The 57,671-nt window shown below is 56.0% G+C and carries 38 protein-coding genes and 14 pseudogenes (2 of these 52 cut by a window edge); 26 read left to right on the top strand and 26 right to left on the bottom strand.

Annotated features, from left to right (window positions below):
* From MU558_RS04375 to MU558_RS04365, 3 genes are all read right to left on the bottom strand, one after another.
* Positions 1-130 carry the beginning of an FAD-dependent oxidoreductase gene (locus tag MU558_RS04375; protein ID WP_246972243.1) on the bottom strand. Its footprint begins 1,250 nt before the window's first position, so only the first 130 of its 1,380 coding nucleotides appear in the window; the start codon lies at positions 128-130; the stop codon falls past the left edge of the window.
* Positions 131-659: 529 nt separating this feature from the next.
* Positions 660-2,342, bottom strand: a complete 1,683-nt coding sequence (locus tag MU558_RS04370; protein ID WP_246972242.1) for a sodium:solute symporter family protein — start codon at positions 2,340-2,342, stop codon at positions 660-662.
* Positions 2,335-2,634, bottom strand: coding sequence for a hypothetical protein (locus MU558_RS04365; protein WP_246972241.1), 300 nt, complete (start codon positions 2,632-2,634; stop codon positions 2,335-2,337). Before MU558_RS04365 ends, MU558_RS04370 begins: the two co-directional genes overlap by 8 nt.
* Before the next feature lie 368 nt (positions 2,635-3,002).
* On the opposite strand from MU558_RS04365, the pseudogene MU558_RS04360 reads away from it, so the two are divergent.
* A pseudogene (locus MU558_RS04360) lies at positions 3,003-3,417 on the top strand (IS110 family transposase); the annotation flags it as partial.
* Positions 3,418-3,509: 92 nt separating this feature from the next.
* Here MU558_RS04360 and MU558_RS04355 read toward each other — a convergent pair.
* Positions 3,510-3,941, bottom strand: coding sequence for a universal stress protein (locus MU558_RS04355; RefSeq protein ID WP_246972240.1), 432 nt, complete (start codon positions 3,939-3,941; stop codon positions 3,510-3,512).
* 605 nt (positions 3,942-4,546) lie between these two features.
* Here MU558_RS04355 and MU558_RS04350 point away from each other — a divergent pair.
* The 6 genes and pseudogenes from MU558_RS04350 to MU558_RS04325 all read left to right on the top strand — a co-directional run bounded on the left by MU558_RS04350 (position 4,547) and on the right by MU558_RS04325 (position 15,472).
* The gene (locus tag MU558_RS04350; protein ID WP_246972239.1) at positions 4,547-6,127 is read left to right on the top strand and encodes a long-chain-fatty-acid--CoA ligase; all 1,581 of its coding nucleotides are present in this window, start codon (positions 4,547-4,549) and stop codon (positions 6,125-6,127) included.
* A gap of 152 nt (positions 6,128-6,279) precedes the next feature.
* Positions 6,280-7,068, top strand: a complete 789-nt coding sequence (locus tag MU558_RS04345) for an IclR family transcriptional regulator (protein ID WP_246972238.1) — start codon at positions 6,280-6,282, stop codon at positions 7,066-7,068.
* 1,204 nt (positions 7,069-8,272) lie between these two features.
* The gene (locus tag MU558_RS04340; protein ID WP_246972237.1) at positions 8,273-10,045 is read left to right on the top strand and encodes a transposase; all 1,773 of its coding nucleotides are present in this window, start codon (positions 8,273-8,275) and stop codon (positions 10,043-10,045) included.
* A 526-nt stretch (positions 10,046-10,571) separates the two neighbouring features.
* On the top strand, positions 10,572-12,101 hold the full coding sequence (locus tag MU558_RS04335) for a transposase (RefSeq protein WP_246969338.1): 1,530 nt from the start codon (positions 10,572-10,574) through the stop codon (positions 12,099-12,101).
* 1,460 nt (positions 12,102-13,561) lie between these two features.
* A pseudogene (locus tag MU558_RS04330) lies at positions 13,562-13,934 on the top strand (integrase core domain-containing protein); the annotation flags it as partial.
* Positions 13,935-14,689: 755 nt separating this feature from the next.
* A complete protein-coding gene (locus MU558_RS04325; RefSeq protein WP_246972236.1) occupies positions 14,690-15,472 on the top strand; it encodes an IclR family transcriptional regulator in 783 nt (260 codons plus the stop codon).
* 115 nt (positions 15,473-15,587) lie between these two features.
* Here MU558_RS04325 and MU558_RS04320 read toward each other — a convergent pair whose 3' ends face one another.
* The 3 genes from MU558_RS04320 to MU558_RS04310 all read right to left on the bottom strand — a co-directional run bounded on the left by MU558_RS04320 (position 15,588) and on the right by MU558_RS04310 (position 18,027).
* Entirely contained in the window at positions 15,588-16,229 is a 642-nt protein-coding gene (locus MU558_RS04320; RefSeq protein ID WP_246972234.1) for a VOC family protein, read from the bottom strand.
* Positions 16,226-17,110 carry a DMT family transporter gene (locus MU558_RS04315; RefSeq protein WP_246972231.1) on the bottom strand — a complete coding sequence of 295 codons (885 nt, stop codon included), beginning with the start codon at positions 17,108-17,110 and terminating at the stop codon, positions 16,226-16,228. Before MU558_RS04315 ends, MU558_RS04320 begins: the two co-directional genes overlap by 4 nt.
* 92 nt (positions 17,111-17,202) lie before the next feature.
* The gene (locus MU558_RS04310) at positions 17,203-18,027 is read right to left on the bottom strand and encodes an aspartate dehydrogenase (protein WP_246972229.1); all 825 of its coding nucleotides are present in this window, start codon (positions 18,025-18,027) and stop codon (positions 17,203-17,205) included.
* A gap of 186 nt (positions 18,028-18,213) precedes the next feature.
* Here MU558_RS04310 and MU558_RS04305 point away from each other — a divergent pair, with 186 nt between their 5' ends.
* The 3 genes from MU558_RS04305 (at position 18,214) to MU558_RS04295 (ending at position 21,999) form a co-directional block, all read left to right on the top strand.
* Positions 18,214-19,269 carry a 2,5-dihydroxypyridine 5,6-dioxygenase NicX family protein gene (locus tag MU558_RS04305; protein WP_246972226.1) on the top strand — a complete coding sequence of 352 codons (1,056 nt, stop codon included), beginning with the start codon at positions 18,214-18,216 and terminating at the stop codon, positions 19,267-19,269.
* Positions 19,270-19,400: 131 nt separating this feature from the next.
* Positions 19,401-21,062 carry a thiamine pyrophosphate-binding protein gene (locus MU558_RS04300; protein ID WP_246972222.1) on the top strand — a complete coding sequence of 554 codons (1,662 nt, stop codon included), beginning with the start codon at positions 19,401-19,403 and terminating at the stop codon, positions 21,060-21,062.
* A 55-nt stretch (positions 21,063-21,117) separates the two neighbouring features.
* Positions 21,118-21,999, top strand: coding sequence for an alpha/beta hydrolase family protein (locus MU558_RS04295; protein WP_246972219.1), 882 nt, complete (start codon positions 21,118-21,120; stop codon positions 21,997-21,999).
* A 47-nt stretch (positions 22,000-22,046) separates the two neighbouring features.
* Here the strand turns inward: MU558_RS04295 and MU558_RS04290 are convergent, their stop codons facing one another.
* From MU558_RS04290 to MU558_RS04280, 3 genes are read right to left on the bottom strand one after another with little or no spacing between them, the layout of a single operon-like run.
* Complete coding sequence (locus MU558_RS04290) at positions 22,047-22,502, bottom strand: hypothetical protein (protein ID WP_246972217.1); 456 nt, start codon at positions 22,500-22,502, stop codon at positions 22,047-22,049.
* Positions 22,499-23,044: an aromatic-ring-hydroxylating dioxygenase subunit beta gene (locus MU558_RS04285; protein ID WP_246972215.1), complete on the bottom strand. Its 546-nt coding sequence runs from the start codon at positions 23,042-23,044 to the stop codon at positions 22,499-22,501. Before MU558_RS04285 ends, MU558_RS04290 begins: the two co-directional genes overlap by 4 nt.
* 1 nt (position 23,045) lies before the next feature.
* A complete protein-coding gene (locus MU558_RS04280) occupies positions 23,046-24,311 on the bottom strand; it encodes an aromatic ring-hydroxylating oxygenase subunit alpha (protein WP_246972214.1) in 1,266 nt (421 codons plus the stop codon).
* A gap of 274 nt (positions 24,312-24,585) precedes the next feature.
* On the opposite strand from MU558_RS04280, the gene MU558_RS04275 reads away from it, so the two are divergent.
* The 4 genes from MU558_RS04275 (at position 24,586) to MU558_RS04260 (ending at position 28,291) form a co-directional block, all read left to right on the top strand.
* A complete protein-coding gene (locus MU558_RS04275) occupies positions 24,586-25,029 on the top strand; it encodes a VOC family protein (protein ID WP_246972213.1) in 444 nt (147 codons plus the stop codon).
* Between the two features lie 53 nt (positions 25,030-25,082).
* Complete coding sequence (gene hcaB / locus MU558_RS04270) at positions 25,083-25,910, top strand: 3-(cis-5,6-dihydroxycyclohexa-1,3-dien-1-yl)propanoate dehydrogenase (RefSeq protein ID WP_246974821.1); 828 nt, start codon at positions 25,083-25,085, stop codon at positions 25,908-25,910.
* A 526-nt stretch (positions 25,911-26,436) separates the two neighbouring features.
* A complete protein-coding gene (locus MU558_RS04265; RefSeq protein WP_246972212.1) occupies positions 26,437-26,751 on the top strand; it encodes a hypothetical protein in 315 nt (104 codons plus the stop codon).
* A complete protein-coding gene (locus MU558_RS04260; RefSeq protein WP_246972211.1) occupies positions 26,744-28,291 on the top strand; it encodes a sodium:solute symporter family protein in 1,548 nt (515 codons plus the stop codon). The genes MU558_RS04265 and MU558_RS04260 overlap by 8 nt, the downstream gene beginning before the upstream one ends.
* 1,052 nt (positions 28,292-29,343) lie before the next feature.
* On the opposite strand, the gene MU558_RS04255 is transcribed toward MU558_RS04260, so the two are convergent.
* The 4 genes and pseudogenes from MU558_RS04255 to MU558_RS04240 all read right to left on the bottom strand — a co-directional run bounded on the left by MU558_RS04255 (position 29,344) and on the right by MU558_RS04240 (position 31,740).
* A complete protein-coding gene (locus MU558_RS04255) occupies positions 29,344-29,787 on the bottom strand; it encodes a DUF7970 domain-containing protein (protein ID WP_246972210.1) in 444 nt (147 codons plus the stop codon).
* Positions 29,784-30,659: a ParA family protein gene (locus MU558_RS04250; protein ID WP_246972209.1), complete on the bottom strand. Its 876-nt coding sequence runs from the start codon at positions 30,657-30,659 to the stop codon at positions 29,784-29,786. The genes MU558_RS04255 and MU558_RS04250 overlap by 4 nt, the downstream gene beginning before the upstream one ends.
* 520 nt (positions 30,660-31,179) lie before the next feature.
* A pseudogene (locus MU558_RS04245) lies at positions 31,180-31,464 on the bottom strand (hypothetical protein); the annotation flags it as partial.
* Positions 31,465-31,518: 54 nt separating this feature from the next.
* On the bottom strand, positions 31,519-31,740 hold the full coding sequence (locus MU558_RS04240; RefSeq protein WP_246974818.1) for a DUF8129 domain-containing protein: 222 nt from the start codon (positions 31,738-31,740) through the stop codon (positions 31,519-31,521).
* Positions 31,741-31,923: 183 nt separating this feature from the next.
* On the opposite strand from MU558_RS04240, the pseudogene MU558_RS04235 reads away from it, so the two are divergent.
* Positions 31,924-33,173: pseudogene (locus tag MU558_RS04235) on the top strand (RNA-guided endonuclease InsQ/TnpB family protein).
* A gap of 109 nt (positions 33,174-33,282) precedes the next feature.
* Here the strand turns inward: MU558_RS04235 and MU558_RS04230 are convergent.
* Together MU558_RS04230 and MU558_RS04225 are read right to left on the bottom strand one after the other, a co-directional pair.
* Positions 33,283-36,120, bottom strand: coding sequence for a UvrD-helicase domain-containing protein (locus MU558_RS04230; RefSeq protein ID WP_246972204.1), 2,838 nt, complete (start codon positions 36,118-36,120; stop codon positions 33,283-33,285).
* A complete protein-coding gene (locus MU558_RS04225; protein WP_246972202.1) occupies positions 36,117-38,744 on the bottom strand; it encodes a PD-(D/E)XK nuclease family protein in 2,628 nt (875 codons plus the stop codon). The genes MU558_RS04230 and MU558_RS04225 overlap by 4 nt, the downstream gene beginning before the upstream one ends.
* Before the next feature lie 144 nt (positions 38,745-38,888).
* On the opposite strand from MU558_RS04225, the gene MU558_RS04220 reads away from it, so the two are divergent.
* Positions 38,889-40,061 (top strand): ISH3 family transposase, encoded by a 1,173-nt coding sequence (locus tag MU558_RS04220; RefSeq protein WP_246972200.1) that lies wholly within the window; start codon positions 38,889-38,891, stop codon positions 40,059-40,061.
* Between the two features lie 258 nt (positions 40,062-40,319).
* Here the strand turns inward: MU558_RS04220 and MU558_RS23515 are convergent.
* From MU558_RS23515 to MU558_RS04210, 3 genes and pseudogenes are all read right to left on the bottom strand, one after another.
* Positions 40,320-40,460, bottom strand: a pseudogene (locus tag MU558_RS23515) (DUF7961 domain-containing protein); the annotation flags it as partial.
* A 203-nt stretch (positions 40,461-40,663) separates the two neighbouring features.
* A complete protein-coding gene (locus tag MU558_RS04215) occupies positions 40,664-41,479 on the bottom strand; it encodes an IS5 family transposase (protein ID WP_246972198.1) in 816 nt (271 codons plus the stop codon).
* Between the two features lie 91 nt (positions 41,480-41,570).
* A pseudogene (locus MU558_RS04210) lies at positions 41,571-41,981 on the bottom strand (DUF7961 domain-containing protein); the annotation flags it as partial.
* Between the two features lie 44 nt (positions 41,982-42,025).
* Here MU558_RS04210 and MU558_RS04205 point away from each other — a divergent pair.
* From MU558_RS04205 to MU558_RS04195, 3 genes and pseudogenes are all read left to right on the top strand, one after another.
* Positions 42,026-42,705: pseudogene (locus MU558_RS04205) on the top strand (IS630 family transposase); the annotation flags it as partial.
* A gap of 74 nt (positions 42,706-42,779) precedes the next feature.
* A complete protein-coding gene (locus MU558_RS04200) occupies positions 42,780-43,595 on the top strand; it encodes an IS5 family transposase (RefSeq protein ID WP_246972197.1) in 816 nt (271 codons plus the stop codon).
* A gap of 224 nt (positions 43,596-43,819) precedes the next feature.
* A pseudogene (locus MU558_RS04195) lies at positions 43,820-44,167 on the top strand (IS630 family transposase); the annotation flags it as partial.
* Between the two features lie 4 nt (positions 44,168-44,171).
* On the opposite strand, the pseudogene MU558_RS04190 reads toward MU558_RS04195, so the two are convergent.
* A pseudogene (locus MU558_RS04190) lies at positions 44,172-44,675 on the bottom strand (DUF7961 domain-containing protein); the annotation flags it as partial.
* Between the two features lie 236 nt (positions 44,676-44,911).
* Between MU558_RS04190 and MU558_RS04185 the strand changes: the two are divergent.
* Positions 44,912-45,520: a transcriptional regulator gene (locus MU558_RS04185; RefSeq protein ID WP_246972196.1), complete on the top strand. Its 609-nt coding sequence runs from the start codon at positions 44,912-44,914 to the stop codon at positions 45,518-45,520.
* Positions 45,521-46,109: 589 nt separating this feature from the next.
* On the opposite strand, the gene MU558_RS04180 is transcribed toward MU558_RS04185, so the two are convergent.
* The 3 genes and pseudogenes from MU558_RS04180 to MU558_RS04170 form a co-directional block, all read right to left on the bottom strand.
* Complete coding sequence (locus MU558_RS04180; protein WP_246972195.1) at positions 46,110-47,291, bottom strand: ISH3 family transposase; 1,182 nt, start codon at positions 47,289-47,291, stop codon at positions 46,110-46,112.
* Positions 47,292-47,557: 266 nt separating this feature from the next.
* Entirely contained in the window at positions 47,558-47,815 is a 258-nt protein-coding gene (locus tag MU558_RS04175; RefSeq protein ID WP_246972194.1) for a hypothetical protein, read from the bottom strand.
* 1,332 nt (positions 47,816-49,147) lie between these two features.
* Positions 49,148-50,056, bottom strand: a pseudogene (locus tag MU558_RS04170) (IS110 family RNA-guided transposase); the annotation flags it as partial.
* A 46-nt stretch (positions 50,057-50,102) separates the two neighbouring features.
* On the opposite strand from MU558_RS04170, the pseudogene MU558_RS04165 reads away from it, so the two are divergent.
* The 3 pseudogenes from MU558_RS04165 to MU558_RS04155 all read left to right on the top strand — a co-directional run.
* Positions 50,103-51,131 (top strand): annotated as a pseudogene (locus MU558_RS04165) (IS630 family transposase); the annotation flags it as partial.
* 106 nt (positions 51,132-51,237) lie between these two features.
* Positions 51,238-52,368, top strand: a pseudogene (locus tag MU558_RS04160) (IS1634 family transposase); the annotation flags it as partial.
* A 110-nt stretch (positions 52,369-52,478) separates the two neighbouring features.
* Positions 52,479-53,480, top strand: a pseudogene (locus tag MU558_RS04155) (IS4 family transposase); the annotation flags it as partial.
* 190 nt (positions 53,481-53,670) lie between these two features.
* Here MU558_RS04155 and MU558_RS04150 read toward each other — a convergent pair.
* Positions 53,671-54,843, bottom strand: coding sequence for an ISH3 family transposase (locus MU558_RS04150; protein WP_246972190.1), 1,173 nt, complete (start codon positions 54,841-54,843; stop codon positions 53,671-53,673).
* A 68-nt stretch (positions 54,844-54,911) separates the two neighbouring features.
* Between MU558_RS04150 and MU558_RS04145 the strand changes: the two are divergent.
* From MU558_RS04145 to MU558_RS04135, 3 genes and pseudogenes are all read left to right on the top strand, one after another.
* Positions 54,912-55,199, top strand: a pseudogene (locus tag MU558_RS04145) (IS4 family transposase); the annotation flags it as partial.
* A 114-nt stretch (positions 55,200-55,313) separates the two neighbouring features.
* Positions 55,314-55,757, top strand: coding sequence for a DUF4870 domain-containing protein (locus MU558_RS04140; RefSeq protein ID WP_246972189.1), 444 nt, complete (start codon positions 55,314-55,316; stop codon positions 55,755-55,757).
* A gap of 84 nt (positions 55,758-55,841) precedes the next feature.
* Positions 55,842-57,236: a DUF6498-containing protein gene (locus tag MU558_RS04135; protein WP_092936229.1), complete on the top strand. Its 1,395-nt coding sequence runs from the start codon at positions 55,842-55,844 to the stop codon at positions 57,234-57,236.
* A gap of 73 nt (positions 57,237-57,309) precedes the next feature.
* On the opposite strand, the gene MU558_RS23115 is transcribed toward MU558_RS04135, so the two are convergent.
* Both MU558_RS23115 and MU558_RS04130 read right to left on the bottom strand, forming a co-directional pair.
* Positions 57,310-57,438, bottom strand: coding sequence for a hypothetical protein (locus tag MU558_RS23115; RefSeq protein ID WP_262488534.1), 129 nt, complete (start codon positions 57,436-57,438; stop codon positions 57,310-57,312).
* Between the two features lie 112 nt (positions 57,439-57,550).
* Positions 57,551-57,671, bottom strand: the end of a protein-coding gene (locus MU558_RS04130; RefSeq protein WP_425607621.1) for an IS4 family transposase. The gene runs 1,184 nt beyond the window's last position; the window shows 121 of its 1,305 coding nt (coding positions 1,185-1,305); its start codon lies off the right edge, out of view; it ends in the stop codon at positions 57,551-57,553.

The raw sequence follows: 57,671 nt of genomic DNA, 5'->3' as shown, positions 1-57,671 counted from the left end.
CGCAGGCCCCGTAGGAAACCCACTCGCCGCGTTCGAGGACGATCACTTCGTGATCCGGATCCTCACGCTTGAGTTTACTTGCTGCACTCAATCCTGCTGCATCACCGCCAAGAATGATGGTCGAATTCAAGTTGTTCACTCCAACGTGTATATGGGAGTCTACAAATATTTATACCTACTGGCCGGTCCTGATGTAGTGGCCGGTGAATGAATTCATATATTCGAAACACAGGGTAAAGTGTAATGTCTCAGTGTTATACTGTCTCGAGTATGGCATTCGTGGAATCGGTACGGAATATGAGTAAACGGGTTGCTGCTGCGTTTTGGCCGTCTTCGTGTTCGCTTTCGCTACCTTCTCGTTCTTTCAAGAACTGCTCGTATTTTCGATCATCCTCTTGCTTGGTGATTTCTTTCGGCCACTGATGATGTGATCGATGTCGTTGTACTGGGTAACATTGACAATCTCTTCAGCCGCGTCCCGAACCCTTCCTAAATTCGAGATAGCTGAACACAGCGAGCATGATCCAGCCGACAGCGATGAAGCCCGTGACCTGGTTTTGCTGTGAGGCAGCGATGGCTGCGGTTCCCAGACCGAGGAGTAGCCACATAAGCGTGCCGGGAAGGGTGCCGTATACTTGCATAATTGAGAGATGCACGGATTACCAGGGCTGGATTCCCCAGTATAGGATTGGGAGCATAAGCAAGGCGAGGATGATGAGCGGTACTGCACTGGTGAACCGCTCCGTACCGTCCTCCGGATAGCCGTGCATCTCGTTGATGAGTGCTCTGTTGTCGTTAGGGTCGACTTTGAGGGCGTGGATATTCTCCGTGAGGAGTGAAACGACGACAAGCGTGATGATCGCTACCGGGAAACCAATCATGACCGCGTCCATACCGAGGGCAGCGGTCAGGCCCTCACCTCCCGCGTCGATACCCGAAAAGGCGTGAGGTGAGAGGATAAGGATCACAAAGAATCCGACGACGCTCGATGCGATCGCTCCGTACCGATTGACGCGGGCCGACCAGACACCGAGAACGATGACTGGAGTAATCGCAGCCGCACTGATGGCGAACGCCCACAGAATACTGACGACGAGGAATGCAGGTGGATTCAAAGCGATCAGAGCGATTATGAGCGCGGCTGCGAGCACGGAGACGTAGCCGAACTGTGTCTTGCGGTCTTCAGTGATGTCGAGTTCGAAGGCTTCGGTGACATCGTTCGCGACGGCAGCACTGATCGCGAGCATGTGTCCGCTCACGGTCGAGAGGCCGCCTGCGATAGCGCCGGCGACGACGAATCCCGTTATCGCGTCGTTGTTGAATGCGAAGTTGAGATAGAAGATCATCTTGTCGTAGTCAGCCTCCTCTATTGCAATACCCTGTGTCTCGATCCACATAACACCGGCAAATGCAACAGAATAAATGGTCGCGAACAGGAGCCCATTCAAGATAATAAACCAGAAGCCAGTCCGTTGAGCGGATTTGACGTTCCGACTCGTGAGAATACGCTGGGCGAGATGGGGCATCCCGATCGGACCGAGTGCCATTGCCAGGAACATCGCGAAGTACCAGCGGGTATCGAAGGTCATATCGAAAAATCCGGGCGCGAAATTCGTCATCTCGCCGGTCAGGTTCCCGTACCCCAGAGGTGGGAAATACCAGCCAGTCGCCCCCAGGTCGTTCAGAATGAGCATCATCGGGAAGAATGCGGCTGCGAACATAAGCCAGAACTGCAAAGCAGCGTTGTATGAAACACCCCACATCCCAGCGATGACGACGTAACCGGCGACCACTATTGCGATGGCAATGAGAGAGAGGGTGTAATCCCACCCGAACAGGATTTCGACAATCTGTGCGAGCCCGATGAACTGGCCGAGCGCGTACATCAGCATTACGAACACGATGAGCAACGCCATTACGACGGACATCATATCTCCGTACCGATCCTTACAGAACGTCGCTGGCGTATACGAGCCAAGTCGTCGGAGCGTCTGACCGTAGAGGATCACGACCAACGGAACCGACAACATGAAGTTCGTCCACATCGCGACGAATGGCATCTGGACCGTGAGTATGAGAGCGGTAACTCCCATGAACGTCGCCAGACTCTCCCAGGATGCAGCGATTGCCCCTCCGTTGATGAAGGGACCGATCGTCCGCCCGGCGACCATGTAGTCGTCCGTATCCTGGATGTTACGTTTCATATACAAGCTGATCCCGTAGTACGCGACGAAGGTTAAGCCGATCAGGATTACCGGGATCAACAACTCTTGGAAAACCTCCTGGAACTCGTAACCAGTCTGCAATACCCCAGCAGTGGACAGCGGGTCCGCTTCAATCATCTACATCACCTCCAATTTCGGTGGTTACGGCCGGTTCCCCAGCGCCAGACTCTTTCTCGGCAGTAGCTTTCGTTCCGTCTTTTTCCGGCTGTACCCGTAGCGTGATGTACTTGAAATACACCCAGTAGACGACGAACATCGCGAACGGTGCTCCTGCCACGAACCAGAAATAATGGAACGGAAACCCAAGCACACTAAAATCGGGTGTTCCGAACAGTGTGAACCATATACCGGCGTGTATCAGCGATACGATCACCATTACAGCACCTAATGTTGCGAGTGCTTCTTTCACATGGGTCCGCATAGCAAACCCAGCCATTTCCAAATACTAATAATTATTGGTTTGAGACCATTTCGATGACTCGTAACTTAGGATTTTGCTGAACCAGTCGGTACGACCGTTCAGCAACAGCGACAGGAAGTTGAGGTACCCCTGAAGGCGATGCTTCTCCACGATTTTGCCGTCCTAACTCGATGGAAACGCTGCTACTCGATAGGAGCGTGAAGTAAGCGTGGGGCACAAGAGATCGACGTGAGTTCCGTGCCATCAAGAGCGCGTCGTGCTGACTGGTCCGTGTACGAAAGAAGCCGAGTCATGGGCGTGGCGGCCTGAATAGGTGAATTTTTGCTTCACGCACTGGCGTCCCGGATGAACAAATCCTGTACCTCGGAATTGATGTCGATAAACGGCACGCACAGGTGGTAGTAACGGATGAGGCTGGAGAGATCGTCGAAGAGGTTGGTGTCGAGAACGCGAACCTCGACCAACTGGCCTAGCGGTACGCTGGCGCACAAGCTGCAATCGAGGCGGTCAGCAATTACTACCACGTCCAGGATACGCTGTCGGAAATTTGGTTGTGGCTGTTACCCACCCGAAAGAACTGAATAAGATCGCTTATTCCGACAAAAACCGATCGTGTTGACGCCAAAGAACTAACTCGGGTGGTGCGGTTGAACTCGGTTCCCGAAAGCTACATTCCGCCCGACAAGGTCAGGGAAGGTCGCTCACGCGTGCGCGGGCGATAGACTGGTTGAAGACCGTACCAAGTATGCCAACAAGATTCACGGACTTCTGCACCACCGTCCTATACGTCTACCGTGTACAACTGTCGTCTCGGATCGGCAAAAAACAGCTCACCCGTTGCTCTCTCGATACTGTGATCAGTGCTAATCGCTCATCAAAATCGTCACCGGTCGCTGTGCGTTGAGCAGCACCGACTGTGCAATACTTCCGAAGAGAAGCTTTCCGGTGGCACTCTTTTTTCGACCACACATGACGATGTGATCAGCGCCAACGTCGTCAGCGACGTTGATGATCTGATCCGTCACGTCACCCTCTTCGAGTCGCATCTCGGTGTCGATGCCGTACTCGGTGAGCAGTTTGATAGCGCTAATCACACTCTCGGGGACCTCCGCGTCGTCGAGTTCGCTCCGTTCGAGTGTCTTGAACTCCTGTAACCACGGTTGTTTCACCGATTCGGAGACGTTGAGTACGATGGCCTGTACCTCGCTTTCATTCCCGGGGAGGGATTTGACGACGTCGACAACTCGTTTTGCACGGTCTATACTCTCGTCAACCGGTAGAAGGACGGTATGCATGGTTTTGTGTTTTCTCCTTACCGTCTTAATTATTATGGTTGTTGTTACCAGTCAACTCGTACAGTGTTAGCGAAACGAACAGTATCCATCCAATCCGGGTTCGAACCCAGTGAAAATCCGACTGTACACGACGAACTCGGACGCTGGGTTCGGGTCGCGCGGTCGTACAGACACCTACGTCGAGGTGAACACGAACCTGCTCGCCGACGACAAAGGCGCGTCCCTCTGGCTACTGTGCTCGGCGAACGCGCTCCGTGACGAGGGGACTCCACGACATCTGGATCGGTCGAAGGACTATGCCGCCGACCCCGGGACCCTACTTCGAGAGCGCATCTACGACGACTGGTGCGAGGTCTACTCCGACGTTTATGAGGTGCCCGTGGATCCGTGGCGAAAGCGGGTGCAGTTTCTTGACTCGTCGCCTCACGTCGAGTACCGGGACCGTTCTTACCGGGTACCGCTCGCACACCGATTCTGCCGGCGCCGGGAACCGCCCGCACCCGCGGACCAGTCGAGTCCCGGTTCCGTTCGCTCCCACCGGGCTACCGTGTTCGACTCCACCAGGAGAAAGAACTTTACGTTTTACAGGTACACCTTGGCATGCTATGCATCGACAGATGACGACGCTCGACTTCCTAGACAGGGGAGTCGACGTCTACGGCGACACCGTCGGCGTGGTCGCCCACGACGGCACCGAGTACACCTACGCCGAGTTCGGCGAGCGGGTCGACCGCGCGGCGGCGGCGTTCTCGGATCTCGGCATCAAGGAGGGCGACCGCGTGGCACTGCTCTCGCCGAACACACACTGGTTTCTGGAAACGCTGTTCGCAATCAACGTCCTCGGGGCCATCTCGGTCCCGCTCAACTACCGGCTCATCCCCGAGGACTACGAGTACATCCTCGACGACTGCGGGGCCCAGGCGGTCATCGCCGACCGCGAGTACGCCGAGAAGGTCGAGGCGATCCGCGACCAGGTCCCCGCCACGGCGTTCGTCGCCAACCCGGCCGACCGCGTCGATGGCGACTGGCGCGATTACGAGTCACTCCTGGCGGGGGCCGACCCCGGCGAGGTCGAGCGCTCCGACATCGACGAAGACGACCCCGCGACGATCAACTACACGAGCGGGACGACCGGCGATCCAAAGGGCGTGGTCCGGACCCACCGCACCGAACACTATCACGCGCTGATCACCGCCCACCACACCGAGATCACCGACGACGACGCCTACCTCTGGACGCTCCCGATGTTCCACGTCAACGGCTGGGGCTACCCCTACGTCATCACGGGCGTCGGCGGGAAGCACGTCTGTCAGCGCCACTTCGACGCTGCCGGCGCCTTCGAGCGCATCCACGCCCACGACGTGACCTACCTCTGTGGCGCGCCGACGGTGCTGGACAGCCTCATCGACCACTACCAGAACACCGGCGTCGCCGCCACGGGCGAGAAGCCGGTCAGGATCGCTACCGCCGCCAGCCCACCGCCCGAGGCGACGATCCGGACAGTTGAGGACGAACTCGGCTGGAACATTTTGCACGTCTACGGGCTGACCGAGACCGGTCCGCTGATCACGACGAGCAACTCGCCGCGCCGGATCGAGAGCCAGGGTCGCTTCGCGATCAAGACCCGCCAGGGCCACGCCATGCTCGGGACCGAACTGCGCGTCGTCGACGAGGACGGCGAGGACGTCCCTGCCGATGACGAGACGATGGGCGAGATCGTCGTCCGCGGCAACCAGGTCATGGACCGCTACTGGAACAAGCCCGAGCGGACCCACGAGGCGTTCAACGACCGTGTCGACGGGTGGTTCCACACTGGCGACTTCGCCAGTATCGACGAACGTAGAATGATTTCGATCAAGGATCGCAAGAAGGACATCATCATCAGCGGCGGCGAGAACATCTCCAGTGTCGAGGTCGAGGACGCCCTCTACAACCACCGCGACATCGAGCGCGTCGCCGTGATCGGCGTCCCCCACGAGAAGTGGGGCGAGACGCCCAAAGCAATCGTCGTATCCGCGAGTGGTGCCGACCTCACCGAGGAAGGGGTCATCGAGTTTGCCCGCGACAACCTCGCGCACTACAAGTGCCCGACCGTCGTCGAGTTCGTCGACGACCTCCCCGAGACCTCCACGGGCAAGATCCGCAAGGTCGAGCTGCGGGAAGCCCACGACGACCCCGTCGGGTAACTCCGTCCGTTCCGGTCCCTTCGTCGTCAGCCATCGACTGAACTCTTCCCTGGTCCGCCGGCCTGGATCCCCACATTTGTTCCCCAAGCGCCCGCCAGCTCGATTTTGCAGCACGCAAAAGGACTAAGTAGGATAATTACACATGGTAAGTCATGGCAAGCCACACAAATTCGAGTGATTCGCGGACGATTGCCGCGGTCGAGAAGAGTTGTGCAATCCTGGACGGGTTACACGAGCTTCGTAGTGCGACGCTGTCAGAACTCGCCGACCACCTGGGGTTGACCCCTGGAACAGTCCACCCGCACCTGATTACGCTCACTGAGAACCAACTTGTGGTCAAAAAGGACGACGTCTACTATCCCGGGTTCAAGTTTTTGCGAGTCGGTGAAACCCGCCGGCGGGAGAATACCCTCTATAGACACGCTGCGGACGATGTCGAGAACCTCGCCGAAGCCACGGACACCCGGGCGCAGATCTACGTCGAAGAGTTCGGCATGGCGACATGTGTCGACCATAGAGGCAGCTCAAACAGCATCCTCCCGGTCGATGACGTGGGTGATCAGGTCCACCTCCACGTCATCGCCGCCGGCAAGGCCATGCTCGCGGAGTTCTCCGACGACCGGGTCGAGGCCATCGTCGAACAACACGGCCTACCGGCGGACACCGAGAACACTATCGTCGACGAAGCGGCGCTCTACGAGGAATTATCGGAGGTCTCCGAACAAGGGTACGCGATAAACGACGAGGAACACATGGCGGGTCTGTCTGCAGTCGGGGCCGCAATCACTGCCGAGGACGGGACCGTCATCGGGGCGCTGTCTGTCGCTTTCCCCGTCAACATGATGGACGACGACGAATTTATGGAACGGGTTCGCCACGCCGTCGTCGGCGCGGCGAACAGCATCGAACTGAAGATCAGCATCGAAAACCGGGACGATTGAAGCTCGCAAAACGCAGTCGATGTAACTGAATTCCACATATAACTTGATGTCTGCTCACTTAACCCGGCAAACGCTAAAATTCAAGATCGAATATCGGGGTAAATTGCCAGTTATTGTGTACTCGCCGCCTGTCACGCTCGCCGAGACGTATGACCCCTGCAAAACCAATATTCACGTCTCAGAATGAGCAGCACCGGATACGACGGGGGCTTGCATCTCGCGAGCCGCCGCCGAGCACGCGCGAAAGACGACAGAACACAGCGCACGTGAAACGTTTAAGCTGCCCTCGCATCCGTGTCTGTGCGCAGTTGCTGACGCAACTGCCTCTCGTACACACCGGACAGCTTGTTTCCCCACGTAGTCATCGCCTCGACTACGCGCTCTGAGGGTCTGGACTAGTCTACCGATTCCTCTCATCCTGGCCTGGCTGTTTGCATAACTCGGACGAATTTACGAGTTGTTCGTTCCAGGGGGACCACCTTCTGAGAGGCATAGCGCAACGAGAGTGGGCGAAGTGCAGTAGAAATTACAGTCGTACGAATGTAATGCATACCCTCTCGAGTTTGTCGTTTCTCATCGGACGCAGGGAGGAGACACTTCGAGAGATTCAGGCAATTCTTCGCTTGCTCGATATGGAACGCCTCATCAAGTAATCTGGCAATAGTATATCGGCTGGCTGACAGCGTCTCAGACCCGCCGCCGACGGAGCCATCGCGGGTCGTTTATAACAAAAATATTAATATTAGTTGCGACAGGTCTTGGTAGTACGATATAATAATATTGGTTACAGAATAGTGTAGTTAGAAAAATTCCATGGTTCGAGCGCTCGTAGAACGTTCTGCTAAATGGCTAGATGAATGGGATCTACAGCCCATCGTTAGAAGTCTAGTGGTTTATAGGTATCCGAATACAGAACTTGGCTCTGGTAAATCGCTACACTGCGTTTGGTTGTAGTGTCTTGCAGGCTTCCTGAGACCGGCTAATCGGTTCGTCATCGGTGGGCTCCTTGGGACTGCAGTCACGACCGTTCCAGACGGCCACCTCAAGCGGCGTGATCTCTCACGGTAAGTCGTCGCCGTCTCGTGATTTACCAGAACCCAGAACTGGTAGACTTCCCACGACCCTGTAGCTACGAATGACAGAACCCGTGCACGGAATCTCAACATCGATTAACTGACCGGTGGGGGACGATTCGTCCCCCACTATGACAAATAACTGGTCAGATCGTGTTGCGGCTGCTGATGACAGCCGCACTCAACGATCAGTTGACGAGCGCCTACAAGATATCGGTCCACTCTCCGGCGGGTGGCTGCCCCTAACCAAGCAAGCCGCCGAGGTCGTCGACAAGACGACCTCTGCGGCCGAGTTGGTCACTCACCTCGACGTCAGCCAATACTGCCGTGCTGATTCCATTCCCCATTGGCACGACTCTAAACCGTTCGAACCGATGCTCCGGGCGATTCTCCTGAAGAAACTCGAAGACGCGTCCGATGGCTGGCTCCATCGGACGCTCGACAGTGACCCTCAACTTGCGGATGCTCTTGGCTTTAATCCCGACGACACACCTTCACGAAGCACGATCTCTCGGGCACAGACTAATCGGTTTGCGGACCTCCAATCCACGATCGAGACTGCTACTCGTCAGATCCAAGCGTTGGCCGCCGAACGCGGTAGTCCGATCGGGACACCGTACGAAGACAGCGCTTCGGAGGAGCCAACAGGCTCCTCGAAGCGCACAGTCAACCGTCTCATTCGGAGGAAAACACGTGATCTCCTCGACGAACTCCAAACTGTCGTATTGCCTGCCTTCGAGTTTGACCGGCCTGATGACCCGGTTTACGACGACGAGGAACTCCTGATGCTGGAGGCCTGTCTCGGGCTGACAGGCACCGCCGCTAACGGCGGTGCCGAAACCTACGGCGATTTCGTCAATCCTGACCCAGATCTCGACGATCCCTTCTACGAGGACGGACCGAGTGGAGAGACGCTTCTGGAGGCGATCAAGGACCTTTCACCGACACAAATCGCGGAGATGGTCAACCAAAGCGCGGCCCGCGTCTTGACGCGGGCCAAGCCTCGCTTGGAGTTCGAGACACCAGTCATGCTGTCGATCGACATGACCTACGTCGCTTTCTACGGGGAGCGTGAGGAACTCGTACGTGTCCAGGGTGCGCCGAAGGACAAGTCCTACAACTGGTGCTACAAGTTTGCAACCGCGAACGTTGTTGGAGACAACGTTCACTTCGCAGCTGCGATGCTTCCAGTCGGGCACGCTGATTACCACGACCCAGAGAGCTATCCTGGCAAAAACAGGAGTTACCGAGTCGGCGATATCGTTCGCCGACTCGTCGACCACGTCAACGACGTCTGTCGCGTTCATACGCGGCGACTCTACGCTGATCGGGAGTTCTACGCCACGGACGTATTTTCGGTACTCGAACAGCGAGACCTTTTCTACGTGATTCCGGCACCGCGCGATGACCGCGTCAAGCGGTTCATCGCGCGCATGGACACGGATGTAGAGGGACAAAAGCAAGTAACAGTCAAATCCGAGCACGCGGTGTACGGGCCGGTAAAACATGGTGTCTCCAACACCAGAGCTGAGACGACGCTGGTTGGACTCCCGCCAGACGAGGACTGCGACGAGATGCAGGTATTTTCGACCAATCTCGACGTAAACGACGAGATTGGTCTTGACCGTCGCTTGACGAAAAAGCAAATCACTCGCTACAGACGCCGAGGCGGGATCGAAACGGCCTATAGTAAGATCAAGGAGTTCGCACCGTGGACGACGTCGACAAACTTCTCTATCCGGTTATTCCACTTCGGCTTCGCAGTTCTACTGTACGATCTATGGTTGCTTGTGGACTTTCTCGTCCAGACGTTGATCGACATCATCGAGTTTCGCACGAAACCGCGGGTGACTGCCCCGCGGTTTCGTGCGTTCCTCCGGAGGGAGGTGAGCGCATTGCTGTAGATCCCGCCCCGTGCTTGCCCTTCCTGAGAGGTATCACTGTCTAAATCGACTGATTATACCGTTTTCGTCCACCCGACCGCCACTCACGGGTGGTGAGTGGCGGTCGTGATTCCTTGATCGGCCCTGTATTCGGGATCGATTCCTACCGACAGACGCGAATCTCGTGCACGGATTTTGGGGTATTCGCAGCACCCACACGACCCTGTAGCTACGAATGACAGAACCCGTGCACGGAATCTCAACATCGATTAACTGACCGGTGGGGGACGATTCGTCCCCCACTGTGACAAACAACTGGTCAGATCATGTTGCGGCTGCTGATGACAGCCGCACTCAACGATCAGTTGACGAGCGCCTACAAGATATCGGTCCACTCTCAGGCGGGTGGCTGCCTCTAACCAAGCAAGCCGCCGAGGTCGTCGACAAGACGACCTCTGCGGCCGAGTTGGTCACTCACCTCGACGTCAGCCAATACTGCCGTGCTGATCCCATTCCCCATTGGCACGACTCTAAACCGTTCGAACCGATGCTCCGGGCGATCCTCCTGAAGGAACTCGAAGACGCGTCCGATGGCTGGCTCCATCGGACGCTCGACAGTGACCCTCAACTTGCTGACGCTCTTGGCTTCAATCCCGATGACACACCTTCACGAAGCACGATCTCTCGGGCACAGACTAACCGGTTTGCGGACCTCCAATCGACGATCGAGACCGCTACTCGTCAGATCCAAGCGTTGGCCGCTGAACGCGGCAGTCCCATCGGGACACCGTACGAAGACAGCGCTTCGGAGGAGCCGATAGGCTCCTCGAAGCGCACAGTCAACCGTCTCATTCGGGGAAAAACACGTGACCTCCTCGACGAACTCCAGACAGTCGTGTTGCCCGCCTTCGAGTTTGATCGGCCTGATGACCCGGTTTACGACGACGAGGAACTCCTGATGCTTGAGGCCTGTCTCGGGGTGACAGGCACCGCCGCTAACGGCGGTGCCGAAACCTACGGCGATTTCGTCAATCCTGACCCGGATCTCGACGATCCCTTCTACGAGGATGGACCGAGTGGAGAGACGCTTCTGGAAGCGATCAAGGACCTTTCACCGACACAAATCGCGGAGATGGTCAACCGGGGCGCGGCCCGCGTCTTGACGCGGGCCAAGCCTCGCTTGGAGTTCGAGACGCCTGTCATGCTGTCGATCGACATAACCTACGTCGCTTTCTACGGGGAGCGTGAGGAACTCGTACGTGTCCAGGGTGCGCCAAAGGACAAGTCCTACGACTGGTGCTACAAGTTCGCAACCGCGAACGTTGTTGGAGACAACGTTCACTTCGCAGCTGCGATGCTTCCAGTTGGGCACGCCGATTATCACGATCCAGAGAGCTATCCTGGCGAGGACAAGAGTTACCGAGTCGGCGACGTTGTTCGCCGACTCGTCGACCACGTCAGCGACGTCTGTCGGGTTCATACGCGGCGCCTCTACGCTGATCGGGAATTCTACGCCACGGACGTATTTTCGGTGCTCGAACAGCGAGACCTTTTCTACGTGATCCCGGCACCGCGCGATGACCGCGTCAAGCGGTTCATCGCGCGCATGGACGAAGATGTGGAGGGACAAAAGCAAGTGACAGTCAAATCCGAGCACGCGGTGTACGGGCCGGTAAAACACTGTGTCCCCAACACCAGAGCCGAGACAACGCTGGTCGGACTCCCGCCAGACGAGGACCGCGACGAGGTGCAGGTATTTGCGACCAATCTCGACGTAAACGACGAGATTGGTCTTGACCGGCGCTTGACGAAAAAGCAGATCAATCGCTACAGACGCCGAGGCGGGATTGAAACAGCTTATAGCAAGATCAAGGAGTTCGCACCGTGGACGACGTCGACTAACTTCTCTGTCCGGTTGTTCCACTTCGGCTTTGCAGTCCTGTTGTACGATCTGTGGCTGCTCGTGGACTTCCTCGTCCAGACGTTGATTGATGTCATCGAGTTTCGCACGAAACCGCGGGTGACCGCCCCGCGGTTTCGTGCGTTCCTCCGGAGGGAGGTGAGCGCATTGCTGTAGATCCCGCTCTGTGCTTGCCCTTCCCAAGAGGTATCACTGTCTAAATCGACTGATTATACCGTTCTCGCCCACCAGACCGCCACTCACGGGTGGTGAGTGGCGGTCGTGATTCCTTGGTCGGCCTGTATTCTGGACCGATTCCAACCGACAGACGCGAATCTCGTGCACGGATTTCGGGGTATTCGCAGCAGCACACACGACCAATTTTATATATCATTATACCATTTACAACAGGATGTTGTTCAGCGATAGCGCCTGTAACAGCCGAATTCGCATGATACACCGATTTCGAAGGGTGGTTCTGATTACCCCAATAATCACGATCACTTTGATGTACCTCGACGTCGTCGGGTAAGCACGAAGGCTGAAACCGCCTTACGACGCTGTTTCCTAGGATAGAACCGCTGAGATCAGGTTAGGGGGAGAAGTGGCCAGTCGATGTCTGAATGGGCGTTTCAACGCCGCTTGGCAAGACGTTCAAGCACTACAGGCAAGGGGAAATGCCTTAGTGATCATTTTCGGATAACTATTTCTGTCTTAGATAGGTTCGGTGTTGAACGGGCTCGCTTGACTGTTCACAACTAGGTTCACAAAGCCGATCTCCAGCCCATAAATGGCAAACAACCGGAACACATCGCACTTGACAAAACCGTGATTCAACTCGATGATCAACACCACTGCTGTACGCTGTTGTCGATCCAGCGACAAACGAATTTCTCCATCAGGCTCTTTCCAACGCAAAGGGGGATGTCATCTCGATTACTTTCTCCGAACTTTCGGAGAAACGTGATGTCGGTGACGTAGGGTCTAGTGCGCGGCTCATAGCTACACTACTGTCGCTCACAGCTGCACTCCACGGATGTGGCTTCCGATCTCGGCACGAGACACATGGTAATCGAATGCCGTTAAACGACTCTTCCAAGAAATAAAACGACGTACCCACCAATTTGGAAATTATTTAGAACAGCCAAACCAGCAACCGCCGATACGTGGCTCCAGAGTATGGATACTGCTGGAATCAACTAATCTGAACAATGCCCCTCACAGATCGATAGAATATGTGTGAATACCGTTCTGAAGACAGGGAATCACTTCACGAATCTATGAATTATATCTTGCTATACAAAAGGAAGAGCCAGTGCGATACATCGCTGACATCAAGATTCGCCGAGAATAGCTCTGAGCGCCACCAGCCCTAAAATCGACCGGTCACTTTCTCGTCGTCGATGTCGTGTTTTTGCATGAACTGGCACCTCCGTGAGAAGAGCGGAGGAAGACGATCAGAACAGCGGAATCATACCTGTGAGACCAGGGATGTGCGCCGCTACCGTTATTTCCTATCGTGATACAGTCGTGGACGTTGGGCCGCTCGTCGGCGGTAAATCACAACCATACGTTTGTAATGTTTGATGGAATTGACTCTGGGGATTGACGGAAAAACAGATCGGGATAGAGGGTGAGAATGGTTGTACACCGTGAACGACGCCGAGTCGAAACTCCTACTAGCAGCCGCCGCGGGGTCAATCTCATGGCGGCATTCTTGCACCGTCTCAACGAGAAACTCGATCTCGACAAGACAGAGCTTCTCGTCGATACTAGCGGCTATCTGACTGCCCTCGCTTACCACGAATTGAACGAGCGCCTCAACAATAGCAATTGAAACCACATCGAAAAGCGGTTTCAGACGGTCTCAATGGAAATTGACCACTTTCACTGACGGGACAGTCCAGGCAGCGCACGCGACCAGCTCAGACGGTTCAGGCGCTACTACAACCACTACCGACCGAATCAAGCACTCAATGGCGAACGCCGGTCAAGGATGTGCTCAACTAGACAGGCACAGTGGCCGCGTCAGTCACTCTCCAGATAAACTCTAGTTGAGGCGCTAAACCAGATCGTGCCTGGACTCTTCTTGTCACCTGCGACTGAATGGTATTGTAACGAACCCACTCAATCAATAACAACAGATCTATTGTTATTGCCGGCCAGAATCGCAGTATTCGCTGAATCAGTTGGCTTGTTAGGCAAGCGAGTACGACCAGCCTTGATCCAATCCCTTTCGTGGATCCGTTCGGAATTGACAAACCCTGTGGCGAACTCGATTGGTCGGCTAATTTTATTGTTTAACTGGAGAAATATTCTCCTCAATGCACTTCAGCTCCCGGGAACTGATACCGATCCCTCCTCGTAGGAAAATGGATTTCGTGTGACTGTATCTCAAGCGATGACGATCGAATGCGACGGAAACAGGGTTTGCTACTGTGGAACAATCGTCCTCGATATTCCGTGAAAGATACTTTGTCTCGTCAGATATTCTTATGCGTTCGGAAAAGACAAACCTCGGAAATATATTCTGAATACAATATCTTATTTAAACTGCCCCAATATCAGTTCTCTTAATAGAAAACGTGGACTCACACCGATTGGGCTCGTATTCAAATCGGACTATGTATGAGGATAAGTAAGTTGTTAACTTATTCCATATTTTCACCCGATTTGCGACGGTTACAGGCGAACGGGAGCTGGCCAATGATTACAAATGTTTGCCAATGCCAAACGTATAAGTGGTGGACCGTTGAGTAACCTATATGACCGAGAAACCGAATGAGGCTGGACGTACTATACAATCAGTCGAGAAGGCGTGTCGAATCGTCAGGGCGTTACGGGAACTTGATGGTGGGGGCGTAACCGAGATCGCGGATCACGTGGACATGACTAAAGGCTCGGCGCACACCTATCTAAATACGTTGAAGAGAAACGACATCGTGACGGAAACCAATGGTCATTATCAACTCAGCCTCTTCTTACTTGAAGTCGGTGAATACGTCAAACACCAAAATCAGGTGTACCACTTCGCGCAGGATTCGCTCGATGAAATTGCCAACGAGACCGGTGAACTGGCCCGTCTTATCGTACGAGAGCAGGGACACGGCGTGTATCTTGCCAAATCAGAAGGTGAGAACGCAATCGAGACGCCAATCCGACCTGGCCAACGAGAATACCTCCACTATACGTCCCAGGGTAAGGCAATCCTCGCTCACATGCCTGAATCTACGGTCCAAAAAATTATCGACAAACACGGATTACCCGAACGAACGGAGAACACGATCACAAACCCGGACACGTTGTTTGAGGAATTGGCAGAGATTCGCGAACGCGGAATCGCGTTCAGCCAAAGCGAACGGACCCGCGGACTGCGATGTGTCGCCGCGCCGATCCACGCGCCGAGCGGCGAGGTTGTAGCCGCAATCGGAGTGTGCGGTCCGACGAGTCGCATGTCTGATGATCGGTTCAGAGAGGAACTTCCGGAACTCGTTCGTGATAAGGCAAACGTCACCGAGATCAACATGCAAATGGCTTCGAATCAATAATAAACTAATATAAATCTAATAGATCAGCACTAAGTAACTCAGTTGCGCGTTTACTCCGGTTCTGTTTCGAAAAGACGGAATTTCTGTTCGGTATCTCGATCGAGCGATAACCAAGTTACTCGAGGTCCTTGGTCTTCCGCCAGACATTCCACGTTTCCGGTGTCTGCGGCCATCGCTTCGGTGGACGCCCGCCGACCTCCGGTGTTTCCTCCATCTTCGCAGTCAACTCGATTGGATATCCGTCAGGATCGGGGAAATAGAGGAAGATGTTGTTACCGGGACCGTGACGACCTGGCCCTCGATAGATCGGATGATTTCGCTCCTCCAAGGCCTCGGCTGCGTCGGTGATCGCTTCGTAATCGGGGACTTCGAATGCGATGTGATAAATTGGGCCGGTCGTCGGCAACATCGGTGGTCCATCCTCGGGGAGGTTTTCCTCGAACTCATGTAGATTGAGCTCAAGTTCACCGCGCTCTTCGAGTGTCGCGAGTTCCTCGTCTGAGTACTGGGTGACGTTCATTTCGTGATGCTGGGACTGTTCGGCAACTGCCGGCGTCCGCAAGAACGCTACCGCATCGCCGATCCGGTCGGAGACGGCCATATTCAGCACGTCTGTATAGAAGTCGACCGTCTGTTCGAGATCGCGTACTTTGATCGCAACGTGGTCTAAACCCATGTTCTCTACGACCATACCCCAGTGGAGATACTGGACTGTATTGAGTGTTCTGGTTACGCAGAATTCCTGGCCAGTTTTCACGGCACTGTCGTCAGCAGTCCGACGCCGGCGACGACCAGAGTCGTCCCGGCGAGTACCTGTGTCGAGAACGGCTCTCGATCGCGTAAGAACGCATACGTTAGTACCAGAGCGAACAGCGGTGACGCATTGAGGATTGGCGTTACAACGACCACTGTCCCGGAGAGCAACGCGGCATACAGGCATATGAGCCCAACGCTTGAGGCGAACCCTGCTAGAGCGAAGTACCGGAGGTCGTCACGGGGAATCAACAGTCGGTCGCGCTGACTCGGAACAGCCACAAGGAAGACGATAACTACGATCCACGACGTCGTGAGATTTACAGCTGCACCAACCGCTGGCGCCGGAACGAGGTCCATTCCGGCCTTCCGCAAGAGTTGAACGCTTCCATAGATGAGTGCGCCGGTAACCGGAAACAACAAGTCACGGTATCGAACGCCGATCCCGTCAGCCTCGTCGCGGTTTGCCGATGTGAGCAGAATCCCGCCGGCGATGGCAGCGAAGGCACCAGCTTGGCCCCGCGGCGAAAGCGTTTCTCCGAACAACAGTACAGCGAGAACAACTGATACCAGCGGATTGGAGTTGCTGATCGGAACCGTCAGGTTCACGCCGACTCTCCTGAGTCCGACGTAGTTACAGAGCCTACCGAGGACCGGAGCGAACATGCCCGCGAGGATGAAGTAGCGCCACGCCCAGATATCGATCGTCACATCGTACAGGACGAGACTGACCGCCCAAAGCACGACGACATTAACGGTGACAGTCACGAACAACGCCGCTATCGGTTCTGACCGTTCGACGCCGAAACGTACGAGTACCGACGAAGTCGCGAACGCAAATGCCGTTCCGAGCGCGAGCAATATCTGGAACGGGATCTCGATCACGTATCCCTTACCTCTCTAGATCGGAACATCGGCACGGTCGAATTGCGTTCGCTTGGACCCGTATCCGCTGTCGACGGTCGCCGACCAGGCCCTCATGTTCCGACATTGACCGACGAGTCGAGTCCCCGTAGCTTTTCGATGGCGGAAATCGCAGCGAGATAGCTCGTCTTCGGGTTTGTCGGAGACGGTACGTTCTGAACTGTCGTCTCTATTCGTCCCATTCCGCCCTCGGCCGTGATTTGGTGGACGTTGTTCCCCTCGGACGGGTCGGCGACGATTTCGACGGTCGTCTCTTCGGGACCGGTCCCCGCAAGGCTGAGAGCCATCGCGACGTTGATGTTGGATGGAAACGCTGTCGCAGCTTCGCTTGCTGACCCTTCGAAGACGACAGACGGTTCCTCGATCGTGTTGAGAGAGACATCGTTCTCCTCGATGTACGGCGCTCCCTCAAGACCTGCCGGTGGTTTCGTTGTCCGTAGCGATACCGTTTCCAACTCTCCGGTAAGCGCGGCAGCCTTGATCGCATCGAGCCCGGCGATCGCGCCGGATGGGAGATAGAGTTGTCCGTCGCCGTTCTCGGCCGCCTTGAGAACCGCCGAGTGTAATCGTTCGTCCGCGAGCGCGCCGACGCTCATTAGCATGCAGTCACACCCTGCGTTGAGCGCGTCGACAGCGATATCGTCGACTGCCGCTTGACCGGCGGCCTCGATGACGAGATCCGTCTCGAACACCTCAGCAAGTACGTCCGCGATTTGCGGTCGGTCCGCGGGATCGAACTGATCGCGGAGCACATCAATACGATCCGGATGGTGACCGTAAACGACGGTGTGATCGACCGAGATCGTCCCGTTTGCGATTGCGCGTGCGATTTCAGTTCCAATCGTTCCACAGCCAACGATAGCGATTGAACGAACCATATACCTCAGTCATTCGGGTGGGATTAAAACAATGGCGCAAGCGGGCCGTGGGTGAGCGGCCGAGTACCGCTGCCATCAGCGCGCCGATATCGCGAACGAAGAGATCGATACAACCGACAGTCATTGCAATGTCATTCGGTAGCACAAAAAATATATAGGGTAGCAAGAGAACAATCAGCCGTACCCATGGAAGAAGCTGGGCTATTAGTGCCGTTGTTCCGTCGACAGATGGAACACTGTCAAGTATCGTCTGATGAGACCATCGCTTTGGTAACCGACGCGAAGAGCCCGCGCGAGTTCATTGGCGCCTGTTTCGCTGCGGCCAAGGACCACGATGCGGACGTATTCGAGGTACAGGTACCGGAGTATGGGCGCAACTCCGTCAGTCCCGAGATATCCGAGGGGCAGGGCGGAACGCTGCGCCTACCAGACGGGCCAGTTGCAGCGTGTAAGCACGCCGATATGGTGTTCGACTTCACGCTCGAAGGATTCATCCATGTGCCCGAGCGCGGCGAGATCCGCGATGCCGGTACCCGAATCCTTCGCGTCGGCGCCCGCGAACCGCACTATCTCCGTCGGCTGATGCCCTGGGAACCTGAGGAAGCTCAGCGCGTCAAAGAGCGTGTCCAGCGTCACCGTGATCTCTTGGCCGAGGCTGACGAGATGCATATCACTTCCGAGTACGGTACGGACGTAACGATGGAGGTCGAACCCGACACAGCCTTCGACTCTTACGGGTTCGTCGACGAGCCCGGTAAGTGGGACGTCTGGGGCCAGAATATGGTCTCAAACTATCCGTCGAACGTCGAGGGGACGATCGTCATCGCACCAAGCGACTACAATGTCGTTCCATTCGCAGACTACGTCGGATCCGCCATTGAATGCATCGTCGAGGACAACTACATCGTTGAGATCAACGGCGATGGCGGCGACGCCGAGTTGATGCGAGGCCACCTCGAGAGCTACGATGACCCGGACGTCTGGGCGACGAGCCACTTCGGCTGGGGGCTCAACCCCAATGGAACGTTCTACAACATGGCGCTGCATGACCGAGCGCCCGATCAAACAGGTGTCAGTGCTAGCGAGGGCCGTGTCTGGGAAGGTAACATGCTCTGGAGTACCGGCCCGAACGTACACGAAGACCGATACGCACCGTGTCACTACGATATCGCACAGAAGAACTGTAGCGTGTACCTCGATGGCGAGCCGGTCGTTGAAGAGGGTGAGGTCGTCGTCGACTGAACGGTTTCGCAATATGGACGTGCCATAGACACTGGCAGCTTGGCATCAACAGCTGCATCTGTGAAGTCGCCGATATCGACGACGCATTCTTCTACAGGAAATTTTAATCTGATTCAGTGTGAGGAGTGTGTATGGACAAACCAGGCGGAGATGCAGTAGCCCGTGTTCTAGTCGAAAACGGGGTTACCGAAGCGTACGTACTGCTCGGCAACCAGACGGTCGATGTCGCCGATGGTCTTAACAGCCGTGGTGCCGATGTGATCACGGCCCGCCACGAGTACAACGCAGCAGTGATGGCCGATACCAGAGGACGACTCACCGGTGAGCCGGGCGTTGCACTTACTGTCGCCGGACCCGGCGGAACGAACGCTCTTACCGGCGTCGCCCAAGCGTACACGGCTGCGTCGCCAATGATCCTCGTGAGCGCTGTTCTCCCCGAAGACGCACCCACAGAGTCGCTTCATGGCGTCGACGACCAGCACTTCCTCGAGACGGCGTTCGAACCCGCAACCAAGTGGAGCACACAGGTACACGATCCCGAACGCGTCCCCGAAACGCTCAACCGCGCGTTCGACGTGGCGACAAGCGGGCGACCTGGCCCAGTGTTCGTCGGCATTGACGAAGAGATCCTCATGGAGTCGGTCGCGATTCCTGAGTCGGCGTTCGAGTGGAGCCACGTCACGAACACGCCGCCGTCGCCCGACGCGGCAGCGGACGCGCTCAAGGTGCTTGAACGGGCTGATCGCCGTGCCCTCTACGTCGGTAAGGGTGTTCTCCGCGCTTTCGCGAGCAGCGACGCGGTCGCAATTGCGGAGGCGCTCGACTGTCCAGTCGTCTGCCCGCGACACTACCCGGACGCGTTTCCTAACGACCACGAGCTGTTCGCGGGGACTGTCGGGATGGCTGACCATCCGGCAGCCGTTGCAGCGCTGGCCGATGCCGATGCCATCCTCTCGCTGGGCGTTCGACCGAGCTCTCACGAAGCGGTGGTTCTCGGCGATCGAACGAGTGACGACGTCGACATCGCGTATCTGCACGCTGGTCAGTCGGAATTTCCTCAGACCGACGCCACGGCCGTCGTCGGTGGCGACCTGACGACGATCCTGCCTGCGGCGGCCGATGTGCTTGCCGACGCCGGTTCGACCGACGCCGACTACCGCGAGTCGGTCCGCGCTGAAGCCCAGCAGGTCGACGAGGAGATCGAGGAGTATGCGGCTGCAGTTGCTGACCAGACGCCGATCCACCCGCTAGTGATTATGACGGCGCTTCGCGACGTGGCCGATGACGATGTAATTCTCACCGGGGACGCGGGCGCCGCTGGCGGTGCTTGGCCGAACGACGCGTTTGAGTACCGCACGCCGAACAGCTTCCAGCACTCCCGACTGTACGACTCGATGGGGTTTCCCGTCCCCGCAGGGAACGCCGCGAAACTAGTCGATCCGGATCGGCAGGTGGTCAATCTGATCGGAGACGGTGGCATGCTCATGTGTAACATGGAGCTAGTCACGGCGGTCGCCACCGGCACCGACGCCGTCACGATCGTGATGAACGATGCCAAGTATGGAATGATCTGGAACTACCAGCAGCGGGATGGCCACGCCGAAATCGCCACCGATATCCCGCAGGTCGACTTCGCGACGATGGCTGACTCGATGGGCGCTCGAGGCGTCCGCGTTGAGGATCCGACTAATGTGCGACCGGCACTTGAGGAGGCCCTCGCCGCAGACGAACACGTCGTCCTCGACATCGTAGTCGATCCGACCGCCGAGTACGTCTCTCGAACCATCTGGTAGCGTCCGGTTCCGAGAGAGGAAAACTATCTTATGGTTCGTCCGAATGTGCTCTGATATGCCAGTGATGGAGCCGACGCCAGACGACGTAACGCTTCGAGCGATCAACTACAAGAGCGAGGACGGCAAACGGATGGACGGGTTCGAAATTACCGGCGAATCGACGACGTTCGGCGGGGACGAGACCTGCGTCATTTTCCTGCACGGGCTTCGCGGGTTCGCTCTAGGAGCCGGTATTACGCCCATCGCCTACCCGCTTGCGAGACGGGGGATGCGTTGTGTGTCGATCAATAAGCGAAACAGCGGGAAGGGATACGAGACCTCCGACTTCGCCGAGATTGATCGAGACATCGCCGGCGCCGTCGAGTGGGCGACCGACCGCGGTGCCGAGCGGATCGTCGTCTGGGGGCGCAGCCTGGGCGCGACCGAAGCTGCATACTATCAGGGTAAACACAATGATCCCGCTGTCGACGCGGTCGTACTGGCCGCGCCGTTCGCGGACATCCGCGAGCGTTCTACGCGAAGCTACTTCGAGGCGGTGTCCGACGATCCCGATACCGCCTACAAAGAGTTCGTGCAAGAGGCTCGCGACCTCGTCGAGGAGGGACGGGGTACCGAACTCGTTGCCCTGCCGCGCCCCGTCGATGGTGGGATAGAGTACATCCCGATGACGGCCGAGTCGTTCCTTTCCTACCGCTCCCCAGAGAGCAAGTGTGCCACGATCGACTGGACGCCAAAGATCGAGAAACCGCTGCTCTTGGTCCCGCACGCGACTGACCGGAACGTTACGCCCGACGAAGCGCAGGAGATTGCCAACACTGCCGAGCGAAGTTCGCTGGTCGAGATCCGCCCGATCGAAGCTGATCACTTCTTCACCGGCACGGAGGATACCGTCGCAGATGCTACTGCTGAGTTCGTCCGTCGAGTCGATAACTTGTAGTCGGCGAGTGTGGTCAGTTATACGACTGAATGGCAAACTGGCATCGATTAGTGGATGCCGTGGTGGTGGTCCGTTTCGGGACCGAACGGGGTCGCGAGCAGGTCGGAGAAGAGTTCGATCTGCTCGTGCGCGATCGCGTCAAGTTCCGCTGGACTAAGACGGCAAGAGTAGCCAAGTTTCGGGGACTCGATCGCCACTCGTGGTCCGGCCGTCGTCTCGAGTGTCTGAAGCCGGACAACCGTATATTCGTTACTGATCTGTATCTCATCCGATGCCTCGGTCGTGTCCTCGCCGTCCTCGTGGGGAATTGCCGTTAGCTCCTCGAAGAAGACGTCGTTTTGCCATGTGAGGCTCTCCAGTGCTAGTGCGTCTACGCGAGTCTCGTCGCTCGTGCTGCGGACTACCAGCCGTTCCCCGGTCGGCGTCCGTAGCATCTCGAGTTCGATCGTTCGATCGCCGTCCGTCACTTCGATCAAATCCGTTGACGTCGGTGTCGGGGTCATAGGATGATTGAAAGCGAGTCGGTCGGGATGACCGTGTGGTCGAGCAACACGGTTCGTCGGGCGAGTTTTAGCCCCTTCCTTTCCGTCCAATCGGGCGCGTATCCGTCCTCGTCACGTCGGAGCGTATCGTGACGCTCCATTGAGAGGATGTCGGGATCGGTTTCTGCTTTCCGCGACCGAACGACAACCAGATTGTTCTTGAGGTCGATTTCGTCGTCGCTGACGTCAGTTATACGAACGTTTGCGACCTGACGACGAGTCCGGGATGGAGGATCCTCTGACCAAGCGAAATCGCTTGCCATCCGGTTGGTTCGTACCTTGAGCGTCCCCCAGTCCTCCTTCATGTGGAAAGCTGACTTACTGAACTCCGTGGGTTTGGACCGTTCGCGCGTCGTTCGAATCGGTATGCGGTATTCGATGTCATCTGTGACAAGATCGTGCCACTCGCTCAGTCGGCGGTCGTCGAGTAACTCCGCCGTGTGATAGAGGAACTCCTCGCACTCGAGCCGAAGCGTGGCTTGCTGAACCTGTTCGTCCTGCATATTATTCAGCCCCCTCGGTCGTTATCGTCTCGTACCACGTTCGGTAGAAGTCCAGTTGGTTCTCGTCGGTCAGCCCGCCATCCGCGTAGGCCGTTCCCGGCCCCGCCCAGTCGTCGTCGATGGTCGCCGCGGCGTTCTCGCCGCGTCCCATCGTGAACAGCGTCGTAGCCTCGGTCTGCTCAACGAACACGCTGCCCGCCGCGTCATCAATTCCGTCCCAGATGCCGATATCGTCGGCCTCGAAGTTACCCGCGGCGCTGAACGTCGACATTCCGACTTCGTAGACTCGCTCTTTGTATTCCGCCGGAGCGTCTTTCGGTGCTAGAATCCAGTTCCAAGCCTCCATCTTGCCGGGGCCACGGGGCTGCCACTGACGCAGACAGAACGTCCCGACGGGATCCTTGTTCGGATCGTCGCGGCCGCCGAGGAAAATGAATGAGAGGTTCGGGAAGATCGTCCCGAGAGTCACGCCCGACCTGCGTGCGACCTCGTGCTGGTCGTCGTCGAGAGCATCGTGGTTGAACGTCTCGACGACATCTTCGGGGTGGCCCCAGAACATCGGCTTCTCAGAGTCGATCTGGTAGATACTAAAAGCGTGTCCATCACAGTCGGCGATACCATACAGTTCGCTCTCTTCCTCGCCAGTGGCTGTTTCGCTGCCGATTCCCACGTCGATCGCCGACTTGTGGCCCATCGGCACGTGGTAATTGTCGCCGTAGAAGTTCTCCGTCGGCGTTTTCCAGTCGGCGTCGACGACCCACCGCTGCGGGTCGCCAATAACTTCCATGTCAATCAGGTCGAAGTACATGTCGAGGTACCACGTCGCACCGCCGAGATACTCTTCGAGTTGCGGCGCGTCTGGTGCGATACAGGCGAAGACTAGTCCGTTATATGTGTCGACGTTCGCCGCCTCGCGGAGGCCGTACTCGTCAGCGTCGAGGTGGTCGAACCCATCTCCCTTCTGGGGGACGCCGACGAGGTCACCCGTGTTTTGGTAGGTCCAGCCGTGATAGGGGCAGCGAAAATGGGTCGTGTTCCCCTTCTCAGCCCGGCAGACGTTCGCGCCGCGGTGACGACAGCTGTTGAACAATACGCGGAGCGTGCCATTTTCGTCGCGGACGAAGACAAACGGGTCCTCTCCGATTGTCCGCTGGCGGTAATCGCCCGGCTCAGGAACCTCCGATTCGTGGCCGACGTACACCCACGTCTGAGCGAATATCCGATTGAGCTCTCGCTGATAGATGTCCTCATCATTGAGAATCTTCATCGGAACCTCACCCCGTTCAAGCGTTTTCTCCATGCGGTCGAGTATCCGCCGAGTCCGTTCCTGCGCGGACTCGCTTGCGGACAGTGACTGCTCTATGTCGTGAGACATGTATACACACAAACGGAGAGGGTTACAACTACTTAGTTATTGTTCAACGGGCCCCGGGGCGAACGGGTGAAAATGGGGAGCCACCCTCGATCCATTGACTAGATCGGAGTCTCTTCACCGGAATGTTTTTCTGACCGCTTTCTGTATCCGAAGATGATCGGTTCGAATGATAGGACAGGCGACACACTACGGACTGAACGTACAGGACATGGAGAGTGCCCTCGAGTTCTACCGGGATCGGCTCGGATTCGAGGTCGATAAACGGTTCCCGATCAGTGAGGTCCAGAGCGACATCGTCGGTGTCGAAGGTGTTGAGGGCGAGATTGTCTTTCTCGACGCCGGCGGCTTCGCGATTGAACTCATCGACTACGATGCGCCCGAAAACGACGTCGTTCACGAGACAGCAGCAGGTCACGACGTCGGGATTGCCCACATCTGCATCACTGTTGACGACGTAGTCGGCCTCTACGAGGAACTCACGCCGGCAGTCAAGTTCGTGAATTCTCCCCGAACCGTCGGTAACGGCGCGGATATCGCTTACGCTCGAGACCCTGACGGAAACTACGTCGAACTGTACGAGCCACCCGCCGACAACTCGATCAGTGATTGATCAGGGGTACGTCACCGGTAAGTATTAGTGGTGACCGACCAGCCTTGGAATCGATGGGTTGGCTTGACAATCAGGTCGCACTGGTCACTGGCGGTGGATCCGGGCTTGGACGTGCGGTGACCGAACGGTTCATCGACGAGGGCGCATCGGTCGGCGTACTGGACATCAACGAGGACCGACTCGAGGACGTCGGGTCGGACTTTGGCGACGATGTCGTCACCGTCGCGGGAGACGTAACGTCATTGGCGGACAACAAACGGGCGGTCTCGGAGACAGTTGACGCCTTCGGCAAACTTGATGTGTTCGTCGGAAATGCGGGTGTATTTGATCAGAATACGTCCCTGCCTGAGCTGTCAGGTGAGGACCTCGAAGAGAGCTTCTTCGAACTGTTCGGCGTGAACGTCCTTGGATACATGATGGGTGCAAAGGCGGCGCTGCCCGAACTAATCGAAACAGACGGACGAATAGTATTCACCGCCTCGCAGGCGAGCTTCGGGTCCGACGGCGGAGGCATTCTCTACGTCCCGGCCAAGCACGCTGTCCTCGGTCTAGTTCGGCAGCTCGCCTTCGAGCTCGCACCGACGATTCGAGTTAATGCCGTCGCGCCGGGGTTTGTCCCAACAGATCTATCAGGTACCGAATCACTCGGCGGCCACCGCGGCGTCGTTTCCGCCGATAAGTTCGATCCTACGAACCATCCGCTCGAGATCACGCCGTCGGCCGCCGACTATACCGGCGCCTATGTGCTTCTGGCATCCGAGACAGACTCCCGACCAATAACTGGATCGGTCGTCCGCGCCGACCTCGGCCGCTCCGTCCGTGGCATTACCGAAGTTAGTCGATCGGCAGTCGAGTACATCACGCAGGACGTGACAGACTAACTCCTCGCGGCACTGTAACGGCCCTCGCGCGATAGACGCCGTATGCATACCTTCAAGTAAAGCTTCGATATACACTATCTTATGCCCCCACGGGAGCTTTCCCCGTTTGAATGTTGTCAGTATTGTCCCCACAGAAAGCCGGTGACTGGATCGTGCGAACACGCGATCCGTCAGGCAGTCGTCAAACAGCTTACCGAGGATCACCATGGCGTCTGCCCAGTCTTCCGGGACGTGAGAACGCGAGCGATGGATGATCTTTCCGAGAAATTAGATTCTTGAATTTAACTATATACATATTTTAATATGAAACGTCTCGACGGATATTCCCAAGCAGTTACCCCAGTGTGCGACAGTCGTCGTCGATTTCCGTTAATCATTATTAAATTACTAAAAGTTAAATAAATACTAATAAGTATAGTTTGAAACTGTGGTCAATATCTAAGTATATATTTGAAATTTATCTTATATGACACCATACAATTATTTGCCGATACTTTTATATGGATTCGGTCTGGTGTGATGAAACATGCCTTGGAGCGAAAAATGGCGGTCAGTAGACCGTCCAGACCCAAGTGAGATTCCAGACAGATACAACATCTCAGCGCGCTCGACGGAGAAGATAATGCTCATCTACTTTACGGGCACTACGATCTTCGCGTATCTCGGGATGAAATTTGTCGGCACCCGAGATCAGTTGATCGCGGGTCTTCCCGTAATGATGTGGACGATCGTGCTCGTCTCGGCGCTAGTAATTCTTGGTCTCTACGTAGTGCTCACCAAGAGTGAACCGTCAGAACGCATGACTGACCTCGGCGACGAAACGGAGGCGAAGTATGAGTAGCGGATCACTCGTTCCGATACAGGCGCTCCCTCCGGATCTCGCCGAGACGATTTCGACAAACCTGTCGCTTTCACTCAGTATTCTAGCTTGCTACGTCGTCATGTTCCTCGCCATCACACATTTCGCAAGACGAGGGTACTCGGACAGTCTGTCCGACCACATCGTTGCCTCTCGAGGGCTGGGATGGGTCGTCGCCTCGCTCACTCTCGTTGCGACGGTGCTGAGCGGCGTCGGCATGGCCGGATTCCCAGGTACGGTATATTCAGTCGGCTTTTCATTCATCGCGATGATTCTCGCCGGCTACGCGGTGACTGCACCGGCAGTCTGGTACCTCGGCCGCCGTATGTGGGTCGTCGGGAAGGAGCATGATCTTCAGACCCCAGGCGACCTGCTGGGTGACTACTATCAGAGCGACACGGTCCGGCTTTACACAGTGCTCGCGAGCGTTGCTTTCAATACGACGTATATCGTCGCTCAACTGCTCGCCGGTGGGCTGATTTTGACGATCCTTACGGGCGGGGTTGTTTCCTTCGAGTTGGGCGTTCTCGCACTTGCCTTCGTAGTCACAATCCACCTTGCCAGTACAGGGATGCGTGGAATCGCGTACCTCGATACCTTCAACGGGGCGCTGATTTCGATCCTTCTCGGCGCATTCGGCGTATTCATCGTCAGCCACGCCGGCGGCGTTGGCGAAATCTTCACTAGCCTCGGCGATTCCCGCGCCGGATACACGACGGCACCCGGAGTAACCGGCCTGTTCACGCCAGAGGTCATCCTGATCGTCGGTGCTCTGTTCTCGGTCGGCAATACCTTACTCTCACCCGCGGGATGGATCCGTATGTACTCTGTCGACACTGAACGGAACTTCGCCAAAGTCGCCGCGATGATCGTCGGTGTTCTCACGCTAATATACGTCTTCGGTACGAGTTTCATCGGAATCTATGGTCGGACCGTGCTGCCAGAGGGAACAAATCCGGATACGGTGTCGTCACTTCTCGCGTTCGACGTGATGCCGTTCGGTCTCGCCGCTTTGTTCCTTGTCGGCATCTTGGCTGCAATCGTCTCCACGACGGACTCGTACGCACACGTGTTGGCAGCGACCGTTTCGCGCGACTTTATCAGAACATTTATCAGTCCGGACATCTCCGAAGATGAGGAACTGCTTCTGAACAGAGTCGTGATCATCGTCACGATGCTCGCCGGTGTCGCCGGCGCGCTCTTGTACTCAAACCTGATAACCCCCCTTGCGCTGTTCGTCGTGGCAGTATCGATCCAACTGCTGCCGCTGTTGCTCGGCGCCGTCTCCTGGCCACGCGCGTCCACGGAAGCGGCCATTGTATCGCCAGCAGTTGGAACGGTACTTCTCGCTCTGTTCCAGCTGCAGCTGATTCCGAACCCATACGTAACTCCACTCGTTCCAGGCATTCTGGTTGCGACCGTCGTCAACTTCGGTCTCTTCGTGGTCGTGAGCTACCTCACGTCGCCACAACCGCTCGACAAGATGGAGCAGTACCACGGACTCATTAATAGGAAGCTCTAATCAGTCGCCAAGAACGATCACGAGCCGAATCCCCGGTCAACCCTGTTAAGACTGGCCGGTATCGGCAAGTCTGTTCCCATATTCAATCCAGTGCAGAATTGACCTAGCTCTGGCCAGATTAGAGTTTGAACGAATGAGGCGGGGATTCATGGAATTAATACCAGAATCTACCGTTCACGGCGGCTCTGGCACAGAGATTCAGTCAGGTTTTGTAGAGAGAATTCTGTTAAAATCCATTTATCTTGCGATTTACAAAGGGGCCAGTTTTCGACTGAATTCACGCACATCAGTTGGAAGGAGAGCTCGTCTCTATGTCAACATCGAATAGTTTCAACAAAGCCGTAGAGAGAGAAGCGATACCGTAGGAGCTGATGTAGGTGCGTATCCAGCTCTATTTACCGAACTATTATTTTTAGATACTATTCCCATATTTGATGTGTTCGAGGTAAAACGGGTAGACCGACAGTTCATAATTCGATGCAAAAAGCCGATTTACAGCCAACATCTAGAAACTAGCTAGATGACATTGCGCTCAACAAAACGGGATCCAGCTCCACGATTAGCGCTACTGGCGGTACGCCGCTATCGATCTTGGCACGAACGGATATCTCCGTATAAGGCTCTATTCAGTACGTACAACGCACTTACCGAGATGTTTCTACACGAACTGAGGGAGAGACACGACGTTTAAGACTCCGTGTTTCTCGTCGTTCCATCTCCGCGGCTCAAAGTTTCACTCCACCATCTCGGGCACCGATTTCGATGCGAAAACACGGAAATCTGAACGCTCTCAGATCAATCATATGAGTGATTAGAAAACATACCTCTAAGTTTAGAAACACTGAACCAGCAATCGCAGAAACATGGCTATAGAGCTACGCATACTGCTGGAACCAGCTAATCTGAACAATGTCTCGGACTCCAAAGGATCAAGCAGGAGTTCTTCGAATATAGACACTTTATTGGGAAAAACTCCCGTCTCCTTCAGCCACGGTTTAACAGTGTTATCTAAGACCCCAATCCAAGACTCTAAGCTAAGAATCTATGACCGATCATTCGAAGTCGTAGCCCCACTCCCGAAGTTGTTCAGCGACCTCGTCGATATGCTCGAGGCCGACTAAAAGCGCAGCCTCACGAAGATCGGCTTTCTTGACAGACTCACCCAACATAGCCTCGGTCTCCCTCTTTCCTTCGCGTTGGCGATCCAGCGTTGACTGCTGGAGATGTAACTGGACAGTTTGTGCACGTCCGTCGGTGATGCTGTTGCGCTCGTAGATCCAAGGAAGTACGGTACCCGAAGCACTAGATGTGGTCTCGCCACGATCGTCACGATCAGTGCTGGACCCAGATTCATCGTCGGGTTCAGTCATCGATGTCGACGCCGATGTCTCGATCGTGGCCGATTCATCATTCCCTGCCTCACCGCCCCCGGAATCGTCGTCTGTGTCGCTACTACTGAACGGATCACCGGCGCTTCCGCTCTTGAACCCCGTCATGCTTTCACCGCTTGCTCAAGTTCCCCTGGCTCCGGCGGGTTTGGTGCCTCAATCCCTGCCTCCGTCTCGAGGTAGCGAGCCAGGTTATCGAACTGGGCGAGGGTTTCGAGTTCGTAGTCCCGTTGACGGGACCGATGCTCGCGAACATACTTGAATGCCGAACACTGCTGCTTCCAACACCCTTCCATCATCGATGTCCGATCGCTGATTATCTCTGGTGTGGGGAACTCGATTTCATCGATGAGCTCCTTCTGGTCGTTCGTTCGCTTGAATCCGTTCGGGACTGCAGCAAGAACACCGACCTCGATGTTCAGCTGATCAGCGAAGTTACTCGCAAGTTCCTCGAGGCCTTCGACCGATGCTCGTCCCTTGGCCGAGGGCTCGACTGGAATCACCAGATTTCGCGTCGCGAAGATCGCGTTGTAGAGGTGATCCGACTCGGTCGCCGGCGGATCGCAGATCAAGACATCATACCGATCGCCGACTTCGGCATCGGCGAGGACGCGCTGCAGTTGGGCGTAGATATTGTACGCGTCGCCGAAGTCCTCGGCTTTCTGCTGTTCGCGGGCGAGGTGATCTGCGAGGTCCGAGAGCATGTTGTGCTCCGGAATGATGTCGACGCCCTCCGACGTTCGGATGAGGTCCTCAAATGGACCCTTCGGTGCATTGACCATGTGGCGGACGAGGTTGTCTGCATCGCTGCTGGCACGGTCCTCGTCGACACCGAGCAGTCGGCTGAGGTCACCGTCCTGCGGATCCAGCGGGACGACCAGGACGTCGAGACCTGCTCGAGCGTGCGCGACAGCCAGATTCGCCGTCAGCGACGATTTTCCAACGCCACCTGCTTCGGAGTACACCGTGTATGAGAGCATGAGTGTCCCGTATGAGTTACTAAGATAAGAAACTACGGAAAACATCCTAGAAATATACCTAAGTAAGATATCTTAGAATCACATCTAAGATTCTTAGCTAAGGTATATCCCTATGAAAAGTACATAAGTGATAGGACTTCGAGACAGGAAACGCACTCACAGCCAAGAGATCGAGCTTAGATTCATATCTAAGATCAGTACATAGGACCCGTTCATGACTTCGACAGGCATTGTAACAGTGAAAGCGGTGTGGTGAGATTCTATCTAAGATATAGACCTAAGTCTACAGTCTAAGATTGAAGCATAAGTTGTGATCGCTTAGAGTGAAGGGGTAGAAACACACCTACGTAAGCTATCTTAGAATGTTGTCTGAGACTCTTAGCTAAGATCCATACCTAAGATAGTTAGACAAGTTCCTTACAGAAGAGATGGCGTAGAATAGTGAATACCAGCCGAGTTCACTCGACGCTTTGGGCAGGGGAGATAGCTCACTGAGCCCTCCTGGGCTTGTGGTCAAGCGGCAGCGTTTCGACGCGTCGTCGCCGTCGAGCGTCTGCTGGTCCTCGGCTATATCAGCGAAGAGCGTGGACTGATCATCCTCCGATGAGCGGGCTACTTCGGGTCGGTCGTCGACGCCGAACCCACTGGCTTCGGGGCGATCGAGCCGTGAATCGCGGTTGCAATGATCGATGTCTGCGCCAAAGTCCTCGAGCGAAGTTTCGATGCTCGTCTCTGTGACTTCGAGTTGGCCATCCTCTCCGAACGCGGTCTGTCGCTGGATCTTGCTCTCGAGTCGGTCGCTCATTCCATTTGAGCCTCCACGCATGACGGCGACGACAAACAGCTCAAGATCACCAGTTCAGTCACCCTCTGAGAGGATCTCGCTGGCCCGATTTTCGAGCCGGCAGGGAATCTGGACGCGCTGCTGGTTTGCGTTCTCGTAGGCGACGCATGCTCGCAGAGTATCCGTGTTGTGAATCGTCGCGATACCAGCATTGATGAGCCGAGTGTTTTGCGGTTCGAGACGCTGCTCCGGTATGAGACCACCTGATTCGATGGATGGATCTGACGAGCTGCTCACTTCTGTTTGCCTTCGCTCTCTCAAGGCGACGACAAACAGCGGCTAAGGTCGGCGCAAACGTCTTCCGCTCAAGTTTACAGGCAGTCGAGGCGAATGCCACGGGGCTTGACCCCGTGTGGATGAATCCGACATGAATCGGAACAAACTATTAAGTAGCAACACTTCGATAATCACGGTACAGCGATGTGGTACGACTACCGCTTCTGCGCCTATCCCGACCGAACAGGTGTGACTGCGGAAGCCGAACGCCACATCGACATCCACCGCCAAGCCTACAATCACACCCGATACGAATACAACACGCTCGACACCGACGAGGACAATATCGGTTCGCATACCAACACCAGAAGCGACTCACCGAGTGGAAAGACGAGTGGCCCATATTTTCCGAGGTTCACTCGAAGGCGTTGCAGAAGACTGTCGAACGCTTCTACAACAACCTCAGCACCCTCTCCAAGAAGAAAGATGCGGGGTACAAGGTCGGTGAACTGCAGTGGAAGTCACCGCGAGAATACCAGAGTATGACGTATTCGCAGTCTGGTTTCGAACTCAAAGACACGAGTGGTCGAACTGCTACGCTCTGGCTCTCCAAAATTGGTGACATCCCCATCCGATACCACCGTTCCATCCCCGAAAACGCCATTATCAAAGAAGTCACGTTGAAGAAAGAGACAACGGGTGAGTGGTACGTCACGTTCGGCCTCGAAATCGAAGATAATGCGCTCCCTGAGAAACCCGACGCGGACGACGTGACCGCCGAAGACTGCGTGGGGATCGACCTCGGTATCAACAGCTACATCTACACGTCAGACGGCGACAGTGTGGACTGGCTCGATCTCTCCGAGGAATACGAACGATTGCGACGGGAACAGCGTAGTCTCTCCCGCAAGGAACACGGCAGTAACAACTGGGAAAAACAACGACAAGCGGTCGCCAAAGTCAAGCGTCGAATCAAGCGGAAGGTCGAGGACTTCCAACACAAGTTGACGACGTGGATAGTCAAAGAGTATGACGCCGTGTTCGTGGAAGACCTGAACGTCTCAGGGCTGCTCCAGCAAGACGGAAACGCTCGCAACAAACAGGACGCCGCGTGGCGTAGGTTCATCGAGATGCTGGAGTACAAGGGCGACCTGTACGGCACACGCGTCGTTCAAGTGAATCCGCGTGGCACAACCAAAGAGTGCGCGGAGTGTGGCGTGGAGACGGACAAGCCGTTGTGGGTCAGGAAACACAGTTGTCCGAGTTGTGGGTTCGAAGCGGACAGGGACGCTAATGCGTCGTACAACGTTCTTTCTCGCGGTATTCACCAACTAGGTCTGGGACAGGCCGAATCGACGCCCGGGGAGACTGCGACCGCTGTGGAAACCGACGGAGGTTCAACCTCATCGGTTCCTGCAAGTCGCGTCATCGAAACGGGAAGCCTCGGGACTTGACCCCGAGGCGGTTCACTGGAAATAGTGGGGGAGAGTGGGTAGGTACAATCGCCAACTCTCATTGCGTAAGTATATCAGTTGGACTTAGCTTTCGATGGGGCGCTCGTTGCTACTCTCGAGTTTTAAGACGGTCCGCTAGAGCTGTCCGTGAAAGCGGCTCGATCTCGACCAGATCATCCATTGCTGAATAATAAATTGCGGCATTCACGTCTCGGCCCTCGAACCAGTCATCGAGCGCGTGATAGTACACGCTAAGCTGCGTTCGATATGCTGACTCTGCGTGATACCCCTGATCTGTCTTGTAATCGATGATCTCCACCCGATCGGACGTCACATGGACGAGGTCGACAACGCCGGAGATCGTCACCTGGTCTCCCTCAACCTCGAGCGGCAGGTACACCTGTTCTTCGACTCTGAGGGTCCCCTCGAGCGAATCGAGAAGCTCCGTGATATTCCGCTCATCTTCGTTGCGAGGATCACCGTCTTCTCCGAGAGCGTACCGTTCTGCGAACTCGTGGACTGCCGAGCCAAACTCCCGTCCTCTTCCCTGACTGACGTCCTCGTAGACCTCGTCGCCCATTAGTGAGTGAGGTGAGTATCCATCAGGACCGGTTGGCTGCGGGATGGGCACGGTCAGTTGTGATTGGACGGTGTCGCCGACACGATCCGTATCAACTGCTGGCTCGAGAGGGTCGATGTCGACAGGTAGCTCCTCGAGGAACGTGTTGGGATCGTCGCCAGCCGAAAACAGCAGGTGATCCTTTGCACGTGTCATTGCGACGTAGAGCAACCTGCGTTCTTCGTCGGCTTCCGTTGGCTGACACCGTCTCAGGACGTCGGTCCGCCAGTTATCGTAGATGTGTGGATCGCCATGCGCCTCCGAATAGCACTTGCGCTGGCGGAGTCCTGTGAGTTCGGAGTACGTGATCGTCCCATCTCGTCCACCAGCAGGCGGGAATTTCCCGCGGTTCATATTCCCGAGAATCACGATCGGATGCTCGAGTCCCTTGACAGAGTGGATCGTCTGGACAGTGATCGCGTTGGTCCCTGCCGCAGCGTGGACCTCCTCGGTGTGGCCTGATTCGATCCCCTGTTCGATGAAGCGGATCAAATCGCCAAGCGTCATCGTTGTCGCACTGTGGACTGACTGGATCGTTGTGAGAATGACATCCGCTGTCGCACCGTCGTATCCATAGCGATCGAATACCCGTCGTGCAACGGCGTTCGTGGTCTCGAGTGCTGCGAGCTCTGTACGGAATACTGCCATATTCTCCGGATAGGCCTCGTTCTCGAGGATGTGGTCGATCTCGTCGAGCGTGTAGCCAGCACGCTCGAGGACGACTGCCCAGCCTCTGTCCGCATTAGTCTCGAGGATACGCAACCAGGCAAGCAGGAGTTTGGCCTGATCGGTTCGGAAGAGCTCGATGCCACCCTCGTACGCCATCGGAAGTTCGTACTCCTCGGCGACGGAGAGCAGATCTCGACCAAAGTCACGTGTGCGAGTCAACACTGCGATATCACCATACTCAGGAGTGCGAAGCTCACCACCGTCCTCGACTGCGTAGGCGTCATTCCCGACGATTTCCTGAACCTTCGTCAGAATCGCCTCGTGTTCATCGTCGTGCTGGAAGGCTTCAATCCGTGAGTGGTTGTGCGCGGTGTTCGACGACAGTGAGACAACCTGTTCGAGGACCGATTCTCGATCGATGGACTCGCGGCTACTGGCTGGTGTGACGAGGGCGTGCTCCGAGAAATCGAGGATCTCCTGGGTCGATCGGTAGTTTTCCTCGAGTTCGATTCTGGTTATCGGCTCCACTGGGAACGAAACGCGTTCGGCGTCATCGTTCAGGTCGGCCGCGAATCGCTCGAGACGTGACTCGAACTCAGTGATGTTCTCGACCGCTGCGTATTGGAACGAATAGATACTCTGTTTCCAGTCGCCAACGACGCAGATATTGTCCGTTCCAGCGAGTAAGAGCGAGAGTTTGAACTGGATCTCACTCGAGTCCTGGAACTCGTCGATCATCACGTACTCGAACCCAAGCGATTCGCGGAGGTTGTCGTCCTCACAGAGAAGGACGAACGCGAAGAGTTGGAGGAACGAGAAGTTCAGGTAGTTTCGCCGGAGTGCGAACTCGAGGTACTCGATGTAAATATCGTGGATGAATTCGATGAGGTGGTCTCGGTCTTCAGTGAAGGCTCGCTCGGCGACCTCGTCGGGAACCGCCTTCGTTCCACGTGGGCCACGCAATTCTGACCGACCGGGAGCACCCGGGAGGTAACACTTGTTCTTGCCGTATCGACCGAGTTTCGAGCGCAGTTTTGACTGTTTGCTGCCCCCATTCCGGGGTTGATTCAGCTCGTCGAATACGTCTTTGAACGCGTCGAAATCGCCCTCGAGATGTCTCTTGCTGTCACGATACCAGCCGTCGGCAGTCGGAAAGACGCCTTTGGCTGCGAGGTTGTTGATGAGATCCAGCAGCTCTGTCGGGTCCGAGAGACACCGGAACAGGTCGTCGTATTCCGAATGGTCGTCGCTGAACTGGTCGATGAACTCCCCGAAGTATTCACGTTCGATCGTCTCGTTCTCGAGGACCTGCGTTGAGCCAGTGATCGCATCGTCGATCCCTAAATGCGTGGGCGCATGGAAGCCATGTTGCTCGAGGATATCGTTACAGAGGCTGTGAAAAGTCTGGATCGGTGCGTCTGTCAGCGCCCGCATGTCATAGTCGCAGTTGGCGACGATGCGGTCTTTCATCTCCGTCGCTGCGTTGCGAGTGAAGGCGATCAACAGGACGTCATCCGGCTCGACGTCGCCCTGGGAGACGATGTTCGCGTAGCGACGGGTGACTGTGAACGTCTTGCCGGTCCCGGCACCGGCGTCAACGAGATACAACCCCTCTGTACTCTCGATGAGTTCACGCTGCTTTGGGTTCGGGGCTGTCATCGGGTCACCTCCGTCTCGTCGGCCGGTTCATCGATCGTACGCTCTGTCGTCAGAATCATATCGCGGTTGTCCACATAGCGGTAGTTCGGCTCCCCTGCTCGTCCCGCAACGGGGAACCGGGACTCGCCGCGGCGATATCGGTTCAGTTCTGCGAGTTGGTCATCGACGAACCGCTCGAATTCGTCGAGATCCTCGACGAAATAGCCCTCTTTGCGATAGCCACACAGGTGTCTAAATGCCTGCATGCAGCCATTTGTGACGTACTTGTAATCGCCGACGGCCTCGATCATCCGCTCGAGAAGTGCGTTCCCGAACGGTGAATTGGCCATCTCATCTGCATCCCGTGTTCTGGACGGTTGGTGCGCGTCGAACGCTGCTCGGTACTCATCGTAACTCGTCTTCGAGAACGTCTTGTTGCAATCGTTCGGTGCCTCTTCGCGGAGTGCTTCGAAGACGGCTCGCGACGGAACGAATTCGTCGAACGGGATCGGACGGTACGTGACCGTCGTCAGGCAGTCGTCGAGAGTCCCCTCGCCTGTGACGACGTCGTCGAGCGTCTCGAGAAAGTGGAAAAAAGTGAACTCGAGCTGCTCGCCTGGCTGCTGGCTTCGATAGTAGGTGAGGTAGAGCAACGCCTGGAAGTCCGGCTGATCGCTGGGCGGATCAATCGCTGCGCGTTTGATTACCTGTGACGGTGATTTCTTGCTGCCACTTTTGAAGTCGACCAGCTGTGTTGGCGACTGTACGAGGTCGATCTTTCCCTTGATCCCACGGTCGTCGTCCTCGAACCATCGTTCGGTCGCTGGGGAGTCGACCGGCCGGTCGAAGCGGGTCGCGAAGACATTGTCACCGCTACTCGTGGGCGTAAGGAAGTCGGTATCCGACGGCGCATTCCTCTCGAGATAGTCGACGATCGTCTCGAGGCCGACGCGATACGTTGTTCGCCGGGTAGCCAGATCGACGTCACGGTGGAACGCCTTCGTCTCCTCAATCATGACGTCGACGGCTTCCTCGATGACGCTGTCATCGACGAACTCGGGATGGTTGACGGCGAACTCTGCGAAATCGTGGAACAGGTTCCCCTCGACGAAGTGATCCTTGTCAGGGTTATCGACGAGCCGTCCAAAGAAGTAGTCACGAGGGCAGTTTGCGTATGAATTGAGGCTTGATTGGCTGAGTGCCGTCTCTGGCTCGGTCTCGACGTTGATTGGTTCTTTGTCGAATCCTGCGCCCGTCGATCGAAACGGCCGTGCGTAGTGAATCGATTCGAAATCACTGAAACGCTCGAACTCGGCTTCGAGGAGGTCCTCGAAGTACAGACACGGCGTTACGGGTGTCCCACCAGCGGTGTCCTGGACGAGATAGTACTGGTCGACACCACTCTGGAGCAGCGACTGGAACTGGTCGAGATTCCGCTCGAATTCCTCGTCATGATCGACCCATGGTCGCTCTGGCGACGTGTGCGTCCATCCCTCGTCAAGGCCGAGGTAGAAGACGACTGGCCGATCGACAAACGACGCTGATTTCGCATCGGCCAGCAGGACGCCGTCGTTCTCCCGGTCGATCGGGACCTCATACGTCTCGAGGTAGAACGTGAGTCGGTCTATGGTCTCTGCGGTGATTGGTTCGGTGAGGAGTCCGAGATGGTCGAGCTCCTCGCGAAATGTCTCGAGCGTACACTCGGCGCGGTTTTCGTAAGCGGTTAGCGCGTCACCGATCGTGAGCTCTGCTGCCCGATCGCAGAAGTCACGGAGCCATTCAAGATTAGGATCGTCGACCTCGAAGAGCCGCTTTTCGTCGTGATCAACGTCGAGAGTCACCCCGAGACGGGTCAGGAGCGGTTTCACGCTCTTGATACGGGTACCGGACCCCGCAATCGTGCTGCGGAGAAGCTGGATGACAGCTCGGTGATCGTGATCGTCGGTGAACGATGGGCCGCCGTAATAGGGGATCGCTGTGGCCTCGAACGCGGACTCGATGAGTGGCGAATACTCACTACTGGCATCGAGAACGACAGCAACATCCTCGGCGTTCTCTGGCGTGACCGTATCGAGGACGGCATCGACGATTGCTGCCGGCGAGTCAAAGATTCGGACAGGCGGTAACTCGAATGCATCGTCGCAAAAGCGGCTGACAGCGTCGTATTCCGGGGGAAGAACCGATCGCTCGAGATTCGTCAGTTGTTGTTCGCCGATGACGGCAACTGATTCGTACTCCTCGCGATCGATCTGGTAGTCAGTGAGTGTTCGCGACGTTGTCTCGAGTGATTCGACACAGTCGACGACGGCCCGCGTTGCTGGTGTATCGAATGCATCGTACTCGAGAATTGCGTCAGGACTGCCCTGATACTCCCAGCACTGCAGCACGTTCCCGATCGCGTAGGAAGCCTGCTTCCAGCTAAGATCGGTTTGGCTGATGACCTCGAGGAAGGCCAGCCGGTCTTCTGCCGTTTCTCGACGTCTGGCAGCGAGTCGCCGTGGTGTGATCGCGAACGGGCCGAAGTGAGGGTGCTCGAGGCGTCGATTGAGCGCACTTGCTAACGGAGCGTCGGGGACAATGACGAGATCGTACTCGGCTACCTCCTCGTATAGCCGATCGATCGGTTTCGACCGCTTGATTGACACGATATACCGACTCTAGTATGCAACAATAAGTCTGTATATCGCGCTAATCTAGCGATGTGGGCCATATATTCGGTACTTCCCAACTGGTGTGAGAGCTGAAGCTAAAGCGTTGGTCTCATGAGGAAGATGTCTGGCTGAGTGAATGTGTTCAGCGTCCCTCAACCAGACGGTGTTCTTTCAGACTCAGACGTGAAAGATCTAGCGGAAGACGTCATTTGCCAGCTCCCTTTGCCAGGGATCGAGGGCTCGCCCCTCGATCCCGGCGATATCTGGGCGGTCGTCATTCTTGCAGCAGTCAATCAGACCTCCATCTGGGAGACGTGCAAGGACAATGACAACGCTGTCTGTGACGATACTGTCATGGACTGGCTCCATACGCTCAACCGAGAGTGGCTTGAGCAGGTTGCTAACCGCCTTCTCAGGGAGGTAGCGATGACGATCCTCGACCCTAATCGGTCGAGGATCGTCTCCATTGACTTCGTCGATAATCCCTACCACGGAACGTACGCCGATGAAGAAGGTGAACTCTGCCGCATGCACGCGAAAGACGGAACAACGACGTGCCACCGGTACTGCACAGCGTATCTCGTCTCGAACGGAAAGCCAGTGACGTTGGCGATGACGTACGTCCGTAGCGATGAGAAAGAGGCCGACGCGGTCGAGCGCGTCCTCGACCGCGTCGAAGCCTATCCCTTCGACATAGAGCTTCTGTTGGCTGATCGTGGCTTCTACAACGAACGTATTCTGCGTCGTTCTCAGGAGATTGCTGCGACTGTCGTTCCCGTCCAAAAGAAGGGAGAACGCATGAAGGAAAAGTTGGACACGCACCGTTCGTACATGACAACCTATCGGATGTACAAAGACCGCGAGCGGGAACTAGAATTCCCGCTCGCGGTCGCTGTGTCCTATCACGCTGGAGATCGAGGGAAAAGCGGGGAGGTTGTGCGAGGGTATGTGGCGTGCGATCTGGCTGATCGCACGCCCAAGCAGGTCGAACAGCTGTACCGGAAACGGTCAGCGATTGAAACAAGCTACCGGGTGTTTCGCCAAGCACGAGTGGTAACGACGACACAAGATCCAGTCGTCCGCTTTGCATTCGTCTTGGTCGGGTTCTTGCTGGAGAACCTCTGGCTCGTGCTTCGGTGGGCGGTCGTCGCCCGCCCGCGTCGGGGCGGGCGCGACCTGCCCGAGGAATTCACGTTCAAGACCTTCTCTGACTGGATCAGACATGCATTAGAGGAAGAGCTAGAGCGGAGTTGGGAGATCGAGATGAACGGAACAGGTGTGCCAGAAGCATACGCGCCGGCCACGGGCTGACGCCAGCCCGCGGCCTTGGGCAAGCTCTTGGTGAGCAACAGCATTCGCCTAGAACAGCGTATCTCAGCCTTCTTACTTCACTTCTCCTCATCCGTGGATTCTATTTCCTGTTCACTCGGTTACCACACCGGCATTCGCTCTGTTCGTCAATGACTCAGCACAGTTCACGAAGCGACTTTCGGGAAGTACCGATATTGGCCTGTAGGCGATCATGAGTTCACTGATACGCACTGCTGGGTGTATCAGCGGTACAATGGATCAGTATTGGTGTTCGAAACTGAGCTCGTCGTGTTCATACGAGTACGATTTGACACCAGCCTCGTCACAGCGCGAACTGAGGTCTGCTGGCGGAATGTCTGTCTGCTCACCGAACTCCTTCTCGAGATGTTTTGCCTTGTTGAACGCAAGACGGCATCGGGGTGGGGTTGCTGATCTACAATTTCACGACGTTAGAGACGGCTTTTCGACCTCAGAAGATGCAGTAGCTGTCAGTCACAGCGATTGCTGATGAGTCAAAACTATGGTACCTTGCTCCGTTGTTCCGGTGACGACGGCGATGCCTCTCCCGGATACGTCCGGAAAAGGGGAGCAGGCGGCGAGCCCTAACTCGCCGCCTGCGTTAGGTTATGCACGATGCACTTGCGAGTTAGCTCCCGGAACTGGCCGTGCCAGCTCCGGGAGCGGAGCTTCTCGCCGTCGTCTTGCTTCAACTGCGAGAAGCCGGTTTCACTCATCCAGCGCTGGTTGTAGTCATCGTTCATTCGTGCGTTGTGGGCCTTCTGCAACGGTGTCTGCTCCCTGTGCTTGATCAACGGTCGCGTTGACTCGGAGCGACACTCCTCACGGAGGTCGCTCCACGAGTAGTTCGCGTCAGCAGACAACACACGCAGGTCTTCCGCGTTCCGGCGGAAGACCTGCATCCCGATGTGGCCGTCCCAGGCCTTCTGCGTCGTAAAATGAACGTCCTTGATCGCCAGTGAGTTCACGTCGATCAAGATCGTTGTCTTCATCGACTGGAATGAGTAGTTCGCTCGGTCGCGGTAGTGGTAGCTGGTTTGATCGCGCTGGAAGCCACTTGCATCAATCGCAGCTTCACCACTCCAGCCCGCCTGCTCCGCCGAAGCGCGGAGCAGGCGGCGCAGTTCACGCATCTGATACTCCTGCTCCCACCGACAGAACGAGCTGTAGTGCGGTGCCTCGTCGAGATCGAACACAGCAAGAACACCTGGCATCTCGTTGAGGTAGTCTTCAGTCTCACGGAGGCTCTTCTCCAGTTCGACGCGGAACAGAATTAACGCGATCTGTGTCCACTTGGCGTACCCGTCCGCGCCATCCGGCGCGGCGGGTACGTCCGGATCGTCAACGTGCTGTTTGGCAAGGTCTCGACACATTCGCGCTAGTCGTCTGAGCGATGCCATATCGCCAGACGGCGTCCATTTCCCGGTTAATCTGACGGAACCTTCCTGTGAGAACGTCTGAAGTTGCCGTCAATCGGCGGCAAAACAAGGCAAGATGTTTGCAAAACGAAACGGTGACATCTCGGTCGCCGTCGTTTGAAACCTCGAGAACAACTGCGAGATCCGGATCGTCGTAATCCGGTTTGATGACGTAGTCGCCCGCCGTAAATGGGTTTTCGGCGTACTCGAGGTTCGTGTGTTTGTACGTGTAGAGTTTGATGTCCTGGTCGTCACAGTAGGAGGCGAGCTTTGCTGGATGGATTTCGCGCCAGTTCCCAGGCCCGTCATCGAGCATATTTGGGAACGCGACGCTGACGGCCTCACCATCTATCGTCTGCCCGTAGAGATTGACGTCCTGTTCCGGTGGAAGTACTTCCACGACCACCGCAACCGATGCATCGCTATCTTCCGCTTTGACTACTCGATCGCCGGGTTTGAACGGATTCTGTGGCTTTTGATTCATACTGTCAGCCAAAAATATTTCAAAGAAAAGCACGTTACTCCGATATGACCTCTCTCGACAACGTCTCTACCGAAGACCTCCGCCAGGTCTTGGCGGAGGTCGAGGGAAAAAAGCCATCACAACGGCTCATGGCGGCGATCAATTACCTTGAAGAAGACGGTGCAACGCTACAAGAGGTCGCTGAACGCTATGGATACACTGCTGGCTGGCTCTCGCGGTGGCTTGATCGACTCGAACGGCTCGCCGACGAGCCGTTCGAGGAGGTCGTCTACGACGAGCACCGTTCAGGAAGGCCCTCAAAACTCTCCGACAAAGAACATGAACAGTTCGTTGAAGCGCTTCACAAGTCTCCAGAGGAAGTTGGACTTGACGCGCCTGCGTGGTCCGTTCCACTAGCTCGTCACTATCTCGCCGAGGAATTCGACGTTGAGTACAGTGAGCGTCACGTTCGACGATTGATGACCGAGGCCGGGCTGTCCTGGAAGACAGCCCGGCCGGAGTTTCACAAATCCGATGAGAGAGCACAGGAAGCATGGCAAGACGGGTTCAAAAAAAGCGCGACAACCTGGACGACGAATACACGATCTTAGCCATTGATCAGACGCGACAGGTTCTCTCGACACTGATTCACGCATGGTTTCCCAAGGGTGAGCGCCCGTCACTCCCGGTGACGGGCGCGTGGGACAGCATCAAACTTCTCGGTGCAGTCAGCGATACTGATGAGATGCTCTGTTGAACGCCGACGCCCTCTGCGGATTGTATCGCTGATTTCAGGGGATTTGGACGCCATCTGGCGATATGGGACGTCTCAGGAACCTCGCACAGACGTTTCACGAGTTCGCCACGACCCACGTAGAAGAACCAGACGTACCCGCCGCGCCGGACGGCGCGGACGGGTACGCCAAGTCCACGAAGATCGCGTTGCTCTTGCTCAAAGAGGAAGTCAACAAGCCGCTCCGGCAGTTCGAGGACTATCTGAACGAGATGCCGGGAATCCTTGCTGTGTTCGGCCTTGAGAAATCACCTGATTACACGTCTTTCAGCGTGTGGGACGGAGAATTCCCGATGAAAGAGTTGCGCCGCCTGCTCCGCCGGTCAGCGGAGCAGGCGGGGCTCTCAGGAACTGCCTCGATCGATGCCAGCGGCTTCCAGCAAGATCAGGCTAGTTCGCACTACCGAAATCGTGTCGGCTACTCGTTCAATGCGATGAAGACAACGCTGCTCGTCGATACGGAGTCACTTGCTATCATGGACGCTCATTTCACCACAAAGAAAGCCTATGACGGTCACATTGGGCTGCAGGTCTTTCGGCGCAACGCCGAAGACCTGCAGGCACTTCTGGCTGACAAGATGTACTCATGGAGCAATCTACGGGAGGCCTGCCGTGAAGCGTCAACGCGACCAGTGATCAAACACTGTGAGCAAAACGCACTCAAGAAGGCTCACAACGCCAGAATTGACGACGAAGTCTACAATCAACGGTCAATGAGTGAGACCGTATTTGCGATGCTGAAGGACGACGGCGACGAGCTCCGCTCCCGGAGCTGGCATGGCCAGTTCCGGGAGCTCACACGGAAGTGCATCGTCCATAACCTCGCGCAGGCGGCGAGTTAAGGCTCGCCGCCTGCTCCTCTTCTCCGGACGTATTCGAGAGAGGCATCGCCATCGTCCATCTCACACTTCGTGCAGCATCTTGTGAAACTGATGTTTTGATCACTGCACAAGTCGGCTGAAATCGAATCGTCCGATCTCAGAACCTACCGATAGAGCGTAGCTACCGGTGGAAAAGTGAATGTCAAAATTTCTATGACGGCGCTGTCTTGCGTTCAACACTGCATGATGAGACGTTCTTTCTCCCCTGCGAAGAGAACTTCAACAGCGACACGACGATTCGTTTTCTGGACGCTCTCCAGACCGAGTTCGGCGAGAAAATCTGCGTTGTCCTCGACAACGCCTCGTATTTCACGGCGAACAGAGTCCAAGAGTTCGTTGAAGGTACTCCGATCGAACTGTGTTACCTTCCGCGGGGTTCACCAGAGCTGAACCCCGCGGAAGAGTGCTGGCGACAACTCGATCAATCACTCGGCAACCGCCTATTCGAAACGCTTGACGAACTTCGTGATGCTGCTCTCTGTGCACTGGACGAGATCAACGTGCCAGATGTCTTTACGTACTTATGTCCGTGAGTATCATGTGGGCCGTGTTTGGCCCTAACTCCTGTAACTCGTTCATCGGTCGCGCAGCGAGATGAGCGAGTTTCTCTGGCTCTTCACCGGAATACGCATCCTGTGTCTTGACTTTCGACTTGAGCGTCTCGGTCCGCTCCCAGCCAAGAAGGATGAGCGCATCTTCGTTGTCACGGTGCCAGACCATCACGACGATGTCGTCGTCTGGATCATTCTCGAGGAGATTTGCAGGCCGAAACGCAGAGACGTCCCTCGAGGTTTTCACATCGATCTCGTACCCGAAAACCTCGAAGTCGTGTCCAGAGAAACTCTCAGAATTGCATCGACGGATCGCTTCTTCGTTTTCCCACTCCCACATCTCGACAGGGAGATATTCTCGACAGAATTGTTCAAATGCGAGTTCGCCAAGATTACCGATTCGTTTGACGTCCAAATCGTTCGTACCCTGGATGACTGCCTGGTGATGAGCGCGCTCTCTATCGATTTCATCGGGCATATAGAGATACATTATACTCCGGTTATTTGTTGTCGTAATGTATGTTGTGGATTAGTTAGAACCAAGACAGGAGCCACGATTCATCGCCTCCGGGTTGTGCACATTCCGGATAAGAGCAACTGGGAATCTATTCTTCGGTGGTGTTCGAGGCCACAGCCGGGGGTAATCCTGTCCGACTCTACTGCAGTTCTCGAACAGGGAGAAGATGACGAATCATTTGTATATGAATGGGACACTAACAGATAGTCATGAATGACAAATCTGACCTTCTTATTCAACTGGCTAATTCATTTGCATCTATAATTCCGGATGTCGATGCGGATGCTGAACACGACCGATGGAAACCAGGAATCGGTCCATTCGAGGAAGAAAATCAGATTGAAATGGTTCTCGAGGCGCTTGAAGACCAGCCCCTCCAAGAAGCGATCGAGACCGAGATGTCGTATCTCGAGGATTCGCGACGGTGTGATCTTTTTCTTGATCACGATGGGGTTCAGCTCCCAGTTGAGGCCAAGCTACTCCGGTTCCGGTATGATAACGGAAACATCGACCCGAACAGCTTCGCCCGGATCTTCACGCCGTTTCCCGAACGGAGTTCTTCATCACTACTTACCGATACGAAGAAACTCTACGAGTCGGGGTTTGGATCGAACGGCGGCGTGCTCGGACTCTACTACGAAAAGGTCGACGAACCATACGAACAGATGACTGCCGAGGCGGTCGCCGAGAAGTTCTGTATGGACGTCGATCACTGGTACGATTTCCACGTAGAAACGAGAAACATCGCCTACTTCGATGGCTTACAACATCCCGTTCACCAGCAAGGTGCTGTCATCACGTGGGAGATCGTCGAGTGATCGACCGGTGACCGAAATGGGACTGGGAAGTTGCACGAAGACAAAATACGAGCAACCGGCACCAACTGATGAGCTGTACAATCCGTCAACGTTGTTCAGTAAGGTACGTCGGTACTGTGAACGTCATCACGACGACTGACACATCCTTTCCGTCAAGTGAGGGCTGGATAGAGATCGATCGTAATTATCAATAACCCTATCACATACACATATAAAATTAGAATTAGCTCTGAATTCCTAGAAAACGAAGCTCACCGCCAGTAGATACGGTAAAAAAGCCATCAAATCCTACAGCAATTGGGAAGCCAACAAACGCAACTCCGATTCTCCCTGTCCATTCAACTCGCTTTGCAGCCTTCACACCGAACCAACTCCTTATCGTACCATGGGAACCTGTCCCTGCCATTGTCGGTAGTTCCCATCGTTACTCCGTATTGACTTGATTTTCGGCAACGTGAGCGACAGAATTCATCTCGCTCGAAAAGAGATTGACGTAGAAGGCGGTCTCACGCCAGTGAGAGCGCCGGCTCTGCCCCTCCAATTCGAAGCCGTCGCTCTCTGCAGGGGCTAACGCTGGACGCGGGCTCAATCAGCCCGCGTCCAGTTGACTATAGACCTCGGGAATTCCGACGCCGTTGGTTGGTGTCTCCCACTTCCGCAGCAGTGATTCGTCAAGGGTATGGTCGATCCACTCCCGAAACAGTTCGAAGCGGAACCAAGCCGGCAGTGCTCGCCCGCCGCGCCGCGGCGTGGCGAGCACTCCCCACCGGACGATCAGCCATAAGTTCCGCAACAGGAAGCCCACAAGCACAAACAACAACCGAACGACTGGATCGGTTGTACTCGTACGCGCACGTGCTTCTCTCATCGTTCGGAAGGCTGTCTCGATCGCTGAGCGTTTCTGGTAGAGAGCTTCGACTTCCTTCGGCGTGCGATCGGCCAGATCGCACGCCACATACGCCCGGACAAGCAAACCGTGCTTGCCACGGTTTCCCTGTTGGTAGGAGACACAGACCGCGAGCGGGAAGCGCAGTTCCCGCTCGCTTCCTTCGTACATCACATACTCCGTCCAGTAAGAGACCGACGTGTCTAGTTTCTCAGCCATCTGTTTTCCACGACGGATGACGGGGAGAGCGACTGGTGCGACTGCATCCAGTCGCTCGATCGACGTTCCGTCGTAGAATCCGCGGTCAACGAGGAGGCCAGCGACAGGGAAAGGAAGGGCCGCGACGTGGTCGAGCAGTCGCTCGACCGCGTCGCTTTTGGGTTTATCACCTCTGACAGGAGTAACCGCGATGACGAGCGGCTTGGCTCGGCAAAGGACAAACCCAACAAGGTAGCGATGGCACTGAGAGGTGCCATCGCGGGGTATCGTATGACAGAGCTCCCCGGCATCACGGTGTGGACAGCCGTGGTAGTGTATGTCGACGAAGTCGAGGCAGATGATCCTCGGGCCAGGGCCGAGGATCATCGCCGCTTGCTGAGCGAGGAGGTCGTTAACGACGGCTTCGAGTTCAGCAGCAGGAACGGTATGAAGCTGAGCGAGTGTGTAGTCGTCGGAGTACGTTCCGAGAGTGCTGTCAGTGACAGCCTTGATGGATTTCTGATCGACAGCGGCTTGGAGGAGTGTCTGCCGGATGATCCCGGAGTCGAAGCCACAGCCTTCGACTCCAGGGATCGGGACCTCAGAGAGGAGATCAAGCGCTAAGGTTTCAAGGTCAGAGGCCGTAAGAACGGTGTCTGGATGGTATAGGAATTGCACAACACCCATCTAGACGCTTTCTGAGAATCTAACCTCATCAGTCGTAACTAACTGCTGACTCGATGGGAACTACCGATTGTACCGGGAAACATACCTACTCCGAATATCAGCAAGATCGATACAAAGTCAAAGGCAGCACTTTCTCCGAAAGCTGTTGAAGCCCAACTACCAGTGACACCGCCTAATGACGTGCCAACAACGGAATAGAACTGATTGTGATGCTCGGCTGCGCTTCTGATTAGGATCTCATAATAACGGCACTTAGTTTAGATTACTCACAAGCTGATAGCTTTTCCCACCTGATCAACCAAATTCTCCCAACCAAGAAGAAGAGCAAATACCAGTAAAATCACCACAGGAGATAACGCTAACCAGAGATTTGGATCAATACCAGATACTACAATAATCTGCACCGTACCGGAATATAGAATCGCCAATGTGAAAATAGTCTCAATAGTAGCTTTTTTCCTCTCAAACGCCTCAAGGCTCTCTATCTCTGCCTTGTTTGAACCATTACCGAGGCTTATACCCATATGCAGCCATTATCCATCTCTACCAAAAATAGATTTCGTAGAACATCTTACGGTAGAGCTCTAGCACCAGAATTGACATCCTCCTCTGCGTAAACGCGGAGGAATCCTGAGCGTTGGAGATTTCAGGTTTGCAGTCCCACCGAACCCCAGCACGGTGAGAATCCGTGTCGGGTTCGCGGTCTCTGGCGGGTGGGACTGCTGGGAGTGCCAGGCCCCCGGTACTCCTATCCTCGTGCCGCGTTCGACCCTCGTGGTTGTTTTTGCCCGGCGAGGGTCAAGTGGGCGTCAATAGACTCGGAGTTACTTTCCGTGGTGCTTGCAGCGGTCGGGAACTGCATCGGTTCATTATAGGAACCGACCGTTCACCTGACTGGTTCCGATTACTGTCTTGTTGCTTGGGGCGGGCAGGCCGCCATCGTAGGACTGGCGGGAATCGCTCCGTTCCCGACCGATTCCTACTTCTATGATTCAGGGTGTCATAAAACAGTTCCCAAGGTGGTTGCTTTCAGGACTGTCGAGGATGAATCGCCTGCTCACTACGCTTGCTTAGCTACGGAATGGTTTCCAGGGCGGCGGGATTGTTCCAATAACGGCCAGGGCAACAGCTGGGAACCAGTAGAGGGCGACGACCTCAATCGTAAGTTGGTTTTGAGCGTACAGAAACCCGCAGAGGATTACGAATGGGAGGGCAAAAACGGCCCAAACAGCTACCGCTCGTTGTGTGTCCTCATCCATAGCATCTCGTTCGTTTTCCCGGTTGATGTCTCTTCGTTGAATACCTTATGCCCTCTGTATCGAACGATTCCCTCCGCTACGAATGAGAGTGTGCGAACCGTTGTATGACACCCTTTCTATGATTGGTTGTCTGCCACTTCAAAGCATGGATTAGAAATATCTGACGGGGGTATTGCAGCGTGGATTGCATCCGAGTTGTCGGATTCATCCTCTGCCTAACGGCAGAGGTGTTCTCCTCGCATCTCTATAACCTTCTTGAGTCCTTCAATAGACTCGACACATGCAGAATAAGGGATGACTCGACTGCTGATCTATTGAATACACGCCTTGAATGTATCATTCTGATCTCCAGACGAGTAAAAGCTGGTGGCCGACTTGCGCTGTGTATTCACCTATGGAAATTCTGCTGACTGACCAAACCACGCTTGCTAAGATAATTCTTCGGGCGACGAGGACTTGCTGTAGTTTTCAAGCGTAGAACCGACAACCGGCGAACCGATAGCTACTGAAACAGCCATCAGGCGGGGGACTTCCTGTTTGCGAGAGCAGTCGCTCACGCTGCCACCAACCGGCCAATGAGCGCCGCCTCGGCGGCGCTCAGGCACTCACCCCTGGTGGATCGTACACCTCCTCACGGTCCAGCATGTGATACATTGAAACCAGCAACTTCCGGGCGGTTGCGACAATCGCTGTTTTCGAGTTCTTCTTTCGAGCTAACCGGTTGTAGAACCGGCTAAGGTACTCGTCTTCGCACGTATGTACCGCTGAGTACGACGCTTGAACGAGCAGCCACCGGACTCGTCCTGACCCTCGCTTCGAGATGCTCCCCTCAAACCGCGAGTCGCCAGACTCGCGGATTATCGGGTTCAATCCAACGTAACTTACGACCTCCTTGTCCCGGTCAAACCGGTCGATCTCTCCCAACTCCGCGTAAATCGTCAACGCCGTAAAGTAACTCACACCAGGAATCGTCATCAGGAGCTGGGTCTCCTTCAGAGACCCAGCCCGCTCCTCAATCTCTGCTTCCAACGACTCAATCTGTTCAGTGAGCGTCTGAATGATCTCTAGATACGACTCCAGCAACGCATCCCACGGTGCCGGGAGTGAGAGTTCCGTCAGGAACTCTCGTCCCTTCACACTCAGTGGTTTCACCTCCTGAGTGATCCCGTGATCACTCAACAAGCCATGGATCTTGTTCGCGTACTCGGTCCGATTCTCAACGAGCTTCTGGCGCCCGCGCACAAGTGCGCGGGCTTGCCGAACCTCGTCGGTTGGAACGTAGCTTTCAGGAATTGAGCCTAACCGAACCATCCGAGCGAGTTGTTTCGCGTCGACGCGGTCGGTTTTCTTGTCCGAGTCGGAGATCAGCTTTAATTCGCCTGGATTGGCGACGGTCACATCCAGATACTCTGAAAGAGTATCATGGATGTGGTAGTAATTGCTGGTCGCTTCAAGCGCGGCTTTGGACCCAGCGTACTGCTGGGCAAAGTCGTCGAGGTTCGCGTTTTAATGAGTGAGAGATCTTTTGTAAGTCGCTTCTCGTGATAGGACAATGGGAAACAGTCGTCGGAAAGACATAACCTATCATCTTCCTGAAGAGCGAATCGACGAGTTACATCGTGAAGCTGAAGATGAACACCGGCTACGACGACTTGGGTTTCTGAAGAACCTCTACCAGGGAGATACAATTCCGGAGGCCGCCGACCGGGAAGGGCGGTCGGCGGCCACCGGTGATCGATGGGCAGAATCGTGGAATGAAGGTGGCTTAGAAGCACTTATGCCGAGTTTCGGGGGCGGACGGCCCCCGAAACTCGACGAAGACGAACAAGACGAGCTGGTCGAGCTTCTCCGGGAAGGACAGCCCTGGAAATCCCAAGAGATCCAGCACTTGCTCACGGAAGAATTCGATGTTGAGTACCATCCGGATTACCTCGGAACATTTCTCCGTGGCCTCGGGCTGTCCTACGCAAAACCACGGCCAAAGCGTCCATATCGTCCGGAGAATCCAGAAGAGATTCTCGACGAGCGCGTCGAGGACGCGCTCGACGAGGACTCGGACGACGATCCACACAACAAGCGTGAGGGAGACGAAGATGAAGGCTGGACCGTTGACGACGATGTCTGCACAGATGGCGGCACTGTTGTTGGATTTCTTGATGCATCGCAGCCACAGCCATACGATAATTCGCGGCGCGTCTGGTACGTGGACGATCCTCATGTAGAGCGACCATTGGTGAAGACGGAGGATTCTGCAGTTGGGTTCTATGCACTCAACGGAGAGAGTCTGGTAAGGTGGACCGAAGATGAGACGAAAGAACGGATTTGTAGAGTGTTAGAGGAGGTCCGCGAGCAGAATCCGAGTAAGCGGATTCTGCTCGTCTTGGACAAGCACGGATCTCATACGTGTGAATACACGCGCAGGCACGCCCATCAACTTGGGATCGATCTCGTGTTTCTTCCATCTGGGTCGCCTCATCTCAACCCAATCGAACAGGTCTGGAAACATCTGAAGTGGACAATGTCTCCGATTATTGTCCAGGACGAAGATGAGTTCCACGATCTTGTCAAAGACGTCTTTGAACCCCACTTTCAGTACCTCATCCAGATTGACAACGTTATTTCCTGTTGAGGAGTAGGGTGAGCTTCTTGAGGCACTCAGACAAACTCACGGTACCGTGAGTTCGTCTGTGAAAATCCTCGCACCGGGACCTCTTCCGGTCATTCGTGCTATCTGTGAGGAAAGTGGCCTCATTGAGGTTCTCAATGAGGATCTCGATTGGGACGAAGACCGCTCCCAGCTTTCGCCCGGGTTGCGGCTCATGGCGTTAATCATGAACTGTCTGACTCAAGGGCAGCCGATGTATCGGCTGCCCGAATTCTTCCGTGATACCGACACAGAGAACCTCTTTGGCGAGGATACTGAACCTGAAGATCTCAACGACCATACCCTTGGACGAGCACTCGACAAACTCTCTGAGGGCGACCCAAGCACGGTCCTCGGGACCGTGCTGGTCGAAGCCGCTGCTCGCGAAGATGTTTCTACCGACGTGCTTCACGCGGATACCACCTCTTTCTCCGTTCACGGACTCTACGAAACTGACGAAGACACAGACGAAACACTCTCTATCACGCATGGCTACAGCAAAGATCATCGGCCGGATCTCAAGCAATTCCAAGTCGGGCTCGGTGTCAACCGAGCCGGCGTTCCCGTCGTCGGAGACATCCTCGACGGGAACACCTCTGACAGCACCTGGAACACTGACCTCATCGCTCGGCTCCGTCAGCGGCTCGCCGCTGACGAGCCCCCCGTCTATGTCGCTGACAGCGCGGTCGTCAATCAAACATCGCTCGATCAAGCCGCTGCTGAGGGCATCTCCATCATCAGTCGACTCCCACGTACATACAGCGCGGTCGATACGCTCATCGACCGCGCGTGGGAGGCCAACGACTGGACCAATCTTGGAACGTTTGTCGATGACGAAGACGACGAAGACGCTGCCTCCTACCAGATTCAAACCTTTCAAACTCCCATCTCTGAACACAATTTGCGGTGTGTCGTTGTCCATTCGTCCACGCTTGACGGACGCTCTGAACGACGCATCGACAACGATCTCGACAGCACCGAAGAAGATCTTGAAGACGCGGTCGGTCAGCTGACCGACCGCTCGTTCGCCTGTGAACCCGACGCTCAGGAAGCGTGGGACGCGTGGCTCGACGATCACAACAATCCCTACTTCGAATTCGAAGCAAAGGTCGTTGAAACCGAACAGAAGAAGAGCCGCGACAAACCGGGACGACCGCCGAAAGAATGGGACCCATCCGTCTTTAGCTAAGCCAAGAACCGCATGACAGCGGCGGCTTATCGGAGTTGCTTTTCGGAAGGAATGAGGAGGTGACAGCTGTGCACACCGAAACCTCCTCACGTCACATTGAACGCCGTCTCACTAACCTCCTTCCCTCTGAAGCGCTCGAAGACCACGCCGATGCCGTCGGCGTGGTCGAGCGCGAGGGGAAGCTTCAGCTCCCGCCACTTGTCTGGTCGTTTGCGTTCGGCTTCGCCGCAGGCGAAAGCCGAACGCTTGCGGCCTTCAGACGTACCTACAACTCTACCGCTGACGAGTCACTTTCTCCGGGCGGCTTCTACCAGCGGTTGACTCCGACGCTCGCAGAGTACCTCCGCGACCTCGTCGAATACGGGTTCGACGAGGTCGCTGTCCCTCACACCGTCTCTGATGAGTTCGACCGGTTTCGAGACGTGATGATCGCTGATGGAACCGTCCTGCGGTTGCACGAGTTGCTCTCTGAAGCGTACAAAGCACGTCACGAGGAGCAGGCTGGAGCGAAGCTCCACCTGCTCCACAACGTCACTGACCAGACAGTCGAACATTTCAACGTCACAGACGAGAAAACGCACGACAGCACGTTGTTTAACACAGGATCGTGGCTGGAAGGACGGCTAGCGATCTTCGACCTCGCCTATTTCAAGTACCGGCGGTTCGCGTTGATCGACGAGAACGACGGCTACTTCGTGAGCCGACTGAAAAAGAGCGCGAACCCGGTTGTAACGGAGGAATTACGGGAATGGCGCGGCCGCGCCATTCCCTTAGAAGGCGAGAAGATCTTCGACATCGTGGATGATCTCTCCCGGAAGTACATCGACGTGGAAGTCGAGGTCGAGTTTGACCGACGAGAGTACGCGGGCACGCAGTCACGTGATACGAAACGGTTCCGCGTCGTCGGCGTCCGCAACGAGGACGCCGACGACTACCATCTGTACATCACGAACCTTTCTCGGGAAGAGTTTCTCCCGGCCGATCTAGCGACGATCTACCGATGTAGATGGGAAGTAGAGCTGTTGTTCCGTGAACTGAAGACGCAGTACGAACTGGACGAGTTCGACACGACGAAGAAGCACATCGTAGAGATTCTCGGTACTTCCCGAACGTCGCTTCGTGAACTGTGCTGAGTCATGGACGAACAGAGCGAATGCCGGTGTGGTAACTGAGTGAACAGGAAATAGAATCCACGGATGAGGAGAAGTGAAGTAAGAAGGCTGAGATACGCTGTTCTAGGCGAATGCTGTTGCTCACCAGGAGCTTGCCCACGGCCGCGGGCTGGCGTCAGCCCGCGGCCGGCGCGTATGCTTCTGGCACACCTGTTCCGTTCATCTCGATCTCCCAACTCCGCTCTAGCTCTTCCTCTAATGCATGTCTGATCCAGTCAGAGAAGGTCTTGAACGTGAATTCCTCGGGCAGGTCGCGCCCGCCCCGCTGGGGGCGGGCGACGACCGCCCATCGAAGCACAAGCCAGAGGTTCTCCAACAGGAATCCAACCAGGACGAACGCGAAGCGGATGATTGGGTCTTGTGTCGTCGTTACCACTCGTGCTTGGCGAAATACACGGTAGCTCGTTTCGATCGCTGACCGTTTTCGATAGAGCCGTTCGACTTGTTTCGGCGTGCGATCGGCCAGATCGCACGCCACATAGCCTCGAACGACCTCGCCGCTTTTCCCGCGATCTCCGGCGTGATATGATACAGCGACCGCGAGCGGGAATTCCAGTTCCCGCTCGCGGCCTTTGTACATCCGATAGGTTGTCATGTACGAGCAGTGCGTATCCAGCTTCTTCCTCATGCGCTTGCCCTTCTTTTGGACGGGAACGACAGTCGCAGCAATCTCCCGTGAGCGGCGCAGAATACGTTCGTTGTAGAAGCCACGATCAGCCAACAGAAGCTCTATCTCGAAGGGATAGGCTTCGACGCGGTCGAGGACGCGCTCGACCGCGTCGGCCTCTTTCTCATCACTACGGACGTACGTCATCGCCAGCGTCACTGGCTTTCCGTTCGAGACGAGATACGCCGTGCAGTACCGGTGGCACGTCGTTGTTCCGTCTTTCGCGTGCATGCGGCAGAGTTCACCTTCTTCATCGGCGTACGTTCCGTGGTAGGGGTTATCGACGAAGTCAATGGAGACGATCCTCGACCGATCAGGGTCGAGGATCGTCATCGCCACCTCCCTGAGAAGGCGGTTAGCAACCCGCTCAAGCCACTCTCGGTTGAGCGTATGGAGCCAGTCCATGACAGTATCATCACAGGCAGCGTTGTCGTTGTCCTTGCACGTCTCCCAGATGGACGTCTGATTGACTGCTGCAAGAATGACAACAACCCAGATATCGCCGGGATCGAGGGGCGAGCCCTCGATCCCTGGCAAGGGGAGCTGGCAGATGACGTCTTCCGCTAAATCTTTCACGTCCGAATCCGAAAGAACACCGTCTGGCTGAGGGATACTGAACACATTCACTCAACCAGACATCTTCCTCATGAGACCAACGCTTTAGCTCCAGCTCTCACACCAGTCGGGAAGTACCGATTCTGCTGTACGCAGCGTTGTTATCCTTGGTCGTGAGTCGTGATTTACTCGGTCTGGTCATAGAGCACGCTGATGATGGGATCGTGTTTCCGCCGGAACGCTGGGCGGCGACCTTTCGGTCGCACGCCCAGCTCATCCTCCGCGAACTGAGAGAGTATCTCGCCTACTCACCGCCGCCACTGCTACAACGACTGATCGAAGACGCTCAGAAGATCCACAGGCAACGACCAATCCTGCAAGAACAGCTCGCTACTACCATCCAACCGGCTGCTGAGGCTTAGCTAAAGACCAATGAGGCGCATGTCTTCCAGACCAAAGGTACTTATATCCATAATGATATAAATTCTACATGAAAGAGACACTGAACAACCTGTAGATCATAGATTACCACATCCATGACATTCACAGCAACTCTATCTGACCCTGAACTGTCCGATGAACGCTCTATCGGTGGCATCCTCGTCCACCTGCTTGGACTGTTTACTGGATTTCTCGGTCCCCTAATCCTGTACGCTGTTTCAGATAATGAGTTCACACGGACGAACGCCCGTCACACCATCAATTGGCACGTTACCGTGTCCGTACTCATGATTGTCGCCCTTGTGATGTTCTTTCTCGGCGCCGATGAGATCACTGTCCTAGGAGAAACAACTGAGGTTTCTTTGCTCCCAGCCCCGCTCGATCTCGTGTTTGGGCTCGTCGGATTCCTCCTGATAATCGTCCTAGTGATTGCAATATTTCTTACGTTGGTGTACACCATCGTCGCAACGGTAAAAGCGATATCTGGATCGACTTGGACGTATCCTGGAGCGATCGCTTTCGTCGAGAGATATAGGTAGACATTCATGTTATCTCAAGAAGAGAAGCTGGTTGAACATGGCCGAGATTGAACTGGACGTGCTCAGACTACAGATGGTGGATCTATGAAGCCACCATCAAACGATTCGTCTGCCGCGTTTCTGGTGACAGTCGCGGCGAACGTCGTCCCGCTGGTCGGCGTGTTTCACCTCGGGTGGAGCGCAAAGACGTTCGCTGTCGTCTACGCGATGGAACTGGTCGTCGCTGTCCCGTTCGCCGGGTTGAAGGCATTATTCGCGCGCCGCCCGCCGAACTACGACGAGCTGGAGCGCCCACAGGAGGATAACCCGCTCAAGGGCGACGAGTTAGGCGGGGTCTCCGTCGGACCGAGCGACCTCAACCGCCGGCGCGGGAGCGTCACGGTCGTCGACTCGCTCCCGCCGATCTACCCCCGGAACTACCCGTTCGTCTTTCGATCGTTCGTGGCTGCCGTGGCGCTCCTCGGGATATACCTCGCCGTACTGAGCCGTTTCATCGACGTGCCGGCGACGCTCGCCGATCCGATGGTGGCGGCGAGCGCCGCCTCCCTGATTGTCTCTCAAGTCGGCGTCATCAACCGCGAGTACTTCCGCAAGCGGCGCCACGAGACGAGCACCCCTCGAGACGTGATCAGAAGCGCGAAGAACGAGGCTGTGGTAGCTATAGTGTTGCTCTGGTTCGCGGCCGCCGGTGGTCCGACCGGCGCGCTGGTCGCGTTCGTCACGGTGAAGCTATTCGCGGAGTGGGGGGACTACCGCGCCGGGCAGTCGTCCACCACCGACAAGGGGGTGGGGACGCTCCCGCCTGTAGCGGCTCCGGATGCGTCGCCGACGGCTGAGGTCTGTCCGGACCGGCGCGCCGTCCGCGGCGCCGCGTTCTGGCGGGGCGCGAAGTCCGCAATCGGCAGCGGCCCGGTGTACCTCTTCGCGTGGATTGGGCTCACCAGCGGATCGACAGGGCCGGTCGCTGCCATGGTGGTCTGTTTCGGCCTCCTGCCAGCCATCATCGGCGGGCTGAAGGCCGTCGAGTACGCCCTCACTCACGGTACGCTGGCGTACCAGCGTCGCGACGACACGGTGGTCGCGTACGACGACCTTACCGATACTGTCCAGTGGGAGATCCCCGTCGACGACATCCGGAACGCCGAGTTGTGCGAGGGAGAGTTCGTCGACCGCTCCTGTGATACTCGGACGTTCTCGCTCACCCCCTCCGTGGGGGAGTATGACCTCAGCGTCGCGCACCTCCGGGAGTATGACCGGGCTGTCGAGGCGTTGGAACTCCCCGTCGAGACGACGGCGTTCGGCCCACTCGACCGACGCGTGGCCGGGGTGGCAGCCGTGGTCGGAGCCTGTGGCGTCGCCGCCGTGGCGGCCCTCGCCTACTCCGCTCCCTCCGTCGGGGCGGTCGCCGCCGGGTGGGGCGGCCCGTTCGGCGTCCTCGTCCTCAGATCGGCGTGGCAGTGGGCGCTCCCGGCCGCCTGATCCGACGTCGACGGAGGGCGGAGCGGGCGCGTCGCAGCCCGTCACCGCGACGCGTCCGCCCCACGTATCGGGATCAGAACTCCGACAGCTCCGGGGCGGACGAGCCCTGACTCGAGAAGGGGACGTCGCTGACGATGGCGACTTTGAACTCGAATCCGGGGTTGATCGTCAGGATGTCGGTCCAGAAAATGTTGTCCTCCATGCAGACCTCGAGCGAGGACTCATCGGCTGAGCTGATTCTGTTGGAATCCTCAGCAAGTGATATATTCTGATTGGGTTGTGGTCAATACAGATGCTGCACCATTGGTCTTTAGCTAAGCCTCAGCAGCCGGTTGGATGGTAGTAGCGAGCTGTTCTTGCAGGATTGGTCGTTGCCTGTGGATCTTCTGAGCGTCTTCGATCAGTCGTTGTAGCAGTGGCGGCGGTGAGTAGGCG

Origin of the sequence: Natribaculum luteum (assembly GCF_023008545.1) — an archaeon.
GTDB classification, from domain to species: domain Archaea; phylum Halobacteriota; class Halobacteria; order Halobacteriales; family Natrialbaceae; genus Natribaculum; species Natribaculum luteum.
Note: the sequence above shows the minus strand (reverse complement) of the source record. Positions and strands in the feature narration are given on the sequence as shown.

What these genes read in the sequence shown, in the direction of transcription:
- MU558_RS04370 (WP_246972242.1), bottom strand. Translation starts at nt 2,342, where the DNA reads ATGATTGAAGCGGACCCGCTGTCCACTGCTGGGGTATTGCAGACTGGT.
- MU558_RS04355 (WP_246972240.1), bottom strand. Translation starts at nt 3,941, where the DNA reads ATGCATACCGTCCTTCTACCGGTTGACGAGAGTATAGACCGTGCAAAA.
- MU558_RS04350 (WP_246972239.1), top strand. Translation starts at nt 4,547, where the DNA reads ATGCATCGACAGATGACGACGCTCGACTTCCTAGACAGGGGAGTCGAC.
- MU558_RS04345 (WP_246972238.1), top strand. Translation starts at nt 6,280, where the DNA reads ATGGCAAGCCACACAAATTCGAGTGATTCGCGGACGATTGCCGCGGTC.
- MU558_RS04340 (WP_246972237.1), top strand. Translation starts at nt 8,273, where the DNA reads ATGACAAATAACTGGTCAGATCGTGTTGCGGCTGCTGATGACAGCCGC.
- MU558_RS04335 (WP_246969338.1), top strand. Translation starts at nt 10,572, where the DNA reads ATGCTCCGGGCGATCCTCCTGAAGGAACTCGAAGACGCGTCCGATGGC.
- MU558_RS04325 (WP_246972236.1), top strand. Translation starts at nt 14,690, where the DNA reads ATGACCGAGAAACCGAATGAGGCTGGACGTACTATACAATCAGTCGAG.
- MU558_RS04310 (WP_246972229.1), bottom strand. Translation starts at nt 18,027, where the DNA reads ATGGTTCGTTCAATCGCTATCGTTGGCTGTGGAACGATTGGAACTGAA.
- MU558_RS04305 (WP_246972226.1), top strand. Translation starts at nt 18,214, where the DNA reads ATGGAAGAAGCTGGGCTATTAGTGCCGTTGTTCCGTCGACAGATGGAA.
- MU558_RS04300 (WP_246972222.1), top strand. Translation starts at nt 19,401, where the DNA reads ATGGACAAACCAGGCGGAGATGCAGTAGCCCGTGTTCTAGTCGAAAAC.
- MU558_RS04295 (WP_246972219.1), top strand. Translation starts at nt 21,118, where the DNA reads ATGCCAGTGATGGAGCCGACGCCAGACGACGTAACGCTTCGAGCGATC.
- MU558_RS04290 (WP_246972217.1), bottom strand. Translation starts at nt 22,502, where the DNA reads ATGACCCCGACACCGACGTCAACGGATTTGATCGAAGTGACGGACGGC.
- MU558_RS04285 (WP_246972215.1), bottom strand. Translation starts at nt 23,044, where the DNA reads ATGCAGGACGAACAGGTTCAGCAAGCCACGCTTCGGCTCGAGTGCGAG.
- MU558_RS04280 (WP_246972214.1), bottom strand. Translation starts at nt 24,311, where the DNA reads ATGAAGATTCTCAATGATGAGGACATCTATCAGCGAGAGCTCAATCGG.
- MU558_RS04275 (WP_246972213.1), top strand. Translation starts at nt 24,586, where the DNA reads ATGATAGGACAGGCGACACACTACGGACTGAACGTACAGGACATGGAG.
- hcaB (WP_246974821.1), top strand. Translation starts at nt 25,083, where the DNA reads ATGGGTTGGCTTGACAATCAGGTCGCACTGGTCACTGGCGGTGGATCC.
- MU558_RS04265 (WP_246972212.1), top strand. Translation starts at nt 26,437, where the DNA reads ATGCCTTGGAGCGAAAAATGGCGGTCAGTAGACCGTCCAGACCCAAGT.
- MU558_RS04260 (WP_246972211.1), top strand. Translation starts at nt 26,744, where the DNA reads ATGAGTAGCGGATCACTCGTTCCGATACAGGCGCTCCCTCCGGATCTC.
- MU558_RS04255 (WP_246972210.1), bottom strand. Translation starts at nt 29,787, where the DNA reads ATGACGGGGTTCAAGAGCGGAAGCGCCGGTGATCCGTTCAGTAGTAGC.
- MU558_RS04250 (WP_246972209.1), bottom strand. Translation starts at nt 30,659, where the DNA reads ATGCTCTCATACACGGTGTACTCCGAAGCAGGTGGCGTTGGAAAATCG.
- MU558_RS04230 (WP_246972204.1), bottom strand. Translation starts at nt 36,120, where the DNA reads ATGACAGCCCCGAACCCAAAGCAGCGTGAACTCATCGAGAGTACAGAG.
- MU558_RS04215 (WP_246972198.1), bottom strand. Translation starts at nt 41,479, where the DNA reads ATGGCATCGCTCAGACGACTAGCGCGAATGTGTCGAGACCTTGCCAAA.
- MU558_RS04200 (WP_246972197.1), top strand. Translation starts at nt 42,780, where the DNA reads ATGGGACGTCTCAGGAACCTCGCACAGACGTTTCACGAGTTCGCCACG.
- MU558_RS04185 (WP_246972196.1), top strand. Translation starts at nt 44,912, where the DNA reads ATGAATGACAAATCTGACCTTCTTATTCAACTGGCTAATTCATTTGCA.
- MU558_RS04180 (WP_246972195.1), bottom strand. Translation starts at nt 47,291, where the DNA reads ATGGGTGTTGTGCAATTCCTATACCATCCAGACACCGTTCTTACGGCC.
- MU558_RS04175 (WP_246972194.1), bottom strand. Translation starts at nt 47,815, where the DNA reads ATGGGTATAAGCCTCGGTAATGGTTCAAACAAGGCAGAGATAGAGAGC.
- MU558_RS04140 (WP_246972189.1), top strand. Translation starts at nt 55,314, where the DNA reads ATGACATTCACAGCAACTCTATCTGACCCTGAACTGTCCGATGAACGC.
- MU558_RS04135 (WP_092936229.1), top strand. Translation starts at nt 55,842, where the DNA reads ATGAAGCCACCATCAAACGATTCGTCTGCCGCGTTTCTGGTGACAGTC.
- MU558_RS23115 (WP_262488534.1), bottom strand. Translation starts at nt 57,438, where the DNA reads ATGGAGGACAACATTTTCTGGACCGACATCCTGACGATCAACCCCGGA.